This is a genomic window from Sessilibacter sp. MAH3, assembly GCF_054658275.1.
In genome coordinates this window covers 1-43360 of record NZ_BAAGIE010000032.1, presented here as the reverse complement: position 1 = coordinate 43360, position 43360 = coordinate 1, and the positions used below count along the sequence as shown (strand labels likewise).

The window sequence follows — 43360 nt, the reverse complement described above, 5'->3', positions numbered from 1 at the left end:
TTTATAGGCCATTTGTAGGTTCCTTTGTTTGGGGCAGTTTACCCTACAAGCTGGTACGAGATTATTAAACCACTACAAAATATAAATCACACCTGAGGGACTTTTAATGAATTTTGAGTGGGATGAAGATAAAAGAGAGTCGAATATTAAAAAGCATGGAATCGACTTTGTTTCGGTAATCTCAGTTTTCGATGATCCAAATGCAATTGAAGCTTATGACTATCTCCATTCGACCAGTGAAGATAGGTATCAAATCATCGGACAAGCTCGTCCGGGTATTGTTTTCGTTGTATATACAGAGAGATGAAGGCGATATTATTAGGTTAATTTCAGCTCGTAGAGCGGAACGGAGTGAAATTGCAAAATATCGTTCGTACAAGAGAGGGCTTTAAATATGGCTATAAAAAAATATACAAAAGAAGAACTTGAAAAAATGCAGGATAAGACCGATTACGAACGATTAAAGAATATGACTGAAAAAGAAGTTCGAGAAAATGCAAAGTCAGATCCTGACGCACCTTTACAGTCTGAATCAGATTTAGAGAAATTTAAGCCTGCGAAAAAAAGAGGGAATAAAAATGAAAAAGACTAAGATAACGAAAGACGACATAACTAGAAACAAAATTAAAGATAAAACCAACTGGAGTGATGTTATTAATAAATCACAAGACGTAGCGGATCATGAGGCATATTCTGACAAAGAGAATCCTGTGTTTAAAGGTAAAAAATTTAGTCGTATTAATCGCGACAAGGTCGTTCAGAAATAAACTTTTTGTTAGTTAATCGGCCACGTCTATCATAAGCGTTATACCGTTTACGGCGTTTCTTAGATGATTGTCTGAGATGTTGCCATAAGATACCTCCGTTACGTTTATCTTCCCAAATGCATTGATAAATATTTTCTTAGTTGATTGCGCATCTCAGTAATTTAAACCATCGAATATATCCAGAAATCTGTTCAGGTGACCACTTTTTAGCGAGCAATTCTTTTACGCATTGAAAATCGTCTTGAGTGACGCGTTTGTTTCTTCGAGATCGACGCCTTCAAGCGCGCGTACGTCTTTCAGCCTTACTAGGCCGATAAACTATCGGTCACATAACAACAGTTGCGCTTTAATTCTCGATATAGAGTTGAGAAATGACGCCCCATAAGTGTAGCAATCTTGCGAATGGATAAACCTTGCAACTTTAATGTTGAAAACGTTACTCTTTCTTCATAAGTAAGCTGGTTATACATACTGGACCATCTTCTTGGCGGGAGAGGAAAATTGTGTATTCCAGCTTGCTTTCTTTAATACAAAAAGTGTCGCGGTTAGTTTATGAATTCGCAAAACATAATAATTTTAGCCAGCCTCGCTCCTATGGTACTAGATCTCTGTTACGGCACTTCGTACCTACACTACAACAGTTACTAAAAGCGTTAACTTTAAGTATGGATATGATCACTAAATCATTTCAAAATAATTTTCAAAACCAATTCAAGGCTTCGCGTCAGATCTTCCACAAAACGACTGGCGCTAAGTTGTTTTATGGCTTTTTTATAGGCTTACCCCTGATTTTTATAATTTTAAAAATCTATGCAGGTGAAGGCTTTACTCAATTGGAGTTCGGTTTTATACCAACTTGGCTGCTGCTATTCTTGATGTTCGGCTACCCGTTGGTATTCACGCCGGCAATACAATATTTTCAGCTTCGAAAAGCATTTAATTCAAATCCTAGCGCACAACAGAAGCAACATTACGAAATATCAGAAAAGGGAGTTAAGATCTTCGGTGAGGGGTTCAGCGTAGAACTTGGTTGGGAGAATATTCCAAGAATTGAATTATCTAAAGATTTTGTACTTTTGTTTATCTCAAAAAATTGTGCCTATTACCTGCCCAAGCAATTTATCTCAAGTGATGAATATAAGCAGTTGTTAGCGTGGAAAAAGTTAACAAATGGGTCAAACTGATGCTGCCAACGGGTTAAATACAGTAATACACTGCCGAGCGGATATAGGTAGAACTGGTGTCGTAGCAGCAGGTGTATTACTGCATTGCGGTTTTGAGCCACAAGAATCCATCGAACATATATCTAAATGCAGGGGCGCCGCGGTACCTGACACTCAAGAACAAATAGACTGTGTGGTAAAAATTTTTGCAGCGCTATCAAATACTTAGCAAAACCAATCAAAATCGTGTGCTATGAGAACAGGACTTGCCAGAAGTCGTTAACCGTTGTCGGCAGCATTAAGCGTAAAAGGAATTCAATGTGAAATTAGAAACCCAAGTAACCGGCAATATTGGAATGTACTACGCTTGTTACAAACTTTCTTGTATGGGCTGGAATGTTATGCCGACAGCTCGGAATGCAAGGGGCATTGATATAATCGCTTACAACAAAGAAGGCACAGATTTTATCGGTGTTCAAGTCAAGGCACTTTCAAAGCGCAATCCAGTGCCTCTTGGAAATTCCCTTGATAAAATCATGGGTGATTTCTGGCTCATCGTAAACAATGTTTCAAAAGAACCCAATGTATTCGTGCTGCTTCCAGAAGAGGTAAAGTCATTAGCGCATCGCGGAGAAAAAGATGGTCGAGTATCTTACTGGCTGCAACCGACATCATACGATCTGCCGCAATTCAAAGAAGCTTGGCAGCGTATTGGATTTGGTCACGAAAGCTCCTGAATTCAAGCTCGAACTGCGAAAAAATAATTAGTGTTTATTATATATTTGCTCTGGCGTTTTATACTGCAAATATCGTTGGATTATTGATTAAGTTGCTTCGCAATGTAATTACATTGGTGTTGTGTTACAGATTTCATGCTTTGATTTTTGGGTAAATATTACCGAATTAAATGGCAGCGTTTATCTAGTGCAGCAAGTATTGCACTTGGCAAGCTTTCAAAAATTTAACATGCATGTTGTTCAGTTGGTTTTTTCTGCACACCAAATCATTCCTTAATACGTGTATAAGCTACAGAGGTGATGGATGGTGTTGGACTAGGTGGTGTAATTTTTCTATGGATATCGTTTCTATGGCCCATATTTGTGTCGGCAGCAGTAATCCAATTTACAAGCGTCACTGTTCGATCAGCCAAGTATTGGCTTGTAAGTATTGTAGGTGGTTATTTATCTGTTTGGTTATTGGGCCTAGTAACAAGCTATTTTGCAGCAAAGCTATTTCAAAATAGCTCGTTTCTGCAACCATTTTATGAAGTAACTCTAGTAGCACTTTTTTTAGCAGCCCCTGTAATAGTGGCATTTTACGCATCTAGGAAATTCAACTAACAGCACATGTTGTTAGATTGATATAGTACTTCATCCCCAAGCAACTACCAAAATAGATAAGGCAAGCCAATATTGGTCACGTTATAGGTTGAACTTTCTCAACAGAGCTTATCCCTTACTTAACAGCTGTTACATGTCAATTAGCTGGCATCATGAGCGAAAGGTTGTAGTGTTTAATATTGAGGTCCGAAATATCAAAAATAATTCCGAATGTATGGAATTGGATACGTCTTAGCAGACCTAGCTAGAAGGTGCCTCAAACTAATACGAGCAATTGGCAGAATAAAAATAAGCGTGTCCGTTTTATCGGAGCTAGAACAGCCAATTACGTTAAGTCGGTTTCTGTAGTTGAGGCTTTAGACCACATTCATTTAGTATGGTCGTCGTAATGTCCACCAATAGCAAAGATATAAATAGCGTTGTCGTCGTATTTATAAATCAGGCGATCTTTCTGTGATATTCGTCTGGACCAAAATCCAGTGAGGTTATGTCGAAGCTGCTCGGGTTTTCCCATGCCAACACCCGGATCATCTCTGAGCATTTCTTTTAGAAGCTTACACAAGGATTTGTGTAGCTTTTTGTCTTTGTCGCGAAGCTCTTCATAGATTTCCCAAGTTTTACCCTCAAATACCAGTGATCTCATTCATTTCCTCTTTGGTAGGGGTATAACCGGCCTTATTATTATGTGTTGCTAATGATTCAGCTATCTGCTTCATTAGGCTACTATTTTGCAAAACGTATAGGGTTTCTTGCTCTCTTTCCCAGTCGTCAGCGCTCATTACCACAAATGCTTCACCTGCCCGCCGAGTTACTTTAAGCGGCGTATGATTGGTAACTACTTGTTCTACAAAAGATTTTAATTTGTCTCTAAACTGGTTTACTGTAACTGTATCCATATTCTCCACCAAATGTACGGCAATTCCGTACAATTCTAGTTTGTATGCCCTATCAAGGCAATATACCTGAGGCTAAAAGCACCTTTCAATTTGCGTTTTACTTCGCTTTTAACGCAAATCGCAAATCTTTTTCGGCTTGAATAATCGCAGCCTAATATGTCTTTCTTTGTATATTTCTGTTGAATTTTACCACTGCGCTGTCTTTAAAATTGGTTGTTCTTGGTGGGTGAAGCTTCTGTGAACTAAAGCATTAAGTGGCTTTCTTAATAACCAATATATTGTCTTTTCCTTTGAAAAATTAATTCCGTTAATTCTTCATAGTAAGCGTTAAACTGTGATAAATTTTTAATTTATTGACTCGTATTTAAAGCGGTAAATTCAACAATGGAATGAAGATTGTTTGTATTTAAAATGTATAGAAAACTCTGATTAACCTAGAGTTTCCAGCGATACGAATGAAGTCAGCTAATGAGTGGACTGGAAGATGCTCACGAGCATTTGGTAGATCTCATCAGAGAAATGCAAGAGAGTGGCGAAATTGATGTTGAGTCATATGCTGTGTGTGTTGCGCATGTTTACGCGCATTTAAATCGCGCCTGGAACTCGCGTGAATTTAAAGGTGAGCTAAGTAAAAAACAATGGGAGGAGTTTCGCTCTTACCCAAAAGATTTAGAGCCCATCGCATAATGGAATATAACAACTTTAAGCATACTCGCCTTCCGCTAAACCTTCATTCTCCGTGGGTTAGCTAGTTATACATACTGGACCATCTTCTTGGCGAGAGAGGAAAAGTGTGTGTTCCAGCTTACCTTCTTTATGGTAAAAAGTATCGCGCTGGTTTATGAATTCACGCGGTTTATCCTAAGTTGCGAACGTTAACTGTCGTTGACACACGGCCTTTTGGGAAAAAGTTCATGAAAATTACTTTAGTCACAGGTGGCGGTAAAGGAATAGGCTTAGCGACAGTTAAGCGATTTGTTGCCCATGGATACATTGTTGTCGCCTGTGGAAGGCATTTTTCTGCTTGGACTGATGCATTAAACCAATACCCAAATTTAAAAGAAGTTGATTTTAAAGAGTGCGACATTTCATCTAAAAATAGCGTTATGGAGCTTTTTGAATATATCGCTAAACGCTATGGTTGCATTGATATCGCTATTAATAACGCTTCACCCAAAATAGCATCAGACGGTGAGTTCATGAACTGCGATCAAGATGCCCTCATAGAAACAATAAATGCAGATTTTTTAGGCCCGGTATTATGTATTCAGCAAGAATTAAAGCTCATGGGCACAGGTGGATGTATAGTTAACCTCAATAAATGGAATTCGTCCTACCCCAAACGCAGCAATGTATGGCGCATCTAAACATGGTATTGACAGTTTAACTCGCTCGCTGGCATTAGAAGCAATTTCTAAAGGTATCAGAATTAATTCAGTAGCACCGGGAACGACTTGGACGGAAAGGTGGGAAGAACGGGCAAGTGGCAATCCTAAATTGCGTAATGAAATAGAGACTTTAGTCCCTTCGCGTCGATTTGCTAAACCCGACGAAATAGCCGGAGCAATCGAATGGTTATGTTCGTCAGCAGCAGACTATGTAGTGGGACATACTTTGGTAATTGATGGTGGGCTATCTTTAAAATAAGCCCATAAATCCTGCTTGAGGCTTGTTCATGCCCAAATGCGAATCCTACAATTATAGGAATCGCTGATTATCTCATCCATGATTTAATCAGAGGGAAGTGTTTGAGAATAAACTCTTTGTATGTGTTGTATGTGGTAAAAAAATTCTGAATATACCTCACGAATCAGGGAAACCACATTTTTATTTTGATCTATCTAGTATATTACTCACCACCAGGTGGCTTACTCTTTAGCGGGATGTTATGAGCGTAGGCAGTATGAGAAAAATATTAGTGTCAATATGCGCAATTGTATCCGGTTTTCTTGCTTAGTATTTTGCGTTTTTCATCTTTTACGAGTCTTGGGTTCCGTATTACTACGAAGAATATTTATCACATATCTTTGTCGGTGTTAGTCTTTTTATAGTTCTTTTTCCTTTATTTCTAGCCCAATTAAATCTCTATAATAAAACTAAAATTGGCTATTATCGCACCTACACGTGCTTTGGACTGTTTATTCTACTGCTCTTCATAGCCATTACTGTTTATATGCTAAGTACGGGGTATTGGCTTGATAACGGTTCTGGAATATACAAAGTTGGCACCGCTTAAAATCAACTATAACCATCACTAATCGGAGCATTTAGCCTCGTGATTAATTGACACCAGCGCTCCACAGTAATGATTTTTTAGGTTTAATTTTTTGCTATAAGTCCATGGTGAAAACCTTTAAAATACTCATCTAAGTAAAAAGCCCTGAGCATTAGTATAGCTTTCCTAAAAGTACCTCTACACTTTGAATCTTAGTCATATTTTAATCTTTCCACCAAAATCTTTTTAAAGGTTAATATTAACTGAAGACCATGATTATAGAAAAATAAGATTATGATTTTTGGAAAACCACAGGCCGAGTACATCAAAAATCAATCAATATATCTGAGAGACTAATAGACATTAAAAAATAGTTTTTTACTTGCGAGCCACCAGATTTAGGAGTTATACGTAAAACGAACCATGAGCAACTTACCGAGCAAAATATATTTAATTGATGCCAATGAGGATTTAATTTCTGCGTGGCAAGAATCTTTTAGCGAGTGGGAATCTATAGAGGTATTTCATGGCGACTTTTTTAGCATTCCCGCAGACGCAATGGTCAGTCCCGCAAATAGCTTTGGGTATATGGATGGCGGTTTGGATCTTGCGATACGTTATGAATTAGGAGATATCGTTGAAGAACGAGCACAGGGAGCTATTTTAAACAATCACCATGGTGAGCTTCCTGTGGGTGTTGCAGAAATTATAGAGACAGATAATAAAAAATGGCCTTTTTTAATTTGTGCACCAACTATGCGAATTCCTACAAATATTTCTGAAACCTTAAGTGCGTATTTAGCATTTCGAGCTATTCTTTTGGAAATCGTCAAATTTAATAAGCTGAATGGCCCACGTATAAACTCTATTGTTTGCCCTGGTCTTGGCACTGGCATAGGAAGAATGCCCCCTAAACGATGCGCGGAGCAGATGAGAATGGCGTATTTTCACGTATCAAATCCGGCTAAGATACCAGGGGCTAATGAAGCTCGTAGCACTGAAATAAAACTTAGAAACGCTTAACAACTTGCGTAAAGGAAGCTCTGATTAATCCAGAGTTTCCTTTCATAAAACTATTTAGGCGATACCTGAATTAACTTACCTTCTTGTTCATCAGTTAGTACATAAATCAATCCGTCTGGGCCAACGCCGACGTCACGAACTCGCTCATTTACATCTTTTAAATACTCGAATTGTTCGCCCGGAGTATTGCCATTCATTGTTACGCGATGTAGGTGTCGGAACTTGAGAGAGCCAACCAGAAGGTCACCATTCCACTCTGGAAATTTATCGCCGCTATAAAATGTCATGCCGCTGGGCGCAATGGATGGCACCCAATAAATAATAGGTTGCTCCATGCCTTCTTGATGGGTTTTATCTGAAATGGTGGCGCCGCTGTAATCAATTCCGTAGGTAATAACAGGCCAACCGTAGTTTTTGCCCGATTCTATCAAGTTAACTTCGTCACCACCGCGAGGACCATGCTCCATTGCCCAAATATCGTGGGTTTCTGGATGAATCGTTATGCCCTGAACGTTACGATGCCCATAGCTAAAAATTTCTGGCGCAACGCCGTTTTTAAACGGGTTATCGTTAGGAACAGAGCCATCTGGGTTGATGCGAACAATTTTACCTAGGTGATTATCGGTGTTTTGCGCTTGGTTCAAAAACTTATAGCGGTCACCCAAGGTAATTAATAATTTCTGGTCTCGATCAAAAGCTAGACGGCAGCCAAAGTGATAACCGTTATCTACCAAGGGGTTGGCAGTAAAAATAGTGGTTACATCGGAAACCGCACTCTCTGTTAACTTAGCTCGCGCGACACTGCTGCTTGAGCCACCATCACCCGCTTTGGAGTAACAAAAATAGATGGTCTGATTGTCGCTGAAATGAGGATCGATAGTGATCCCGAGCATCCCGCCTTGGTTGTCGTTTACAACTTCTGGGACGTTTTTAAGGGGTTCGCTCAGGCCGTCTTTGAGTGAGTAGCGACGAATGTAACCTTTATCTCGCTCGGTGATCAGCATATCGCCATTGGGTAGAAACGCCATTGACCATGGATGCTCTAATTTATCGGTTAAAGTCTTGGCAGTAACCTCTGACTGGGCTTGACTAAGAGAAGAGACCGCTGCTACAGCAATACCCACGGCGATTTTGAATTTGTTAACTTTCACACCAACGTTCAGCATAATTCCCTCTCAGTTCGACAAATTAACGGGTTTTGACATTAGCCTAAGACTTTAGTTCGGACAAACGTTTGATTTGAGAGTCCGTATCACGGATTCTTGTAGACTGATGACTAAAAGAAATGGCTAGATTTATTATGGGTCAAGGATGGTCGAACGGAGCTTTTATTGCGATTAAATGTTAAGAAAAAAGACACATGAATTGATCAGATTTAATTGACGATGAAATTTATTTCTCTTACAAGAAGCCACATAATCTGCGTATCTTGTAATGGAAATACCTCTAAATTAAATCGACTAAATAATCTATCAATGTATAAAGCATTCACCAACAAATAGTTATACGCATTTATTTAAAGACTTAAAACAATTTCTTCAATAAATGCGCTGTTAGGTTTATAAAGATAAATAATTTAAAAGCAAAGATTTGATTAAATTATTTCTAGTAGCTTTAAAGTTGGCCCATTGAATAAGCATGTGTCGGTATAGGTCAACGCAACTTCTAAATTGGCAACTTTAGCCGTCAATGCAGCCGAATAAACCTTATCGGAAAAAGTTGAAGATTGCAGCTCTACGCGCACTTCTGATTTTCTATCACACGTAGTATCTGGAATATTTGGCGACACTTTTATATAGATGGTACCTGAAGATTCACTTACACCCACAGACTCAATGGTATAACGACCACCACCTGCACTCGATGTAACACTAAAGAAAGAAATAAACTAATTAATGTAAGAGAAACAATTTTCATAACTAAATTCCTAAAATTAAAAACGCATTAAATCTACGTTTTCAAATTCTGGAAATCAATATGCAATTGTTCGAAAAGTAAGGTTGATTCGAGCAGGATGAACGGTCTTAGTGGGAGGCAATCTGTGCAACCAATGAGATTGAGTTTCGCCTTTCATAACCAATAAGCTGCCATGTTCTAAAACTTGAGAAATGTTTTCTTGCGTTACTTTATGTTTAAAAGAAAATTTTCTTTCAGCGCCAAACGTTAATGAAGCGATAGCGCCATTTTTTTGCAGGTCTTTTTCTGCATCACTGTGCCAAGCCATTCCTTCACTGCCATTGTGATACAAATTTGCTAGACAAGAATTATAAGTCTCTTGTGTTTGCTCTTCGGCGAATTTTTTTAACTCCAATAAAACAGGAGTCCACTCAAGAGCTTGGCGAGTAATTTTTGAATAGGTATAGCGAAACGGACGATCACCATACCAGGCGATTTTTCGTTTGGTCGTTAGGTGTTTGCCATAAATAATCGCGTTGTCATTTACCCAATGTGTTGTATTCAATAAAGTCTGAAAATATTGATCTGCTTGACCACGAGACAAAACTACACCGTAGTAATTAGCTTCACCATCTTTCGGTAATAAATTTATTGGGTATTGATCTAGAGAATCAAATAAATCCATAACAGTAAAATTAAACGTTAAGAGTGTTCAATTACTTAATGATAGATTTATGTAGAAAGATTTATAAGCTGTGAATTTTTGTGAAGTAAAGACAACTTAAGAAATGGCGCACTCGGAAGGATTCGAACCTTCGACCGCTCGGTTCGTAGCCGAGTACTCTATCCAGCTGAGCTACGAGTGCGTTTCGTTGTCTTCCCTGTGGAAGAGGCGCGTATATTAATGACGATTTTCAGCTCCGTCAACACTATTTTTGAAAATTATTTAATATTTTTCGAGTTAATTCAATTGAATACTTACACTAATTTATTTTTAAACAATTCGATTAAACGATGAGCCGAAAAATTAACTCAATCTATTAGGGAAAGCTCCAAGATTAACCAAAGACACCCGGAATAATGCAACACAATTATCGAACCGTTCAGACTCGGTCTAATTCTCCGTAAATAAATTGCTAAATGTTGGAACAGTTTTCCTACATTTGAGGTGCCAAACTCCAAACCAGTGGACTTTACGAGCTAGCTCCATGGCCCGCTTTGTAGACCAGCTTCTATATGGCCACTGTTAGAGCACCCACTCATTCAAGCTTGCCGGCGAAAGCCAAAATACTTCTTGAGAGAAACTTAGCCGTTCGCTACGAAGCAACTAAAATAATCGATATTATTGAAATAGAGAAATCCACAGTAAATAGATATTTCTGTGTATTAGTGGCCTTGAGGGAATGGTAAAACTATAGATGAAAGAAAATGGAGATGAGAGAAAATGGCGGAGAGGGAGGGATTCGAACCCTCGATACCGGGTTAGGGTATACTCCCTTAGCAGGGGAGCGCCTTCGGCCACTCGGCCACCTCTCCAAAATGTCGCGGCATAATACCACAAACTTTGAAATTTCAAAGACTTAACTGCAATTTAATTACTCTTTTATGTGAGTGAATTAAATTTTGAAGAAACTACGAACAAATTAACGCAGTTTTGATCACTTCGTAATAGAAGTGATCAAAACAAAAACTCTAACCTACTGATCGCTGTGTGAGACTTCCTATCAATATAGGGCGAAAAGCATTTAGGAGAATAGTAATTCTAAATTAGGTGAAACCTATTTTTCTTGCTCTTGCTCTTTTTCGCGCTGAATACGCTGGTAAATTTCTTCGCGGTGAACAGCAATTTCTTTGGGTGCGTTAACACCAATTCGAACTTGGTTACCTTTAACACCCAAAACCGTTACTGTAACTTCATCACCAACCATTAGGGTTTCGCCAATACGGCGAGTCAAGATCAACATGGGTAATTCTCCTTTATTCTCCCTGCTTTATTTATAGAAGCTTTTTCTGCACACCAATCGGATATCCATAGATTTCTTTTTGACTCGAAAGTCAGTAGCTGCAGAGTTCCTATAATCGGCCACGAATATATGATCGCGAATTAAGCAAGATTAAGCAGTTTTTAGGTTAATTTCCTCTTTACGTGCCCGGTTTTACAAAATCTTACGGTAATGGACTGGAAATTAACATTCTCACACAGTTTTTGTTAGCTCTGAAAGGAAAAACTCTATTTATGAGTTATTCTTCAGAAATTTTGTCATCATCCAAACCAAACGCCGTGTGTAACGCACGAACAGCTAGCTCTAAATAACGTTCTTCTATAATTACAGCGATTTTAATTTCAGACGTTGTAATCATTTGAATATTGATGTTTTCTTTTGCAAGAGCGTTGAACATGGTTGAAGCAACACCAGCATGAGAACGCATACCTACACCAACAATCGATACTTTGGCAACTTTTGGGTCGGTTTTTATGGACTTAGCGCCCAATTCGATAGCAACACCTTCCAAAATTGAACGTGCTTTTTCAACATCGTTGTTGTGCACAGTAAACGTTAAGTCAGTAGTGCCGTCTGCAGAAACGTTTTGAACAATAACATCAACTTCAATATTAGCAGCGCCAATAGGAGCAAGAAGTTTAGCGGCAGCTCCAGGGGTATCCGGAACACCGACAACAGTTACTTTGGCTTCATCACGGTTAAATGCGATTCCAGAAACAACAACCTGCTCCATAGAGCCACTTTCCTCTTCTAATGTAATTAAAGTACCAGGACCATCTTTAAAACTGGATAAAACCCGCAACGGGACCTGATATTTTCCTGCAAACTCAACCGACCGGATTTGAAGTACTTTTGACCCTTGGCCGGCCATTTCTAACATTTCTTCGAATGTAATTTTATCGAGACGACGAGCTTCAGGCACAACACGTGGATCGGTTGTATAAACACCATCAACATCGGTATAAATCTGACACTCGTCGGCTTTTAATGCAGCTGCAAGAGCTACACCGGTGGTATCTGAGCCACCACGTCCCAAGGTTGTGATATTGCCATTTTCATCAACACCTTGGAAACCTGCAACGACTACAACCGTATCTTCGCTTAAGTCAGCTCGGATTTTATCGACATCGATATGCTTAATACGAGCTTTCATGTGCGCGCTGTCGGTAAGAATTTGCACTTGCTGGCCGGTGTATGAACGAGCTTTGATGCCGCGTTTATGCAACGCGATACACAACAGTGCGATTGTGACCTGCTCACCGGTAGAAACCAAAACGTCCATCTCACGAGGTGTTGGCGCGCTACTAATTTCTTGGGCAAGACCAATCAAACGATTTGTTTCACCACTCATGGCAGAAACGGCAACCACAAGGTCGTGACCTTGGGCTTTAAAGCCAGCGATTTTATCAGCGACGGCTTCGATGCGTTCAACACTGCCAACCGAAGTACCACCGTATTTTTGAACAAACAAGCTCATGTATAGATCTCGATTACACTTTAACCATTTATAGAGGAAGACATTCCTCTGGTCGAAAAATCCGGCGCATTAAACAATAATATTACGCAAATGTTAACCTGCGGACGACAATCAGGTAGTCAAATGACCCGATTGTTATATCTTCTAATAGCTAAACGTTATTAGAACTAGACAAATATTTCTCGAATTAGTTGTCGAGCTGACTCGACAGCCATTCGTAAGCACCAGTAATGGCCGCTGGAATTGCGGACACATCTGTACCACCACCACGAGCCATATCCGGCCTACCACCACCCTTGCCCCCCACAAAAGGAGCAACGGTTTTGATTAAATCGCCGGCTTTTACTCGCGATGTTACAGATTTAGAGCAACCAGCAATCAAAGTAACCTTGTTGTCTTCTTCAGCCAACAAGAGTACAACCGAATCACCCAACTTATCTTTGATCTTATCAACCATTTCACCAAGAGCTTTTCCGTCAACGCCATCAACTTTAGCGACCAATGCCTTAACATTGCCTAAAGTTTTTGCCTCAGAAATCAATTGGTCAACGCCAGAAGCCGCAAGCTTGCTTTGCAACGCAGATAACGCTTTTTCTAAATCTTTGATTTCAGTTTTAGCAGCAACAATACGATCTACCAAGTTTTCAGGCTTGGCTTTCAATAATTCACACGCTTCTTTTAACTGTTGCTCTTGGGTATCGACCCATGCCAATGCATTAAGACCGGTTACCGCTTCGATACGTCTTACGCCTGCGGCAACGCTAGACTCTGATGTAATCTTCAAAAAGCCAATATCACCGGTGCGAGATACGTGAGTACCACCGCAAAGTTCAACTGAAAAGTTGTCATTACCCATGGTTAATACGCGAACAGAATCACCGTATTTTTCACCAAATAGAGCCATCGCCCCCATGGATTTAGCGGTTTCCATGTCGGTAATTTCAGTACCAACCACAGTGTTACCTTGAATTTGTTCGTTGACGATAGCTTCAATAGTTTTTATTTGTTCGAACGTCACCGGCTCAAAATGGGAAAAATCAAAACGAAGCTTAGTTGAATCGTTTAATGATCCTTTTTGAGATACGTGATCACCCAACACTTGGCGCAATGCAGCGTGTAATAAATGGGTTGCGGAATGGTTGCGAGCGGTTTTTGCGCGAACCCTCGAATCTACCTGAGCAGTTAATGACTGCCCCACAGAAATAGCACCCGATAATACCTTGCCGTGGTGTAAGTGATGTGCACCTTGCTTGGTACAATCGATCACTTCAAATTGGCTCTGTGCATCGCTTAAATAGCCACTGTCACCAACCTGACCACCAGACTCGGCATAAAATGGTGTGTGATTTAGCACGACGGAAGCTTCTGTTCCAACAGCAACATTGTCGACGGTTTGGCCATCAACAATAATGGCCATAACAACGCCGGCTTGCTCTAGATTGCTATAACCCAAAAATTCGGTCGCGCCATCGAGCTTAATAACATCGCTATAATCAACTTTGAATTGACCAGCAGCGCGAGACATCTCTCGTTGGTTGGTCATTAATTCTTCGTAACGTGCTTCATCGATGGTGATATTGCGTTCACGAGCAATATCTGCGGTTAAATCTAATGGAAAACCAAAGGTGTCGTATAAGGTGAAAGCGACATCGCCACTGAGTACATCACCCGATAACTCCGCCAATGCGGATTCAAGTACAGACATACCTTTTTCGAGGGTTTTGGCAAACTGTTCTTCTTCAGCCAAAAATACTTTTGCCACCTGATCTTGAGACTTAACCAGTTCAGGATAAGCCTCGCCCATTTCGGCAACTAACGCAGGCACAAGAGTTGAGAAGAATGCTTCGTTTTGACCCAACTTGTGGCCATGGCGAATGGCTCGGCGCATGATGCGACGCAAAACATAGCCACGACCTTCATTGGATGGCAGGACACCGTCAACCACCAAGAAAGCACATGAACGCAGATGGTCTGCGATTACCCTTAGCGACTTATTGTCTAGGTCTGCGGTATTTGTTGCCTTGGCGGCGGCTTGCAATAAATTTTGGAACAAATCGATTTCGTAATTGGAATGCACATGTTGCATAACCGCAGACACACGCTCAAGACCCATACCGGTATCAACACTTGGCGCGGGTAATAAATGCATTTGACCGTCACTGGTACGGTTAAACTGCATAAATACGATGTTCCAAATTTCTATATAACGATCACCGTCTTCTTCGGGAGATCCTGGAGGGCCACCCCAAATAGAATCACCGTGATCGTAGAAAATTTCGGTACAAGGACCACAAGGACCTGTGTCACCCATAGCCCAGAAGTTGTCGGAATTGTATCGACCACCTTTATTGTCACCGATGCGAACAATGCGATCTTTTGGAACACCGATAATGTCCGACCAAATTGAATAGGCTTCGTCGTCTTCGGCATAAACCGTTACCCACAATTTTTCAGTGGGAATATTCAGCCATTGCGAGCTGGTTAAAAACTCCCAAGCAAAGGCGATTGCATCATTCTTAAAATAATCGCCAAAACTGAAGTTGCCCAGCATTTCGAAAAAGGTGTGGTGACGAGCGGTATAACCGACGTTTTCTAAATCGTTGTGTTTACCGCCCGCGCGAACACAGCGTTGCGAACTGGTCGCACGAGAATAATCGCGTTTATCTTCGCCAATAAACACGTCTTTGAACTGCACCATTCCAGCGTTGGTAAATAGTAACGTTGGATCGTTACCCGGAACTAAGCTAGACGATGGGACAATGGTATGCTCTTTTGACTGGAAGAAATTCAGAAAGGCTTGGCGTATCTCTGCACTTTTCATAGATTAACTACACTATTTGATTCTCGATCATCGATTTGATGTCTGCTAAAGACTGGTCAGTCTCAATAAGTTACACATTGAGCGAAGAAAAGGCGGTAAGTATATAGAAACTCATAGAAAAGACGAGCAAAAGAATGGAAAAATGCTCGCCAAACTGCTGCTTTTAGCTCCAATTAGTGTACTTAATCGTAAAACTCGCAGTATCTATTCCATTAATTATTTAACGGCATGCAACAGAGCATTAAGGCAAGTATTTAGGACTGATCACCGGCACGCCAACTCACAACTTCGGCACCATCATAAATATAAATCACGCATTCGACTCAGCAGTGAAATCTTACAAGACCAATTATCCCACCACTTCACGATGTTAATCCGAAGCTCTCGCCTTCAGGAACGAGTTCTGTTTTTGCGTAAATTAGAGATTTTCAATATCTGATAATAAGATAAAAGAATAGGGGCTAAAACGCGAAAAACCCAGCGAACGTATTCTCGATTTAATCGACGTTTACGATATTAAATCGAAGGAATTATCGAATTGATCCGGTCGGCCTTCAATCTTCCAAAGAGTTTTTTATTACGACTGGCGCTCGTTTGAAAAACCGAACCAACTAACCAAGAATTTCGTCGTTGAGTGAATACAATTATTGAGTGAATACAAAAGAAAAACCACGCAGAATAGAGCTGCGCAGTTATTTTTGATCAGAAACCCAGACCATCGGTCTCGGTATATTTTTTGTTCCCTAAAATATGCAGGTGCAAATGAAACACGGTTTGTCCACCGCCTTCACCGTTATTGATGATCAAACGAAACGCGTCATCAATTTCGAGCATTCTTGCAATATCACCTGCCTTCAACATTAACTTGCCAAGCAACTCTTTATCTTCGGCTGTGGCATCGGCTAGTTTTGGAATCGGCTTTTTAGGAATCAACAACACGTGAGTTGGCGCTTTAGGCGATATATCGTTGATACAAATGCAATCTTCGTCTTCGTATATTTTATCAGCAGGGATTTCGCCAGAAATAATTTTGCCAAAAACAGTTACTTCGCTCATGTGACTTTTCGTTCCTTAATCTACGCAACCCAATAACTATGGCAGAAACTCTAAACCATTTAATCCGATGATCGCTTACAAAAACCTTTTTAGATAACCAACATCAAATGTGTTTGACTTGAGTTTTTAACTGTTCACGATGAGCTTCTTTTTCGTCTTCTGTCAGCTCGCGAGCTTCAGATTCAAGCATAACCGGAATATCATCCCGCACCGGGTAAGCCAAACCACTCTGCCAACACACAAGTTCGTTGGACTCTTTCTGATATTCTACCGGAGCTTTGCTGACCGGGCATGCAAGAATCGCCAGCAGTTTTTTATCAATCATAATAACGCCTAAGGATATAAAACATTGCGGGCAACTTTACTCTTTTGCCACTTCATTTTCCATAGGGCCCACTAACAACCCAGGATCAACTTTACGTCCAAACCAGTTCATGCGCCAATCAAGATGCGGACCCGTCGCGCGCCCAGAAGAACCTACTTCGGCAATTTCTTGACCTGCTTGGATTTCATCACCTTCAGATACCAAAATTTTACTCAAATGAATAAAAGATGATGATAAACCATGGCCATGATCGACAATTAGCGTACCGCCGGAATAAAACATATCGGAATGCACGAGTCGTACAATGCCGCCAACTGGGGCTTTTACTCGTGTACCGGTAGGTCGGGCAATATCCAGTCCATAATGAGGACGCTTGGGAACCCCATTGTAAACGCGCTGACTGCCATACACACCGGTAATAGGACCGGTTAGTGGCCAGCTGAATTCGTCGTGAAAATACCCAAGATCGGAGTAATGATTTCTCGCAGCCCACACCATGGCGGCCTCTTTGCGTGAACGCGCTACTTGGTCGGGATTTGGAGTCACCGTTTCTTGAGGGACACCTTCAATTTTTTGAATTCGGTATTCACGCTGTGCAACGGAGACCTTATGAATAGCTTCTTTATCTTCTGATACCACGCGAAATTCGATGGTGCCGGGCTCGTCACGGTCTAAACCAACAATAAAATTACCCTGTTGATCGAGCTTTAGTTTGCGTCCATCAAAAAATACTTGCTCACCGGGCAAAGCCTTACCAAATACTAGAGCCCCTTGTTGTAGAGGGGTGATTAACTCAAACGCCAATACCACATGCGTGAACAGACTCGCACAAGCAGCCACACCCAATCCAATAAGCTTATAAACCATGTGTTTTCTCATTGAGCATTCAAATTTATTAGTGGATTTTATCTTATAACCACACTCTAAAAATGGTTATAAAACAACAATATTCGCAGAAAGAAAACAAGGATGCTATTGAAAACCTGCCCCAATTATCAATACATTTTTCTGAGTTCAAAGCGTGTATGTGGTGTACCACTCATTAGATGAATGTATTTTTCGACCGTTTAATCGACCGTGAAACGTACCTGATCTTCATTAATATCAACCGAACACCAGCACAAATGCTGATCTTGAGCTACACATACAACATCTCCATAACCGTGGCATAAATCCCCATCAATACCAAGGCGCCGCTGGCTATCGAACCCAATAACATCCCCAAACCTCTCGATTTAGGGTTTTTAACGTAACCGACCGCATAAAGGGTTCGCGCTACGAAAAAAACCAGTCCCAGCAGTGGCCCAACCCAATAAGGATTAAAAAATAATCCGCAAATCCATAAAGCGGGAATCACAACGATCAAATGTTCTAAGGTATTCATCTGAACTCGATAAATACGTTCGAAACTGGGATGGCCTGCGCAATCAGGAGCACGAATGTCGAATTTAACTCGCGCACGCCCAGTTAATGCAGAAAACACCATGTACTGAATGAGTAGCAATAAAATGATAAGAGCAGTTAAAGCCATGATGTTCCCTGTGATGAGTTGATACGCCGTTATTTCTATACCACTATAAATCGGTAAAGTTCTAAGCGCACGCAGCAAGGATTGACACAGTTATAAAATTAGTAGCGCCCAGCTTTAAGCACTATCTTTGAACATTGGACGAGATCGGTGATTACCCAAATTCGATCACCGCAATGCTTGACTAAGGTCATCGCCTGAAGTTTTTAATTACAAAAGTCCAGCTCATGAAGATTCAACAAATCATCTGGCAGAAAACCTACAAATCATCACAAAAATGAGGGAAAACGACAAAACCCCTACTCAATTTTCGTGAAACATTCAATGACAACCACCTATAAATCTTTGATTTTCATCAACTAAACTAAGGCAATCTTCAGATGATTTGATCTGGCACAAGTTAAGCTGAATGAAAAGTGATTCAGCAATATCACTCGATCTAAAAAATACCTTCCAGACAAATGAGGATAAATACCATGGCAGAGTTTTTTGTTGACAGAGCCGAAAACGCAGAAAACACTCGTTTATTACACAAAAAAAATTGTGTTGATATTTCCAATGACGAAACTCACCGATATCTAGGCTCTTATGCCACTGTATCCGCTGCACACAATAAAGCATCGGGCTACTACAACAAAGTGGAAAATTGCCCAAAATGTGCCAGTTAATCACCGGTCGATAAACGAAATTGTTCGCAGCGACGAAGGGATGCGTCGCTAAAGAATTATGCGTAGGAATTAAACCCCATTTAATACCAGCGTAAATTCAAGAAAAAGTTTCACTGCATTCACTGGAAGATATTAAAAGGATTTTAAAAATAAGAATGGTAGGTGATTTTATCGAATAAAAATAGATAAGTTGCTTCAAGTAATAAATTGTTTAAGCAAACCTGTACAAACAATTTTAACAGCAACGATTGTTATAACAGAGAAGGTCGTTTTTGCTTTTGTAGATCTGGAATAAAATCAAACAAGTCTAAACACTTCTTCTAAACTTCTTCTAAATAAGTATATTTTCTAAATACTACTTTTAAATATTTCTTCTTTTTAAAAACCTCTCCGCTAATCTACTTCAAACTTTTATACCCATAAATAAATCAAGGCTAGAAGAATAAAGTTTAAATTAAAAGCAAGCCGCCCGAAGGCGGCCGACTGCGATTAGGCAAACTTTGCAAATGGCTCATCAATAGGAGTTTTTGCCAAATGGTTGGTGTAGTTACTGATAGTTTTTTGCGCCAAACCTAATAAAATCTCTAGGATTTGCTTGTTTCCGTAGCCAGCGTCATAAAACTTTTGAAATTGCTCATCGGTTAAACAACCGCGAGTATTCATGATCGCCAAAGTTGTTTCACGAAGTGTTTCTAACTTAGCAACAGGAATAGGTGTACGCTCACGCAATGCTGTGATAATTGCTGCGTCAACGCCCATCATGTGTGCAATTGCAGTGTGAGCTGGTACACAGTAATGACATTCGTTTTCAACGTTAATTGTCATCCAAACTACCGTTAACTCTTCAGCAGAAAAGCTAGTTTCTTGAAATTTGACGTGCATCATTTGATAACACTCCAAAGTTTCAGGAGATTCAGCAAGTACTGCCGCCAAATTAGGGATCATTCCAAACATTTTTAACGCATTGTCCAGGAAAGGCTTAGATGCTTCTGGAGCGGTTTCTTGAGTGTATAAAGTAAATTCAGCCATGTTAATCTCCAATAGAACGGCAACATTACATATGCTAAAAAATTAAAAATAATTTTTAGCATCTATAAAAAGAAATAAAAAATAAGAAAAACCAACGGTATTAATATTTGAAATCGATAAAGCAATATTCGGAATCTAACGGAAACCGAAAAACGTTTAAAGTTCCAGAAAATTCTAACAATATATTTTCAACTTCAATAATTCGGCGCAGAAATCGAACAAATCACCCAAAGTCTCACACCATTAAAACTAACCGAATTAAAAATAACTTGTGTAACAATTAAATACTTTTTAATTACGCTTAATTTTTCAAAATTAAAAACTGCTTTTTCAACCAATTTTTGAGTAGACGCACTCGGCAGAACATAGCTATGGAAACTCTGATTAACCTAGAGTTTCCAGCGACACAAGGATGTGTCGCCAATTTCAAGAACCGTAAGTGATTGAAATTGTGAAGAAATTGGAAATCACATTTTCAATTTCTGTGCTCTGATTAAATCATGGATGAGTTAATCAGAGCTTCCTATAAGTTTAAAAGCCATTTCGATTATCAAAAAAATTGAGCAGAACATTCAATGAATTACAGCAATGTAAGTCTATAATGTAACTCTATTTTGAGCCGTACTGATTTCAATCTTATGACGCCTAATCACATATGAGTTCATCCGCGAATTTTTAAGCTAGCGTTAATTCACTGGATAATACCGACAAATCAAGTCTTTATTGTCGATCTTGGAACAATTCTAACGATATTTGCACGTTTTAGGTGAGTTAATATCAAGAACAATCTGTTCATAGAAACAACATTGTCCTTAAAATTGAATTAAATAGTGGTTAGATACGTTGTAAATTCTCTTTTCGGCACAACCTTGCCAAGGCTTTACTTTACAGCTTTGTGATTTACTGCCGAGTTCGTTGAAAAATTGCGATTAGCATAGATTGTTTTTATCTATTTGGTAATTAAAAACCACCAATAAAGCATGTTTAAAACTTTTTTATGATGCACAGATCGGCATTGATAAAAAACCAGCACTGTTTCTTTAAAAGTTTGCTCGAGTGTTTGCCACAAAAAATTCAAACGCTTTATCCAAGGAAATAAATCATGACCTCAACCTTAAATTATGCACAACCACTAACCTTCCCAAATGGTGCTCAACTTAAACACCGAATTGGTTTAGCGGCACTAACCAACCTGCAAAGCCCAGAAAAAGGCAAGATATCAGAAGAAGAAATGCGCTGGATGCGTATGCGAGCCGAGGGTGGCTGCTCGATCATCATTACCGCTGCGACCTACATTACACCGAGCGGTCAGGGCTTTCCCGGACAAATTGGCATATCGAGCGACGAACAATTACCGGGCTTAACCGCCGCCGCTGACATGATGAGAGCTAACAATGCTATGGGTATTGTGCAGCTGATCCACGGTGGTATTCGCTGTCCTGAAGCCATCACCGGCATGCAACCTGTTGGCCCATCTGACGATAGCGAAACAGGCGCACGCGCTTTAACATTGGCAGAAATTGATACCATAAAATCACAGTTTTTAGACGGCGCCAAAAGGGCACAAAAGGCTGGTTTTGATGGCGTAGAAGTTCACGGCGCCCACAACTATTTATTAGCGCAATTTCTAAGCCCAATTCACAATCAACGCACCGATCAATACGGTGGCAGTATCGAAAAGCGTGCGCAGTTGTTATTAGAAATTACTGCTGAAATACGCGACGCCTGCGGTCCAGATTTTGTGGTGGGTGTGCGTCTATCGCCTGAGCATCACGGCGTAATTTTGGACGAAACCGTCGCCGTCTATAAAATGATTATCGAGCAAGGCGTTGCTGACTTTATTGATATTTCCATGTGGGACGTGTTTAAAGAACCTGCCGACGAAAAATTCCAAGGCAAGTCTTTGCTTTCGTATTTCACCGATGTGGATCGCGGCAATATTAAACTGGGTGTGGCTGGTAAGCTCTACAACGCTCAAGACATTGCCAAAAGTATCGAACTTGGTGCCGACTTTGTTCTTCTGGGTCGCGGTGCTATTTTCAATCATGATTTCGCCAGTCAAGCATTAGAAAACCCAGATTTCCAAATGGTTGAACGCCCAGTGTCACGGGAATATCTCGAAAAAGAAGGCTTATCTGCGCCCTTTATCAACTACATCGCCAGCGCGTGGCCGGAATATTTGACCAATCCCTAAGCAGTCTGTAACAGCGGTGAATACTATTTAGGAGCCTCTGATTAACTCATCCCTGATTTAGTCAGAGGACAAAAATTGAAAATACGATATCCAATTTTTATACAATTTCAATCAGTTACAGTTCTTGATATTGGCAACACAAGGATGTGTCGCGAGAAACTCTCGGTTAATCAGAGTTTCTTTTCTTTTAATATTTCTCAGTGCGCCGCCTGTACATCCAATAAATGCTATACATCTAAATGGCCGTGTTTATCTCGGCCATTTATTTTCAAACCCTGCCTAAAACCCGTAATAAAATCCTGCCTAAATAATCAGGTACCTAATTATCTTACTCACATCAAAACAGCCCAATCCCACTTTTCTTACGGCCCTCCAATGATGAGAAAAGCCAGTAAACATCGTAGCCTTGCCCATTAGTGAAGAATAAAAACACTTCTACCTGTTAGCTACCAAACAGCTCAAAAAACCTGTAACAAACTTTCAGGTTATGCGAATTAAGTCTATCTGAATTTATATTAGATATATTAGAATTAGAAATATTGGAAATACATTCGCAAAAATCAATATGAGATCAGAGTTATGGCCGATATCGTTATTCTAGGCGCCGGTTTGGGCGGCCTGCCTATGGCATACGAAATGAAAGACCTAGCGGGCCCCAAAGACCGCATCATCATCATCAGCGATAAAGATTATTACCACTTCATACCATCAAACCCTTGGGTTGCAGTCGATTGGCGCAAGCGCGAAGACATTACCGTTGATATCCGAAAACCACTTAAAAAACGCAAAATCGAATTAATTATTGGCAAAGCCATACAGGTTCATCCCAACGATAATGTCGTTGTCTTAGAAAATAACGAATCCGTTCACTACGATCACCTCATTATTGCCACCGGCCCAAAGCTCGCCTTCGACGAAATTCCAGGTCTTGGCCCAGAAGGTTACACACAATCGATTTGTCATATTGATCATGCAGAAGTTGCGCGCGATAAATGGTTAGAATTTGCCAAAAACCCAGGGCCAATTATTGTTGGTGCGGTTCAAGGTGCCAGCTGCTTTGGCCCGGCTTATGAAGCTGCTTTTATCATGGATAAAGACCTACGAAATCGAAAAATTCGTGATCAGGTACCCATGACGTTTGTTACCTCCGAACCCTACGCTGGACATCTTGGATTAGATGGCGTTGGTGACAGCAAAACCATTATGGAATCCGAGCTGAGACAAAGACACATCGACTGGATTTGCAACGCCAAAGTAGAAAAAGTTGAAGACGGAATTATGCACATCATTGAATGCGATGATTTAGGCATGGAGAAAAAACGTCATCAATTACCCTTTAATTATTCGATGCTTTTACCAGCATTTACCGGTATCGATGCCGTAAAAAATGTTGAAGGCTTGGTTAATCCTCGCGGATTTATTGTGATAGATGATTACCAACGCAATCCAACCCACCAAAATATTTGGGGCATCGGCGTTGCTGTTGCCATTGCCCCCAAAAAACCAACCCCGGTTCCAACGGGCGTACCTAAAACGGGATTTATGATTGAAAGCATGGTCACTGCCACGGCTCACAACATCAGAGCTTGTTTAGATGGAAAGACACCTTCTAAAAAAGCCACATGGAACGCGGTCTGCTTAGCCGACATGGGAGATACTGGAATCGCATTCGTAGCAATGCCACAAATTCCGCCACGTAACGTCAGCTGGATGAAAGGTGGAAAATGGGCGCATCTCGCCAAAATTGGCTTCGAAAAGTACTTCTTACACAAAATTAGAAGTGGTGTGAGCGAACCAATTTATGAAAAATTCCTAATGAAATCTTTAGGCATCGGAAAAATAAAACACGACTAATTACTGTTAAAACCTCTGATTAATTCATCCATGATTTAATCAGAGGTTCCTATAGGTTAAATTATCCAGAAATATTTTCTGATAAAAACCGACTCATTTCTCGCATTACATCAATTAAGTCATCTTTATCAACGAAATGATGGTTTGCCTTTGGATAAATTTTTATTTCATACGGCTTTTGCAAATGCTCCAACATCGCCTTCATGCGATAGGTCTGCTCAACATCTACGGTAACGTCTTCTGCACCGTGCATTAAATAAATAGGTTTAGTTAAGTGCTCAAGGCTGTATAACGGTGAAATCGCTTTTAATGAATCGTAATCCTTTAATGAATCACCCACCTGCTCGCGATACCAGTCAACCGTTCCACGTCTTAAAAAGTGCGCATTTAAATGTAAATTTAAATCGCTTACACCCGATACAGATACAGCACAATTAAATAAATCGGGATAATCAATGACTAATTTAGATGCTGCATAACCGCCGTAGCTAAACCCGATAATACAGGATTTTTCAGCATCAACTTGCGGGTTTTGCATAGCAACGCGGGTAGCTTCGATAATATCTCTTAAAATACCATCGCCCCAATGGCCAATACCTGCTTTTTCAAATTCCTGAGAATAACCACTAGAACCACGGTAATTCACTCTTAAAACGGCATAACCTTCATCAACAAGATATTGTACATGCGAATCAAAATAGCGATCGTCATGAACGCCAAATGGTCCACCGTGAGGATAAACAACGAGAGGGTACCTATTTTTTCACTTGGGCATATTCAAAAAATACGGTATTTCCAAGCCGTCAACCGATACTGTACCCTCTACTAAGGTGTTTTTAGTCTTGCCAACTAAATCGGGAAAGCGACTGCCTAAAAATGTTTGTTTTTTGGTGGCTTTATCATAAATAAAGTAATGTGGCGGCTCTTCGTGAGTAACACGATACCCAACCTCATGACGACCATCCCCTTTTACATTAATAACTAGGTTCAGCTCAGAGGATTCGGTATTACGAGTATTCAGCGAATCATCATCAAAATACTCAAAATCGATAATACCGTTTCGTAACACTTTTACGCCGTAGTATTCGTCTTGATCGGGATCGGTGACAAAATCTAAGATTTGATAGGAATCGGTTTGATAGAATAATTTATGCTCTTGTGTTTCAAAATTTACCAAATACACCGACTTTTCAATATCTTCGTTTAAATCTAAACAAAAAAATTCATTTTTATTTTTGGTTATTGCAATGGGTAAAAACAACTTATCGTCTGTTGCATTTTTTTCGCTCCAAGCATGCACTATCGATAACTCGTTGTTTTCTTTCACGGTACTAATAGCAAGTTTAGAGTCTGTTGTTACCGTTAAAACTGCTGCTGGCTTTGAATTTTTGAAAAACCAACGCATTGCAAGCCCAGGAGTTGAAATAATTTCGTTGGCAGGTACAAACTGACCACCGTCGATACGAGTCAGTTTATTAAGCGTTTCGCCATAGTTATTCAACTTATCAATTTCTACACGATAAATCTTGGAGGTTGCGCCAGATTTAGAGAATAGAAATACTCCCGGCTCTTCAACCAATGGATTCACTAAACGACCCGATGATCGAACACTTTTTACTTCTAAATTTTTAGAGTCTGTTGCAATTAATTTATCTTTATTTTTGGGGATTTTAACAATTAATAATTCGAACTTTGCTTTGGTATCATTTAAACGGTAGGTACCTTCTCGAATCAACGTGTACTGTACAGCCAAATGGTCGTCATCGAGCCAGAATAAATCTGAAATTGAACTGTCTTGGGTGTCAAAGGTTTTGGTATCTAACAGTTTTATCGATTGTTTTAAATCGATGCTTTTAATGGCAACTTCTTGTTCTTCACCCGAAAACGACAGTAATGCTAATAATTTTCCGTTTGGGCTAATTTCTACCGACGCCAAACCTTTCTCAGGAAAAAACGATTCAATCGGCAAAGACTTTGCGTGACTCCATTGAGCAACAAAGAGAACGCTTAAAAATACAACGGCTAACATGTTCTTCATTGCTGTAATTCCTCATAAAAATCGTCTCTGTATCCAAGGCCAATTCTTATAGGATCGGTAACCGACGCTTTGCTTAAAGCCGTGGTTAACTCAGGTAAACTTTGTGAGAATCGATTCATGAGCTCAGCGGCGATTGAGTCTTCAGATCGATCTTGATGAATATTAAGCTTACCTAAATAATTAATGTAATTTTGTTTAATACTCCAACGCCAAATGATTCGACCCGACGTATCGTATCGAAAAGGTAAATTAAATAACGGCGCATTAACCTTCATGATTTGGTATAGCCCTTCTGGCAACTCGATAACATAATAACCATCTTCGACATCTTTTAGATCGAGGGTATAGTTGACTCGTTGACGGCGATTAATCGTAAATTCGTAATTTTCGGGATTCTTATCTAATTTCGATAGTTCTATTGAAGGCGCTGTACCACCTGCCGAAATTTCTAATATGGCAAAGGCTTCTTTGGTCTTTGCGAACTCGTATTTATCCAGCGGTGTAAGTGGTAATGATTTTCCGGCGCCGTAAGTATTCAAGCTGATTAGCATAAATACCATCAGCGATGTTAGTGATGCCCATACTTTAATCATGCAGTTCTCTTCGTACCAATTCTCAAAATGTTTACAGTATTTTTAGCAAATATTTCTGAACAATATCGTCAAATCTTAATTTGTATCTTAGAAAACTCTGATTAACTCTTAAGAGATAACGAGAGTTTCCTTTATGTTAATTGAATTCCTTCCTAAACAAATTCGGCAAAATAAGTATGTGCAAATACTTCTGCTAAGTTCGCACTGTTTTTATAAATTTTGAATTTGTATAAAAATAAAAATCTTCTTTTATGCATTTCTATAAGCCACCGATTAACGCCTGCATGACTTAATCAAAGCATACTTCCATTTATTGGTGAAAACTCAAGGTGATTTTAGGTTCTCTCCAGTTAATACTAAAGTTTACTTATCGAAAATTTAACACCAATAATCTATCCAGCAATAATCAATTCATCAGCAACTTATTCAACAATGACGGTTTTACGTCAATAAATGTGAGACTAAAACACCGATATTATGCTGGCAAGCCCGGTCTTAGCTTCAAACCCATTCATTTATCGATATAATGATTCATCATCATAAAATCCTACACACCAATACTCTGGCTCATCAATCAGGAAGAGCTTTCAAATTTATGGAGTAAAACCTTGGGAATATTGCACCTACACACGTACAAATACCTCAAACGTATCGCTGTTGCTGGAGTACTTCTAACACTTTGGGGATGTGAAGCAAACCGGGTAAATATGAGACCCGCGCTGGACCACTGGACTCCGGTACCCGCAGAAGAAGGCGTGGTTGTCGCGCGAATTATTGATATCACCGACAAAACCTTACCCTTCAATCAGCTCACACTGGTTCCTGAAAACGTTAACGCATCAAAGGAAGAGAAATTCGAGAGACTGCTTGCCGTTACACCACGGCCAGACACTTCCAGTGTATTTGCCTCGTCAGTACCACCGGGTAAATACGCAATCAACAGTGTAAGGACTTACTTTTCCAGCAACCAATGGTGGTATGACAAGGCAGAATGGCCCGAAGCTAATCTGGGCACCTTTGAAGTTAAGCCCGGACAGATTACCGATTTGGGCACCCTCGTGGTTTATCCCAAAGTGAACGGCGAGCGCTACAACACCATTATTTTCCGTCTAAACGACTATCCCGCGGTGGATGCATTAACCACCTATTTACCCTTTTACAAACACAACCCTGAGTTCACCAACACCTGGGATGAAGATGGTCTAGAAAGCGATCGGCTCGATACTTATATCGGCGCTGCGCAAAACCCAATCAGTTTTGCCGATACCTACACCAACGCCCAAGGTACCACCTATTTTCCAAGTCCACTTGGCATCATGATGGTTCGTGATAACCAAGGACAATGGAGCCTAGACGCGGTAGAAACCCATTACACGCTCACGGCCATTGCAGAGAACAGCGTCGGCGATTTATTTGTGGGCAGTGAAGAAGGTCAGGTTTTCTGGCGCAAGCAAAACTCACCTTGGCAGGAAGTATTTCTGGCGCCCGGTTTAAACATCGAAAAATTGTATTTCGATAACGAGAACGAAATTACCGCAGTAGCCAGTGGTTTAGATTCTATTGAGGTTTATCGAGGCTCAGTAACAGACGCTGATTTCAGTTGGAAAAAAATCAACGCGTTTAATACGTCTACAGGTTGGGAAAATAATCCGAACGACCCTGATTATCCAGCCACCTCTATACCAAGAGCAATTTTAAAAGCGCGCTTCTATGAATACGACGGCGAATCGTTTTTAACGCTGACCTCCATTAAAAACGCAGGGGATTTAATTCCGAACAATACCAAGAATGAATACTTTCAATACGATCCTAGCAGTTGGAAGGTCACCAAGTTAGACAAACAACCTCAGCTATCGAGTGTGGTGCAAGCCGGCAACCAAAAACTCGGCATCAAACAACCGGGCTTCTGGAGCTTCAGCCAAAAACCCGATTATTTACGTTACGACGAAGTGACACAAAGCTGGTCTGAAATGGCTAAGGGTGTTTACTGCCCGGCTTGGGGCGAAGAATTTGATGAGAAAACTCACGGCGATATTTGTCATAAAGAAACCGCGCCTGCAACTTCTGCCAAGAAAACCATTAAGAGTTTCGATCTGATCAGTGTGCCTTGGTTTGTCGATTCTAAAACCGGTATTGCGTTAGTTAATTTCCGTAAAAATAACGCTTGGACCGGCGAATCATCAAATACCCTTAAAATGGTAGAAACTAACAACGGCGGCGCTAGCTGGTCATTAACCAGTCGCGAACTACCAAAACCTTACTGTTTTGATATCGTCAACGACGTGCAAGATACGCTGCTGCTCTCGTGTAACGGCGCCACCGGCGATTTTTACGAAAGCGATGATCTCGGTAAAAGCTGGAAGCATGTTCGAGAACACCAAAACCTATAATGTCTATAAAGCTCTGATTGGCTCTTTAATGATTTAATCAAAGTTTTCTATAGATATTCACCCACAAAAAAGCCGCAACTCTTGCGGCTTTTTTGTTTTAACGTTTGATTGCTTTAAAGGAAACTCTGATTAACTTAGAGTTTCTAGCGACACAAGGATGTGTCGCCAATTTCAGGAACTGTAAGTGAATGAATTTGTGAAGAAATTGGAAATCACATTTTCAATTTCTGTCGTCTGATTAAGTCATGGATGAGTTAATCAGAGGATCCTAAAGTCTTAAGAATAAAGGAGGCTAAAATATCAAGCCTTTAAGTGTCGAATCTGCTCCGCAAGCTCGCTCAATTTTTCGTGGGTTCTAAGATCGATATCCAGTTTCTTGTCCATGTTTTTCATCAAAGGCACAAGGCTGTTTTCAATGGTTGCCGATAAAGCCTCAAAAACCTGCTGAATTCCGGGCGTAGGTTCGTTAACAATATTAACGCTAGGCACACTACTTTTAGCATCAAGTTTTTCCAGTATTTGGGACAGATTTTTACTGAGTGTTCTCGACAGCGTCGTTGCCATATCGGTATTAGCACTGTTAGAAGATTGTTTTTCTAACAATACGTTTAACGCTTGAACAGAAGCCACCAAGTCATACAGCTGAACAACAATTTTATTGCCAGCATCTTGATCACCCTCACCCATCGATTTATTACGTTGGAATTCAGACTTAATTTGCTGCCAACGTTGCTGCTCTTGCTCGGTTAGCGTTTTACGTAATTCTCCCAACTTTAATAAATTCGCTTCGGCGCCGGTGGTTAACAATTGCGCCTCACCAATATAATGATCGCGAATCATTTGTTCTAACTCTTGAGCATTCATGACCGCAGAAATTTTCTCGGTCATTTTATTCATATTGCGATAACTACCCTGCAATTTAAACGCAGGCTCTGTTCTGTAGCGATCATCTTGCGCGGCAGAAGCAATGTATTGCTGGTTAACCGCAAGCACCACTTTTTGCACCATCAACATTTTTTTCAGTACTTCCACAATCTCATTAACCTCGGCGCCACTGTATTGATGCTCCAGATCACTGGTTGCGACCGCCACACCTTTGGCCATATCAATAAGCTTGTAAATATCGCCCATAGCGCGTAACGCTAACGGCGCAAGTACAGGGTTGGAAGTTAACGAGTTCTCAACATAACTCAACGCAAATTGCTCATCCATGCCGCCAAGAATATCGCCCAAATTATAAATATCTGCCCGGTTGGCCAACATGTCTGGAATTTTAAAGACTTCACCGGATTCGGTATAAGGGTTGCCCGACATAACCACACAGAATTTTTTGCCGCGCATATCGTAGGTTTTGGTTTCGTTTTGCCAAACACCTTCAATACGTCGTGTACCGTCACACAAAGAAATAAATTTTTGCAAAAATTCGGGATTCGTATGCTGAATATCATCCAAATACAACATAACGTTATTGCCCATTTCTAACGCTAAGTTGAGCTTAACCAATTCTTGGGCGGCGGTGGCATTACCCGCTTGTGACGGGTCTAAAGAAATAACCGAATGACCCAACGACGGACAGTTGATTTTCATAAAAATCAAACCCAAACGACTGGCCACATACTCCATTAACGTCGTTTTACCGTAACCCGGTGGCGAAATCATCATTAACAGGCCCATAAGATCGGTGCGCTTCTCTGCACCCACGGTGCCCATTTGCTTAGCTAAGTTATCGCCAATCACCGGTAAATAGGCCTCATTAATTAAACGGTTGCGAACAAACGAGCTTAATGGCCGTGCCTTAAATTCGTGTAAACGTAAACCTTTACGCTCTTGCTCAATAAGTTTTTGGCGAAGTTCTAGATAACGATGATAATCGGGAATAACTTGTGATCGGTGTTGTTGATTGATCGATAGAAATTCATCCAAAGCAAAGTGCAGTGTTTGATTTTTAATTTTCACATGTTCACCGAGCAGATTTTCTACAGAAACCTCGGTGTTGAAATCAGAAATGACAATCGACAAATCAGCCTGCGTAATAAAATAGACCGCGGCTTCTTGAATATAGCGTTGTAAATTAACCAGCTGATGTTTGCGTACAAAGGCTTGCAACCAATTATTAGCGTAGGTCCACTGTTGCAATATCGATAAATGTTTTAAGGTTTGACTAAACGCTTGATAATCGTCTGAACTTAATTTGCGTTTAAACTCATCAACCAGATAACCGGCTTGTTTACTGGCAATAAACTCGGTTTTATCGGCTGCTAAAACATCAATTAAGAATCGAGCCGCTTCGGTCAAACTAATTTGATCGGTAGAGCCCGTTGTTTTATCAAACACCACCGACATTGCTGAGCTAATTTGTTCGGTAAGTACGTCTAAAGCTCGCTGGTCGTTAAATAAATTAGCAATAATTTGCGCGGTGCTTGCTTCTGATTGCCACGTTGAATAGATATAGGCATCCGGCGAGTTTAGCTGAGTATTCATTACCGTTGTATCTTGGTTTAAATAAAACCAATAAAACTGTGCAAAGGCACGAGATTGCGGAGCAAACTTTAGTAATCCCGCATTTTTATAGATTGGTAATATTTTAACTAAAATATTTTTGGCATCGGTATCGTGAATGCCCTTTTCGTAGCCTTCTTTGTACTTCGAATTGGAATACTCTTTAACAACGCTTAGAAGTTCTTCGTCTTTCTTTTGTAAATCGTATAACGCCTGTAGCGATAACTCGGGTGAGTTTTGATAAAGCTCGATAATGGAATACGCCAGATATTCGCCGCGATACAACTGCGCGGTTTCTGACTCTACCGACATACTCCAAAAGCGTTTTAAATGATTCAGCGATTCGTCTTTAATCAGTTGATAATAATTTGTTCCCGTAAGATGGAAATACAAAGATTCTTCTCGCGGTAAGATCGTTAAATCTAACTCTTGAGTATTTACCGAAAACTTGTGACGTGGCCCCAGTTTAATGATGTTACCGCCAGATTCATAAATATCTGACTTATCTCTAAGACCACGAATGGCTTGTTCTTTTACCGACTTATATTTTGCATCAATATCATCAGCTTTAACGGCTTCGTCTAGATCACGTAATTGATCGCCAATTTCGCGAACCTTAATGTTTAACGCATCAGACGCAAAATAGGTGTTCAGTTCATCGTTATTATTGAATTTTAGTGAGCGTTTTTCGATATTAGCGAGCATGCGCGATGCTGCGTCTGCCAAAGACTGAGCACGTCTTTGACGCTCTTGAATCAGCTGTTGTTTTTGTGCCTCGAAGGATTCGTAAACCTCTTCCCGCTTTGATAATATTTCGGTAAGAAATTCATCGAATTCTCCAAATTGACTTTCTAATTCTTCTAATTGCACCAGAATACGCGATAGTTGCTCGTCACATTTCTCTGGCGATGTTGCCAAACCCAAAGCATTAGCAATACTTTGCGAAAACAATTTAAATTGCGCGGCAAATTGTGCTTTAGCTTCGGCTGAACCTAAATTTTTACCTTTATTGCGCGCATTGGCTTTACATTGGTTGAGTAAGGCATAAATTTGAGAAATACGATCAATAATATCCGTACGTACGGTTGCATCATCTATTTTTAAGGTCGCCATGAGTTCGGACAACAAATCCAAACCAGACGCTGTATGTTCAACCTTCTCAATAACCGGATTCAGTTCTGTTACAGTTTTGGCCGTATCGATGGTGGCTTTGTATTCGTTAACCAATTCTGTGTAGGGTTCAAAGGCGTTGTCTTGAACCAAAAAATCCACGGTTTTGTTGTTCACAACCTGCTCAAGCTCATCAAGCTCATGTGTTAACTGATCAACCTTTGAAAGATCAATATAACGCAGTTCGCGAACCGAAATTAAACGGCCACGTTGTGTACGAATGGCTTGCAAACATTCGACAAAATCTTGCGCCAAACGCCAGTTATCCGGCGTTGCAGAAATAATGAGCTGTTGTTGTTGCTCTTTTAAATCTGCCATAGCTTTGGCAGATTGCGCGCGAATACTTTGGACTTTTTCGAACTCGTCCAGGACCAAATCGGCTGTCTGTGCAATTTCTTTTAACAGATTATCGATTTCACCTTGTAGAAGATCGGCAACCCAGTAGTAGTCGTCAAAAATCTTTAGGGCGGCTTTTTTGAGCTCTTCGTAAACCTTGCTTGATGGCTGTTGACCGGCAATTAAGCGCGCGACGCTATACAAATCAGAAATACCACGCACCAAATCGGCATTACCGATTTTACCCAATTCGGACTGATGATTTTGATCTCGGCTCGCGTATTCGGCGCTGGAAAACGACGTACTCCAAATTTGCATGGGATGTAAACGCGTAGGTTCGTTTTCGGCGGAGAAAATAACAATGTGTCCGTCATCGGCTAAAGCATAACCGTGACCATAAATGGGATTTTGCAGTTTTTTATCAATTAAATTGTAAGAAAAAAGCCCTGCCAAACCTTCTACGGGCTCGTAAAAAATAAATAAAACATCTTCACCGTTGGGCGAACGAATGGAGCGTTTAAACATTAAGCCCGTACTGGGTTGATCAAAAGTCTTGTACTCACCGGTATTTAGATAATAACCACCGGGAAATATTAATCCGTGATCTTCCGGTAACTGAACACAAGACTGACCAATAGCGTCGAGCCGCTGAACCTTTTCGGTGAGGCGGTTAAATACAAAATAACGCGTTACGGTTTCGCGATAAGGTAACACTTTTAATAGAATTAAATCACCAACCTGCGCGTAGGCAATACTTGCGTCATTCAGTGATTGAGACTTTTCTTGAACCGATTCTTCGTAAATACCCAAACCTGTTTCAGTATTATTTTCAACTTTAACAGTGAAGGTTCCGCCAATGGTCTCAATAAATAAGGTATTTAAAATATTAATATGCGGATGACGCCCCTGAATAATATCGTCACGGCTCGATTCCACCCATTCAAAGTCGTACCTAGGTGGTAACTGCAAATCGCGCTCACCGCGATTATCGATGTATTCTTTAACGGTGCCATCAGGATTTAATGCCCAGCGAAACACACGCACATCTTCAATGCGATCGCCAATTTGAAAGCCCGCCAACAACTTGCCGTTGCGCGTAGTCAACTGAATAAGTTTGGTGTTTTTGTAGTAACGATAAAGTTCGTAAAAATCGCTGGAAAAACGCGAATCGGTAAGAAAGGTCTTATCAATGGAGTTTTCAACAATATCGTAATTACCATTGTTGTTCTCAACACTGAATAACGCAAATACGTCGTTAATTTCGGTTTCTTTTTTAAGCCCAATAAAAACGTTATAGCCAAATAATAATTGCGCTCCAACTTGCACAATATCACGCGCAATACAGTTATTTTCGGTTCTTACACGTACACGACCAACAACCGACATATCCGATGCACCAAACTCACTGGTGCGAGCTTGGTTAAGTTGCGATGTTAACGCGTTGAGCTTACCGGCTTGATCATTTAATCGTCTACGAATAATTTCGTAGGCGCCGCCTTCGGCTACTGCTGTATCAACTGAGTTATCGGAATTTGGTGAAACAGACGTGCCTTCGGACATAAACAAATCCTTGCGAAATTGAAGACTTAAAATCGCCTTGGTTAACTCTTCCTAAGAATAAACAAAGCATAGCTATTGAAATATTGGCGCAGCGTTATGAGCTATTTTTCGCCGTTGTCAGCATTTTAAAAAAAAGGACACTTTCTTGCATCAGTTAGGCTTGCGTCAATTAGGCTAGTGTCAATTACTTGTGTAAATTAGCTTTGCACAAATTAAAAGAAATTCTGAATCATTTATGGCTTAAAACATATCTTAAGCGACGTGTAATTTGGATTTATCAAAGCCGCAAAGATTTAGAAAACTCGGATTAAACTTGAGTTTCCGGCAACACAAGAATGTGTCGTCAACGTCAAGAACCGTATGTGATTAAAATTGTGAAAAAATTAGAAATCACACTTTCAATTACCAACATCTGATTACATTGTGGATGAGTTAATCAGAGGCTCTTACAGTATTTTTAGATGTAACCATTCAAAGATAAAGCACTAGTACAAAATCAAAAAAACCAGACCTTGAGAACCCAAGCCTAAAGAACTCAGTTCTAAAAACCAGCCCAACAAATTACCGCTGGACTGGCGCTTAAAGATTAATTGTCTTCTTTATTAGATGCTTTATTGTCTAAATCGAGTAATGGTTTACCGCTAACTACACGATCAATAATTGAACTGATTACGCCGCTCTTGTCTGCCAAACCGTCGATAGCTTTACCGATGGATAAAGACTTAGCAAAGTTGTTAAAGAAGTGATCTTCACCGCCAACAATATCGATTTTCGCTTTCTGAAGTGCCGTTGCCAGTACTTCGGCATTTTCTTTGGCAATCTCTTTACCGGCTTCAATAGAAGCAAGAGCCTCTTTAAGCGCAGTTTCAAGTCCCATACGAAACTCTTCGTGTTTACGAGCTTGTTCGCTCATGGCGTTCATAGCGTCGAACTTATCAACCAAACCTTCGGCCTCGGCTTTAAACATTTCACGGGTAACTTCTGCATTGGCCAAACCAAGCTCGCGCTCAGACTCGGCTTTAGCCTTACCTTGGGCAGCAATAACGTCGGCCTGCGCTTTACCGGTACCCAATAAGGCGTCCGCTTCGGCGTCACCTTTCGCGCGAATTACATTGGCTTCGGCAATACCCATTTTCTCATCGGCAATGGCTCGGGCTTCTAATACCTGCGCATCGGCAAGACCGCCTGCGGCGCGTTCTGCTTTCAAGCCTTCGGCCAGCTTGATTTTGGCATCGGCATCCTTGGCAGAGGCCTCTAAACGTGCTTCAGCAAGCAGTTTAATTTCTTCGGCTTTGTGCTTCGCCGATACTTCTTCCGCTTCTGCGGCCTTAATTTGCGCAATCTTCTGTTCTTCTGCTTTCGCTTCGGCAGTTAACACGCGTGTTTGTTTAGCGCGCGATGCCTCAGAAACTTCTCTGACTTCCTTGATGCGTTCTTCTTCAACGGCCACGGTTTTATCAACCATAACGCGTTCACGAATCACATTAGCAATTTCTTTACGCTCAATTTCAACGGCTTTTTCGGCTTCAATGCGTTGAATTTCTACTTCACGTTCGCGAGCAACAATTTCTAGGTCGCGAGCACGATTGACTTTTTCAACTTCAATCACCACTGCACGCTGACGATTTTGTTCGGCGACCTCAACTTCACGTTTCAGATTTTCGGTTTGTACGGCAAGATCTTGATCCACCGAAATTTTCGCCGAATCCGATTTTAAACGCTCTTCTTCTTGAACTTTTTTGGTCTCGGCTTCTTCACGGGCTTGAATGGTTGCGATTTCACGTTTCTGCTTAGCTTCTGCATCGGCTTGTTGACGCTCTAATTCAAGCATTGCTTCTGCGGTTTCTACGTTCTTTTTCTTAATCGCCAACTCTTGGTCACGCTCAAGAATATTGGTTCTGATATTCTGCTCGGCAGTTAATTCGGTAATCTTTTTGATACCTTCTGCATCGAGAATATTATAAGGATCAAGCGATGATTTAGACGTTTGTTCCAAATAGTCGATCGCAACGTCTTCTAATACATAGCCATTTAGATCATTACCGATAACTTCAATAATTTTTTCGCGAAAGCCTTGGCGATTTTCAAAGAGCTTCACAAAATCGATTTGTTTACCTACGGTTTTTAACGCCTCAGAGAACTTTGCATTAAACAATAAATTTACCGCGTCTTTATCGGATGCGCGGTTCGCACCAATAGATTTAGCAACCTTTAATACGTCTTCGGTGGTTTCGTTCACACGTAGATAAAAAGCAACGGTAATGTCAGCACGCATATTATCGGCACAAATCAGCCCGTCTTTGCCTCGTCGATCAACCTCTAGGGTAATCAACGAAATTCGCATAAGCTCCTTTTTGTAAATAATCGGAAATACAAATGCGCCGGTAAAGTGAACCTTGGGGTGTTGCGACATATCGTTAACAATTAACGCTGTACCCTGTTCTACCTTGTAATAAAAGGATTTAAAAAATATTGCGATAACAATGAGAAATCCAATCACACCTGCAATCGCGATCAAGATCGGAAGAAACTGATTTAAATCAACCATAGGATGGCTCCATTTCCTAATTTAGATAGGTTTTAAACACTTGTTGTTATTTTAAATAATGGCCATTACAAAGCTTGTACGTCGATGCTTGAACTACGAACGAAACTCTGACTCACGAACCACGAGATACGCGTTTTGCTCTTCAAGATAGTCTAAAATAACCACTTTATCATCGTAAGCAATATCATTAGGCTCAAAACAGCGAACCTTTAAAATTAGTCCTGCACCGGAGTCGTCTAAAAATGCTTCACCATAATTCGCATCCACTCTTGAAGTTCTAACAGAGGCAATCATACCAACAATTTTATTGATGGTTTTTTGCTCACTCGGAATAAAATATTGCTGAAAGGGACGCAGCACCGTTGCGGTTGCAATCAACGATACCAGTACTAAAACGACCACTAAAGGCAGTGAGACGAGAGTACGTATAATCCCCTCGGGCAGTAAGCTCACGAAAAAATAAGACACATAATAAGAAATTAACCAACCTATTAACGAAGACAAGGTAATAGTAATGGTAATGGGAATTCCAGAAAGGCCCAATTTTCCTAATAAACCGCCCAGAACCTGGCCTATTGAACTATCGGTACCAGCAGACTCACTTCCTGGAATATCCACTTCCATGCTGTCAAAACCGATGACACCAACAAATGTAAGCAGCCATATACAAACGGATACTAATAGGAAAAATGTAAAAAATACCGTTGGCAACGACAAGATATTGTCATAGAAAGGGGCGAGATTGTCTGAAAATAACACAGCGAACATTATTTTCTCCTTGTCGAAAAATCCAGTCGCACGCTATCTAACACTTTCGAATGACAACCCAAAGATCAGCAACGCAAAGTTATGTATATCGTGCAATATTATTCAGTTCTTTAGTGACACCTTATTGAAAAATAAGAACTTTATCTTATAGGAAAGAAGGTAAGGAGGGAATTAAATTAGCATTAAAAACCACACATTTAGACTATAATCGATATCTAAATGTTGACTAAGAAAACTCTTAAAAAAGCGTTGCTGAATACACAAATTAAACAAAAATCAAATTTTTACCGCGTAACTTGTCAAAAGTCTTCAAATTCTAAAGTATTGCTAAAATTATGGTATTCGGTGTAAAACTCGGATAAATGAACAAATTAGCTTGAGATCAATCATCGCTATATTGACGAGCAACTAAAATGGTAATTAATTTTTAGATAATCATTAACGATGGAATCGTTATGTGGTTCTTATATGCGGCCTTAGAAGTAACATTGCCATTCAACAGTTCTTTTAAAAAGCAACGTTTTGAAATTAGCGATTTAAAAAATAATGCGACAGAAAACACACTTCGAGAAAAACACTCCGCAAATACCTACCTCGGATTGAACATAATCAACAACGCACAACGATAGGAATCTCGAATTCTATCTACCCTGATTTAATCAAAGATCCCTACAGCTTGTAGATTCATGTAAAAATTTAGGCTTTACCCATTTTGTTGAGTTGTTCTGCGATTCTTTTTCCCTGATATTTCGCCGTTGCAAGATCAATCTCATGAATTTGTCCGTCAGGACAATAAGCCACAGTACCCAGTTGGCATCCCATGCGGTTAATACCAAAATCGCGATAACCCGGCGCAGCATCTATTCCCATCCACAGCATACCGTGCTGACAAGCGAAGGTGATTAAATACTGTAACGTGCTCGATTGATCGCCATTGATTGCGCTGCCGCATGTAAAACCAGCGGCTAGTTTTCCCGACCATTTCTGGTCACACCACAACTCACTGGTTGCATCTGCAAAGGTTTTAAACTGCGCAGAAACACTACCCATGTAGGTTGGTGATCCAAAAACAATAGCATCACATTGTGAGAGCTCATCAATTACGGCATTATTAGCGTAACGACCCTGTTCGATTTCAGAACCCACAATTCTATGTTTATAGATTTCTGTACCAGCTACCGTTAGAGCGCCGTCTATAACAGCGTTAGCCAGGGACTCGGTAATGTCGGTTTTCGAAAAATAAATAACACCTAAACGCATTTTCTTTCCAAATTCATTTGTTAACAGATTTAGATTATTCAGATATTACGACAAAAATACACTCGCTACAAAGTGGTTGTTCTCCAATCGTAATCCATTTGTCGAGCGGTTTTTTGGGCCAATTGCAAATTAACCAATCGCGATACCAAATGTAAACTCATATCAATTCCGGCAGAAATACCGGCCGAGGTTACAATCTTGCCCACATCCACCCAACGCACCGACTCTACCACCGTCACTGTCGTATAATCTTGCTTAAAATCGGCTAGGTCTTCCCAATGAGTGATAGCAGAAAGCCCGGCTAACAAACCAGCCTCAGCTAAAATAAAAGCCCCCGTGCAAACCGATGCCGTAATCTTGGTATTTTGAGAGACGGCTTTTACCCATTCAATAATCGTTTGATTTTTAACTTGCTGCGTGTGCACGCCGCCGACAACGATTAACACGTCTATCGGCGGATGATTGAAAATTGAATAATGCGGGTTAACCGAAAAGCCTCCGCGTGCGGGTACCGGCTGGCAATGTTCAGAGACCAGAAAAACATTAAAAGTGTTACCAGAATCAGCGATGCGGCTAGCGGTAGAAAAAACCTCAAACGGCCCAGAGAAGTCCATAACTTCTGCTTCGGGATAAATATAGATTCCAATATTCATAACCGCTTACTTACTTTATAAATGGGCTATTGTAGTGGTTTAATAATCTACAAAAATAAACCACCTAAAAAAATATTTGATATCGATTATTCAACAACACCATTTATCCATGCAAGAACAATATTTAACACCAGATGGAAAACTTAGAGAACAGCTAGATAGTAATGGGAAAAGAAAAACAAAGGGTTAGGGCAAAGTTTAAGGAAAAAGCGCGTGAGGTCGGTGAGGAACTAAGAATAACCGGATCTCTGTATATAATCTAAACACTCAAAGAACAACAGACGAAGCGACGAAAGGATGACGCTATCAATAGATGCAAAAAAGGGAACATAAAAGTGGCTTCTGATTCAATCCCCCGCGGATCGAATCAGAGATTATGAGAGATTAAGCGTTCTTCTTAAATTTATTCAATGTAATTACAAAATAAACACAAATTAACCAAACTGCACAGGCCATAAAAAACAACGCTTTCTCTTGCGGACAGCCCGCCTCTAGACAACTGAGATCGGTATAAGGGAATAAACCGAGAGGTGTAAAAACGTGAAAAAATATAGCGCCAGACATGATACAGAAACCGATTAATGCACCCCAAAATCGAGTTGCAGTGATCAGAATCAACACACTCGCGACCAGCTCAGCAGAGCCAACGGCGTAGCCACCATAACTCGCGAACGCCTTACCAAGACCAGTAAGCCCGAGTGAAGATATCCAAGTACCAATCGTAGAGAAAATATAAACGGTGATATCCGCGGGCTCTGTAAATAATTCAGCGAACTTAAAAAAGAGCGATTGTAAGAAAACAAAAGCAACAAAGATGGCGAGTGCATGAGGAATGTATTTTTTCATAATGACCAATGTTAAGTTTGTAGGGAGCTTGCGAATTTGCGTAATGGACAACGGATTTAGGAATATATCACCCAAGTAATAAAATTGAACGAAATTAGTTATGCTTTTGTGATTTTTAACCTAGATTACCAAACAGAATAAAATAAGACTATTACTTGAATCATTATTACTTGGAGTTGCAAATCAGTCATCATGGATACAAAAATAAATGCATTAGATAAACAATTATATTGCAAGAAAACACCTTAAGGCGAAGAATCATCAAATAAACTAACGTAAGACATTACCAGATAATTTATATAACGCATAAATTGAAAATGCCATTTTCAATTTTTTCACAATTTTAATCGCTTAGCGCTCTTGATATTGGCGACACATCCTTGTGCCACTGGAAACTACAGGTTAATCAGAGTTTCTTTAATACTGAAAGCAGGGTTTATTGGTTTTTAGATATTGTTCTCACGTAAACTGCCAGTAAATCAACATCTCAAATGAGTGGTGAGAGTCTCTAACAACATTATTAGATCATATAAAACTATTTAGGAAGCTCTTTAAAGCGTTTAAGCTCACTGAGTTTCTCTTCCCATTTTGCATTACTTTTTGTGAAGATATGCGCCTCAGGCATAAAATCTAATTCATCGTCTAATGATCCTGCAGGAACCACGCAAACACCCGCATCGGGAGATACTGTCGGAACGGCAGAACCACACTGTGAACAGAAACTTTTTACATGTCGTGTAGATTCAAGTGAAAAGGTTGTAACGTATTTTATTCCAGACAACCAAATCAACGAACCGGATTTCGTAAATAAATTAGCAGCATGTGCCGACCCCGTGTCTTTTTTACAATAACTGCAATGACATAAAAAAAAATTATCGAATTTACCTTCTACTTTAAATGTCACTGATCCGCACAAACAGGAACCTTTTATCATCGTATATGCCTGTAATTTAGTCATAAGCCAAGATAGCTTGGCAAGTTTTCACAACACCATTAAAGCATTTTTAAGCCACCTAATTGGTATGTCAAATAAAATTAATGATTCCTCTTTTTAACGAAAAACTTTCTATCAATCATGACGGTTTTTAGCACGTTCTGAAGACCGATATTGAAACTCCTCTTTTTTGAATTATCTCTTGAGAATCGCGATATAACAAAACCACGTTGATTAAAATAATTATCGCAATCGGGCACTTTGATTGTAATCATACAATTTGAATGTTGGCGTGCATCAGCCTCGAACCAGATGGATCGACTCCTTTAAAGGAATTTAAGGTTTCTCTAATATGTTAACACCACAATGGCGAAGAGCTTAACAAATCCATGATTTGTTCTTATTAAAGACATTGCATTCTTAGCCAATCACTGTAGCCTTGCGAACTCTTCGTTTTGTCATTTATCTTTGATAACTGGCTGAGCGCTCACTTCTTTGAGACGGTCAAATGACAAATTTACGCGTATGCTACCAAACCATTGAGTTTGGAAACATCGATATTCATCTCTGCACGCTTCGTAACAAGCAGGAGTTTTACGACCCAGAAGGTATTGCCGAAAAGCTTGGCATTTATTCAGCCATGTGGCCCATTTTTGGAATTATCTGGCCATCGAGCTTGGTTCTTGCCCACCATATGAATAGCTATGACGTTGGTTCTAAACGAGTACTTGAAATTGGGTGTGGAACCGCCTTAAGCAGTTTATTACTCAATAAGCGGAAGGCAGATATTACCGCTACTGATTTTCACCCAGAAGTCGAGAGATTTTTAAACAGAAATACCGAACTTAATGGTGACAACGCTATTCCTTTTGAAAGAACTGGCTGGGCAGACAACAACGATAAGTTAGGGCGCTTTGATCTAATAATAGGTAGCGATCTACTGTATGAAGATGGGCATGTAGAATTGCTTACAGGGTTCATTCAAGAACATTCAAAACCGAAGTGCGAGGTAATAATTGTAGATCCTGGCAGAGGTAGAAAAAACAAACTAGCCAAAAATTTACTTAAATTAGGTTACGCATCATCGTTTTCAAAACCAGGAAATACTTCTTATTTAAACGAGAATTTTAAAGGTGATATTCTCTCATTTTTACGCACAGACCAAACACTTAACCAGATTGTAGAAAAATCACCGTAAAAATATCGACGCAATGATCTCTCTTTTTATGGTCAATTGCTGTTACATAGTTTAGGTATAGGAGCCCCTAATTATTGTCTCTCTGATGTAATCAATGGACAAAAATGACAATGCGATTGCCAATTTATTCATAATTTTGATTACATATTGTTCAGTTGCCGTTCTTTCTAAGTTTAATATACCCAACAATACCACTAACTAAACTGGTAACTCCCGAAAGAACAAACAAAAATACCGCGGTTTCAAGTAATAACTGCAATTTCATAACGCAGCGAGTAAATCAACTCGCTGTCCCATAAATAATTCATTAGG

Annotated in this window: 36 protein-coding genes, 2 tRNA genes and 2 pseudogenes; 14 read left to right on the top strand and 26 right to left on the bottom strand. The window is 40.1% G+C overall.

The window, feature by feature from the left end:
• The first annotated feature begins 106 nt into the window (after positions 1-106).
• The 3 genes from ACYQ2C_RS16135 to ACYQ2C_RS16125 all read left to right on the top strand — a co-directional run bounded on the left by ACYQ2C_RS16135 (position 107) and on the right by ACYQ2C_RS16125 (position 767).
• Positions 107-307: a BrnT family toxin gene (locus ACYQ2C_RS16135; RefSeq protein ID WP_460104126.1), complete on the top strand. Its 201-nt coding sequence runs from the start codon at positions 107-109 to the stop codon at positions 305-307.
• 87 nt (positions 308-394) lie between these two features.
• Positions 395-592 (top strand): hypothetical protein, encoded by a 198-nt coding sequence (locus tag ACYQ2C_RS16130; protein WP_460104124.1) that lies wholly within the window; start codon positions 395-397, stop codon positions 590-592.
• Entirely contained in the window at positions 579-767 is a 189-nt protein-coding gene (locus tag ACYQ2C_RS16125) for a hypothetical protein (protein WP_460104123.1), read from the top strand. The genes ACYQ2C_RS16130 and ACYQ2C_RS16125 overlap by 14 nt, the downstream gene beginning before the upstream one ends.
• 305 nt (positions 768-1072) lie before the next feature.
• Here the strand turns inward: ACYQ2C_RS16125 and ACYQ2C_RS16120 are convergent, their stop codons facing one another.
• On the bottom strand, positions 1073-1237 hold the full coding sequence (locus ACYQ2C_RS16120) for a helix-turn-helix domain-containing protein (RefSeq protein ID WP_460104121.1): 165 nt from the start codon (positions 1235-1237) through the stop codon (positions 1073-1075).
• Positions 1238-1432: 195 nt separating this feature from the next.
• Here ACYQ2C_RS16120 and ACYQ2C_RS16115 point away from each other — a divergent pair, with 195 nt between their 5' ends.
• The 3 genes from ACYQ2C_RS16115 to ACYQ2C_RS16105 all read left to right on the top strand — a co-directional run bounded on the left by ACYQ2C_RS16115 (position 1433) and on the right by ACYQ2C_RS16105 (position 2667).
• The gene (locus tag ACYQ2C_RS16115; protein ID WP_460104119.1) at positions 1433-1951 is read left to right on the top strand and encodes a YcxB family protein; all 519 of its coding nucleotides are present in this window, start codon (positions 1433-1435) and stop codon (positions 1949-1951) included.
• Positions 1938-2159 (top strand): protein-tyrosine phosphatase family protein, encoded by a 222-nt coding sequence (locus ACYQ2C_RS16110; protein WP_460104118.1) that lies wholly within the window; start codon positions 1938-1940, stop codon positions 2157-2159. The genes ACYQ2C_RS16115 and ACYQ2C_RS16110 overlap by 14 nt, the downstream gene beginning before the upstream one ends.
• Positions 2160-2250: 91 nt before the next feature.
• The gene (locus ACYQ2C_RS16105; RefSeq protein WP_460104117.1) at positions 2251-2667 is read left to right on the top strand and encodes a hypothetical protein; all 417 of its coding nucleotides are present in this window, start codon (positions 2251-2253) and stop codon (positions 2665-2667) included.
• Positions 2668-3637: 970 nt separating this feature from the next.
• On the opposite strand, the gene ACYQ2C_RS16100 is transcribed toward ACYQ2C_RS16105, so the two are convergent.
• Positions 3638-3913 carry a Txe/YoeB family addiction module toxin gene (locus ACYQ2C_RS16100; protein WP_460104116.1) on the bottom strand — a complete coding sequence of 92 codons (276 nt, stop codon included), beginning with the start codon at positions 3911-3913 and terminating at the stop codon, positions 3638-3640.
• Positions 3894-4166, bottom strand: coding sequence for a type II toxin-antitoxin system Phd/YefM family antitoxin (locus tag ACYQ2C_RS16095; protein WP_460052474.1), 273 nt, complete (start codon positions 4164-4166; stop codon positions 3894-3896). Before ACYQ2C_RS16095 ends, ACYQ2C_RS16100 begins: the two co-directional genes overlap by 20 nt.
• 468 nt (positions 4167-4634) lie before the next feature.
• Here ACYQ2C_RS16095 and ACYQ2C_RS16090 point away from each other — a divergent pair, with 468 nt between their 5' ends.
• From ACYQ2C_RS16090 to ACYQ2C_RS16080, 3 genes and pseudogenes are all read left to right on the top strand, one after another.
• Entirely contained in the window at positions 4635-4853 is a 219-nt protein-coding gene (locus ACYQ2C_RS16090) for a hypothetical protein (RefSeq protein WP_460104114.1), read from the top strand.
• A 227-nt stretch (positions 4854-5080) separates the two neighbouring features.
• A pseudogene (locus tag ACYQ2C_RS16085) lies at positions 5081-5813 on the top strand (SDR family NAD(P)-dependent oxidoreductase).
• Between the two features lie 991 nt (positions 5814-6804).
• The gene (locus ACYQ2C_RS16080) at positions 6805-7404 is read left to right on the top strand and encodes a macro domain-containing protein (protein ID WP_460052478.1); all 600 of its coding nucleotides are present in this window, start codon (positions 6805-6807) and stop codon (positions 7402-7404) included.
• A 50-nt stretch (positions 7405-7454) separates the two neighbouring features.
• Here the strand turns inward: ACYQ2C_RS16080 and ACYQ2C_RS16075 are convergent, their stop codons facing one another.
• The 12 genes from ACYQ2C_RS16075 to ACYQ2C_RS16020 form a co-directional block, all read right to left on the bottom strand.
• Positions 7455-8570 carry a PQQ-dependent sugar dehydrogenase gene (locus ACYQ2C_RS16075; RefSeq protein WP_460104112.1) on the bottom strand — a complete coding sequence of 372 codons (1116 nt, stop codon included), beginning with the start codon at positions 8568-8570 and terminating at the stop codon, positions 7455-7457.
• A gap of 428 nt (positions 8571-8998) precedes the next feature.
• Positions 8999-9232, bottom strand: coding sequence for a hypothetical protein (locus ACYQ2C_RS16070; protein ID WP_460104109.1), 234 nt, complete (start codon positions 9230-9232; stop codon positions 8999-9001).
• A 144-nt stretch (positions 9233-9376) separates the two neighbouring features.
• Positions 9377-9985: an alpha-ketoglutarate-dependent dioxygenase AlkB family protein gene (locus ACYQ2C_RS16065; RefSeq protein WP_460052482.1), complete on the bottom strand. Its 609-nt coding sequence runs from the start codon at positions 9983-9985 to the stop codon at positions 9377-9379.
• Between the two features lie 104 nt (positions 9986-10089).
• Positions 10090-10166: transfer RNA gene (locus ACYQ2C_RS16060), tRNA-Arg, on the bottom strand.
• A 579-nt stretch (positions 10167-10745) separates the two neighbouring features.
• Positions 10746-10836 (bottom strand) — tRNA-Ser (locus ACYQ2C_RS16055).
• Between the two features lie 242 nt (positions 10837-11078).
• Entirely contained in the window at positions 11079-11264 is a 186-nt protein-coding gene (csrA, locus tag ACYQ2C_RS16050) for a carbon storage regulator CsrA (RefSeq protein WP_460052484.1), read from the bottom strand.
• A 277-nt stretch (positions 11265-11541) separates the two neighbouring features.
• Positions 11542-12780 carry an aspartate kinase gene (locus tag ACYQ2C_RS16045; protein WP_460104108.1) on the bottom strand — a complete coding sequence of 413 codons (1239 nt, stop codon included), beginning with the start codon at positions 12778-12780 and terminating at the stop codon, positions 11542-11544.
• Between the two features lie 187 nt (positions 12781-12967).
• The gene (alaS, locus tag ACYQ2C_RS16040; protein ID WP_460104107.1) at positions 12968-15601 is read right to left on the bottom strand and encodes an alanine--tRNA ligase; all 2634 of its coding nucleotides are present in this window, start codon (positions 15599-15601) and stop codon (positions 12968-12970) included.
• 702 nt (positions 15602-16303) lie between these two features.
• A complete protein-coding gene (locus tag ACYQ2C_RS16035) occupies positions 16304-16657 on the bottom strand; it encodes a histidine triad nucleotide-binding protein (protein ID WP_460052488.1) in 354 nt (117 codons plus the stop codon).
• A 103-nt stretch (positions 16658-16760) separates the two neighbouring features.
• Positions 16761-16982: a Trm112 family protein gene (locus ACYQ2C_RS16030; protein WP_460104106.1), complete on the bottom strand. Its 222-nt coding sequence runs from the start codon at positions 16980-16982 to the stop codon at positions 16761-16763.
• A 36-nt stretch (positions 16983-17018) separates the two neighbouring features.
• The gene (locus ACYQ2C_RS16025; RefSeq protein WP_460104105.1) at positions 17019-17849 is read right to left on the bottom strand and encodes a M23 family metallopeptidase; all 831 of its coding nucleotides are present in this window, start codon (positions 17847-17849) and stop codon (positions 17019-17021) included.
• Between the two features lie 271 nt (positions 17850-18120).
• Positions 18121-18513, bottom strand: a complete 393-nt coding sequence (locus ACYQ2C_RS16020; RefSeq protein ID WP_460052492.1) for an MAPEG family protein — start codon at positions 18511-18513, stop codon at positions 18121-18123.
• 473 nt (positions 18514-18986) lie between these two features.
• Between ACYQ2C_RS16020 and ACYQ2C_RS16015 the strand changes: the two genes are divergently transcribed.
• On the top strand, positions 18987-19178 hold the full coding sequence (locus tag ACYQ2C_RS16015) for a hypothetical protein (protein ID WP_460052494.1): 192 nt from the start codon (positions 18987-18989) through the stop codon (positions 19176-19178).
• Positions 19179-19667: 489 nt separating this feature from the next.
• Here the strand turns inward: ACYQ2C_RS16015 and ACYQ2C_RS16010 are convergent, their stop codons facing one another.
• Positions 19668-20207 (bottom strand): carboxymuconolactone decarboxylase family protein, encoded by a 540-nt coding sequence (locus ACYQ2C_RS16010; protein ID WP_460052495.1) that lies wholly within the window; start codon positions 20205-20207, stop codon positions 19668-19670.
• 1102 nt (positions 20208-21309) lie between these two features.
• On the opposite strand from ACYQ2C_RS16010, the gene ACYQ2C_RS16005 reads away from it, so the two are divergent.
• Entirely contained in the window at positions 21310-22401 is a 1092-nt protein-coding gene (locus ACYQ2C_RS16005; RefSeq protein ID WP_460104104.1) for an NADH:flavin oxidoreductase, read from the top strand.
• A gap of 579 nt (positions 22402-22980) precedes the next feature.
• The gene (locus ACYQ2C_RS16000) at positions 22981-24255 is read left to right on the top strand and encodes an NAD(P)/FAD-dependent oxidoreductase (RefSeq protein ID WP_460052498.1); all 1275 of its coding nucleotides are present in this window, start codon (positions 22981-22983) and stop codon (positions 24253-24255) included.
• Between the two features lie 61 nt (positions 24256-24316).
• Here ACYQ2C_RS16000 and ACYQ2C_RS15995 read toward each other — a convergent pair.
• The 3 genes and pseudogenes from ACYQ2C_RS15995 to ACYQ2C_RS15985 all read right to left on the bottom strand — a co-directional run.
• A pseudogene (locus ACYQ2C_RS15995) lies at positions 24317-25003 on the bottom strand (alpha/beta hydrolase family protein); the annotation flags it as partial.
• 15 nt (positions 25004-25018) lie between these two features.
• Entirely contained in the window at positions 25019-26293 is a 1275-nt protein-coding gene (locus ACYQ2C_RS15990; protein ID WP_460104103.1) for a hypothetical protein, read from the bottom strand.
• Positions 26290-26886 (bottom strand): hypothetical protein, encoded by a 597-nt coding sequence (locus tag ACYQ2C_RS15985; RefSeq protein WP_460104101.1) that lies wholly within the window; start codon positions 26884-26886, stop codon positions 26290-26292. The genes ACYQ2C_RS15990 and ACYQ2C_RS15985 overlap by 4 nt, the downstream gene beginning before the upstream one ends.
• 608 nt (positions 26887-27494) lie before the next feature.
• On the opposite strand from ACYQ2C_RS15985, the gene ACYQ2C_RS15980 reads away from it, so the two are divergent.
• Positions 27495-29276 (top strand): hypothetical protein, encoded by a 1782-nt coding sequence (locus ACYQ2C_RS15980; RefSeq protein WP_460104100.1) that lies wholly within the window; start codon positions 27495-27497, stop codon positions 29274-29276.
• Positions 29277-29576: 300 nt separating this feature from the next.
• Here the strand turns inward: ACYQ2C_RS15980 and ACYQ2C_RS15975 are convergent, their stop codons facing one another.
• The 7 genes from ACYQ2C_RS15975 to ACYQ2C_RS15945 form a co-directional block, all read right to left on the bottom strand.
• A complete protein-coding gene (locus tag ACYQ2C_RS15975) occupies positions 29577-34841 on the bottom strand; it encodes a DNA repair ATPase (protein WP_460104099.1) in 5265 nt (1754 codons plus the stop codon).
• A gap of 586 nt (positions 34842-35427) precedes the next feature.
• A complete protein-coding gene (locus ACYQ2C_RS15970) occupies positions 35428-37389 on the bottom strand; it encodes a hypothetical protein (RefSeq protein WP_460052505.1) in 1962 nt (653 codons plus the stop codon).
• Positions 37390-37482: 93 nt separating this feature from the next.
• Entirely contained in the window at positions 37483-38157 is a 675-nt protein-coding gene (locus tag ACYQ2C_RS15965) for a DUF1449 domain-containing protein (protein WP_460104098.1), read from the bottom strand.
• A gap of 696 nt (positions 38158-38853) precedes the next feature.
• Positions 38854-39417: a flavodoxin family protein gene (locus tag ACYQ2C_RS15960; protein WP_460052508.1), complete on the bottom strand. Its 564-nt coding sequence runs from the start codon at positions 39415-39417 to the stop codon at positions 38854-38856.
• Between the two features lie 65 nt (positions 39418-39482).
• Positions 39483-40070 carry a DJ-1/PfpI family protein gene (locus tag ACYQ2C_RS15955; protein ID WP_460104097.1) on the bottom strand — a complete coding sequence of 196 codons (588 nt, stop codon included), beginning with the start codon at positions 40068-40070 and terminating at the stop codon, positions 39483-39485.
• A gap of 384 nt (positions 40071-40454) precedes the next feature.
• Positions 40455-40916, bottom strand: a complete 462-nt coding sequence (locus tag ACYQ2C_RS15950) for a hypothetical protein (protein WP_460052247.1) — start codon at positions 40914-40916, stop codon at positions 40455-40457.
• Positions 40917-41451: 535 nt separating this feature from the next.
• Complete coding sequence (locus ACYQ2C_RS15945; protein WP_460115718.1) at positions 41452-41850, bottom strand: GFA family protein; 399 nt, start codon at positions 41848-41850, stop codon at positions 41452-41454.
• A gap of 508 nt (positions 41851-42358) precedes the next feature.
• Between ACYQ2C_RS15945 and ACYQ2C_RS15940 the strand changes: the two genes are divergently transcribed.
• The gene (locus ACYQ2C_RS15940; RefSeq protein ID WP_460104095.1) at positions 42359-43048 is read left to right on the top strand and encodes a class I SAM-dependent methyltransferase; all 690 of its coding nucleotides are present in this window, start codon (positions 42359-42361) and stop codon (positions 43046-43048) included.
• Positions 43049-43360: the final 312 nt, after the last annotated feature.

Bases quoted from the DNA above. Each gene is read 5' to 3' on its own strand.
- ACYQ2C_RS16135 (WP_460104126.1), top strand. From the start codon at position 107: ATGAATTTTGAGTGGGATGAAGATAAAAGAGAGTCGAATATTAAAAAG.
- ACYQ2C_RS15985 (WP_460104101.1), bottom strand. From the start codon at position 26,886: ATGATTAAAGTATGGGCATCACTAACATCGCTGATGGTATTTATGCTA.
- ACYQ2C_RS16120 (WP_460104121.1), bottom strand. From the start codon at position 1,237: ATGTATAACCAGCTTACTTATGAAGAAAGAGTAACGTTTTCAACATTA.
- ACYQ2C_RS16125 (WP_460104123.1), top strand. From the start codon at position 579: ATGAAAAAGACTAAGATAACGAAAGACGACATAACTAGAAACAAAATT.
- ACYQ2C_RS16000 (WP_460052498.1), top strand. From the start codon at position 22,981: ATGGCCGATATCGTTATTCTAGGCGCCGGTTTGGGCGGCCTGCCTATG.
- ACYQ2C_RS15965 (WP_460104098.1), bottom strand. From the start codon at position 38,157: ATGTTCGCTGTGTTATTTTCAGACAATCTCGCCCCTTTCTATGACAAT.
- ACYQ2C_RS16015 (WP_460052494.1), top strand. From the start codon at position 18,987: ATGGCAGAGTTTTTTGTTGACAGAGCCGAAAACGCAGAAAACACTCGT.
- ACYQ2C_RS16080 (WP_460052478.1), top strand. From the start codon at position 6,805: ATGAGCAACTTACCGAGCAAAATATATTTAATTGATGCCAATGAGGAT.
- ACYQ2C_RS16025 (WP_460104105.1), bottom strand. From the start codon at position 17,849: ATGGTTTATAAGCTTATTGGATTGGGTGTGGCTGCTTGTGCGAGTCTG.
- ACYQ2C_RS15990 (WP_460104103.1), bottom strand. From the start codon at position 26,293: ATGAAGAACATGTTAGCCGTTGTATTTTTAAGCGTTCTCTTTGTTGCT.
- ACYQ2C_RS15945 (WP_460115718.1), bottom strand. From the start codon at position 41,850: ATGATAAAAGGTTCCTGTTTGTGCGGATCAGTGACATTTAAAGTAGAA.
- ACYQ2C_RS16090 (WP_460104114.1), top strand. From the start codon at position 4,635: ATGAGTGGACTGGAAGATGCTCACGAGCATTTGGTAGATCTCATCAGA.
- csrA (WP_460052484.1), bottom strand. From the start codon at position 11,264: ATGTTGATCTTGACTCGCCGTATTGGCGAAACCCTAATGGTTGGTGAT.
- ACYQ2C_RS16075 (WP_460104112.1), bottom strand. From the start codon at position 8,570: ATGCTGAACGTTGGTGTGAAAGTTAACAAATTCAAAATCGCCGTGGGT.
- ACYQ2C_RS16130 (WP_460104124.1), top strand. From the start codon at position 395: ATGGCTATAAAAAAATATACAAAAGAAGAACTTGAAAAAATGCAGGAT.
- ACYQ2C_RS16115 (WP_460104119.1), top strand. From the start codon at position 1,433: ATGGATATGATCACTAAATCATTTCAAAATAATTTTCAAAACCAATTC.
- ACYQ2C_RS16010 (WP_460052495.1), bottom strand. From the start codon at position 20,207: ATGGCTGAATTTACTTTATACACTCAAGAAACCGCTCCAGAAGCATCT.
- ACYQ2C_RS16095 (WP_460052474.1), bottom strand. From the start codon at position 4,166: ATGGATACAGTTACAGTAAACCAGTTTAGAGACAAATTAAAATCTTTT.
- ACYQ2C_RS15955 (WP_460104097.1), bottom strand. From the start codon at position 40,070: ATGAATATTGGAATCTATATTTATCCCGAAGCAGAAGTTATGGACTTC.
- ACYQ2C_RS16045 (WP_460104108.1), bottom strand. From the start codon at position 12,780: ATGAGCTTGTTTGTTCAAAAATACGGTGGTACTTCGGTTGGCAGTGTT.
- alaS (WP_460104107.1), bottom strand. From the start codon at position 15,601: ATGAAAAGTGCAGAGATACGCCAAGCCTTTCTGAATTTCTTCCAGTCA.
- ACYQ2C_RS16065 (WP_460052482.1), bottom strand. From the start codon at position 9,985: ATGGATTTATTTGATTCTCTAGATCAATACCCAATAAATTTATTACCG.
- ACYQ2C_RS15970 (WP_460052505.1), bottom strand. From the start codon at position 37,389: ATGGTTGATTTAAATCAGTTTCTTCCGATCTTGATCGCGATTGCAGGT.
- ACYQ2C_RS16030 (WP_460104106.1), bottom strand. From the start codon at position 16,982: ATGATTGATAAAAAACTGCTGGCGATTCTTGCATGCCCGGTCAGCAAA.
- ACYQ2C_RS15960 (WP_460052508.1), bottom strand. From the start codon at position 39,417: ATGCGTTTAGGTGTTATTTATTTTTCGAAAACCGACATTACCGAGTCC.
- ACYQ2C_RS16005 (WP_460104104.1), top strand. From the start codon at position 21,310: ATGACCTCAACCTTAAATTATGCACAACCACTAACCTTCCCAAATGGT.
- ACYQ2C_RS15975 (WP_460104099.1), bottom strand. From the start codon at position 34,841: ATGTCCGAAGGCACGTCTGTTTCACCAAATTCCGATAACTCAGTTGAT.
- ACYQ2C_RS16110 (WP_460104118.1), top strand. From the start codon at position 1,938: ATGGGTCAAACTGATGCTGCCAACGGGTTAAATACAGTAATACACTGC.
- ACYQ2C_RS15940 (WP_460104095.1), top strand. From the start codon at position 42,359: ATGACAAATTTACGCGTATGCTACCAAACCATTGAGTTTGGAAACATC.
- ACYQ2C_RS16035 (WP_460052488.1), bottom strand. From the start codon at position 16,657: ATGAGCGAAGTAACTGTTTTTGGCAAAATTATTTCTGGCGAAATCCCT.
- ACYQ2C_RS16020 (WP_460052492.1), bottom strand. From the start codon at position 18,513: ATGGCTTTAACTGCTCTTATCATTTTATTGCTACTCATTCAGTACATG.
- ACYQ2C_RS15950 (WP_460052247.1), bottom strand. From the start codon at position 40,916: ATGAAAAAATACATTCCTCATGCACTCGCCATCTTTGTTGCTTTTGTT.
- ACYQ2C_RS16100 (WP_460104116.1), bottom strand. From the start codon at position 3,913: ATGAGATCACTGGTATTTGAGGGTAAAACTTGGGAAATCTATGAAGAG.